The sequence below is a fragment of the Fictibacillus arsenicus genome, from assembly GCF_001999465.1.
In the GTDB taxonomy this organism is placed as follows: Bacteria; Bacillota; Bacilli; order Bacillales; family Fictibacillaceae; genus Fictibacillus; species Fictibacillus arsenicus.
The window spans coordinates 403,699-461,369 of record NZ_MQMF01000001.1 but is presented as its reverse complement, the minus strand read 5'-3'; the positions used below and the strand labels follow the sequence as shown (position 1 = coordinate 461,369).

The following is a 57,671-nucleotide window of genomic DNA, read 5'->3' as shown; positions in this document are numbered from 1 at the left end:
ATAGTCGAAGTGAAATTTCTACGGTCATTCATTTCCTGCTGTCACTTTGCTCTATATTGGGATTATTTAAGAGTGGAAAAAAATTAGACATCGTTTTATGGATTCTTCAGCAGCAAGTGTTGGATCGAATAGAAAGAAGTCTTGGGGCATTCACATTTAAGCGTTGTTGTTGAGTATCATTTGAGATAAAATGGAAATAATCTGGTCTCGGCAGATCCCTTACTTATTGTAACGGGTTTTATTTAAATAATAGGAGTAATAAAAAATGAGACGTTATAGAAGTTATAGAGTAAGAACTTATAGGACAAGGGGAAAAAAGGTAAAATTAAGTCCATTACAAACGGTAGATTTCATGGCTATCTGGTTGTTATTAATGTTGACGTTATTGTACTTTCTTTCAACAGCAGGAGAGATTTATATTGTTGATATGCCAATCTTTTGGATAGGTATTCTGGTTATTTTTATTTTATATTTACCCCTTCGTTGGATACTAGCGAAAGAAGAACGGGAAAACGAAGAAAAAATTCTTCAGTCAGGAATCATGGAAATTGACCTAATGGAAGGAGTTCAATTTGAACGTTATTTGGAACTCCTGTTTCTTTCTATGGGATATAACGTACAAACAACCTCTGCTACAGGCGATTTTGGGGCTGATTTAATATTAAAAAAAGATAATCGGACTATTGTTGTTCAAGTAAAACGATACAACAAAACAGTTGGTGTTAAAGCAGTTCAAGAAGTTTATTCATCCATGCCATACTACCAAGCAACCGAAGGTTGGGTAGTTACAAATAATACATTCTCAAAGTCAGCGTATGAACTTGCTGAAAAAAACAATATTTTCCTTATTGATCGAGGGATATTAATAGAAATGATTGTAAATAACCAAAAAGCTTCTGGTATTTAATAAACGGGTTAGTCTCCGAAACTCTACTGCAAGATTCTTCTCCTGTCTATAATAAATATTATAAGACCCGAGCAACGCCTTTAAAATCAAGGTTTTAGTTCGGGTCTTTTTTTAGGGAAAGAAGAACTAGCACACTGGAGGTGTTGATTCTATATTTAATGATGAAAAAACAAAATAGGGGTTATGTTAAATTATTTGATTCACGTTATATCGAATAAACCCTCGTTCATTCAGGGGTTTATTGTGTTTCTTAAAGTAGAAGGAAATTGAATGAAACATATTGAATCTTAATGTAAGATTAGATGCAACAAATTAATGAAGGTACACCAAAGGTATACCTTTTATCAATGATTGGTATACCTTTGGTGTACGTTGTTATACCTTATAATTTCTATGAACTTGCGAGTTAGAGAGAAGCAGCAATAACTGCCGCAATAGTTGCGGCAGATAGAGCCAACTGTGCACCATTGGTCAAAAAGAAAGTTTTAGGTCATTTTTCTCCCTCTATCATCTGCTCTATCGATTGCTTTCACGATGCTTGGCGAATGTGGCTAACCGTAAATCTTCAGCGCAATCGCTGTACATCGTTTGCCCTTTGGTAGCAATAGTACTTGATGTAGGATTGACAAGGAAAAATACGTAATTATTGCTCGGCGAAAAGCTCATAATGATGGAGAAGCAACAGGGAAGTATAGGGAAAAAAATGGAATCTCTGTTAGATGATCTTCAAATAATGATAAAACAAATTGATTCAATGTCACCTCTTAAAAATTCTGATAGCCAGGAAAGGAGGAATTGAACGTGAATAAAGAACGGCCGAAATCAGGCGTTATCCATTTTAAATCTCAACGAGAGATTACCGAAGAACGGCATAATAAGACACAAGCACAATACAGAAAGCTGCAAGAGAATGTGAAAAAAATGCTGAAAAAGAATAATGAGCTCTTGCATTCGATAAAATCTGAAAGCGACTATACTGATTTACTTACAAAAGAGGAGAGACAAAAGATTTTCGAATTGGAACAGGAGATTGATCGTATATATGCAGCTGCTAGAGAAAGGCATATAGCTAAGGGGAAATAGATTAGGGGACTGTGAAGGGTTAAGATGAAGGATATCTTAACAAAAGAGGAAGACCGAAATTTTTCAGGTACTTATTGAATTCTCGAGATTGACCTAATCTATGCTAATGCGAAAGAACAATACCTGCGGACGTATTAAAGTGTAAAAGTTTTATCTTCTCATCATCAAAACAATAAAAGACTCGGAATCTATGATTCAGAGTCTTTTAACCTTACGATAGCCACATAGCAGCCACCGCACTTCTTGCAGGTGGCTTTATTATATATCAAAAGAAGCTCCAATGGTGTATTTTTTAGACAACTCGTTTTTTAATAGAGGTTTGAATTTATTTCAAATAAAGAATAGCTGAGGTTTTCATCGATCAAAATTTCGTTTCTTTAATTTGGGGTACTCCGTCAATTTAATCTCCCTTAGATAACCATAGCTTAAGTTACTTGTAATCAATGTCCATCTGTAATTTGTAATTAGCTATATTAATTTGTAGTTAGTAGTACTTACAATCAGCAACATAAGATCTGCTTTGCTCCTCAACCCCTAAACAAAATCACATCATTTATTGCTTTAAATACACTGGTTAGATCCTGAACCTCACTATCATCTATAAACTCTTTTTCTCCTGAACTCAATTCGATTATGACTGCTTCTTTTCGTTTCTTTGTCCATTTTAAAAGAACCATTATTCCGCCCAATACTGTAAAGAGCCACCCTATAGAATTTATATTCGGAAATGGTGATACTAGAGCCATTAATAATCCAACTATCGTAATCACGATAAAGAACCACGGAGTTGGAAAATCTTCTTTATCTAACTCTACTGAACAAACAGCACCCATCACTATTGTTTTATTCTTCAGTACTAACCTTGTACTACTTATCAAAATTTCCTCATTCTCTAAAAACTTATGCTCTTCCATGTTCAACCTCATTCCCACAATCCTTATATATTCTCTAATCTTTTTCCTATTTCGCCACCTGTTTCTTAAAAACCTTTTATTCTCTTTTTCTTAATTAAAAGAAACGTAAGGATACAGAGCGGCTTATATAAAAGCTAAACAAAAATCGTAGGAATTCCTTAATGTGTTCTATCCTCAGTCAGGAGTCAAATTGTTCTAGAGAATTTTTAGATATTGAACATTGTTCTTTATAAAATAATCATTTAGTTTCCTATCGAGTTAATTTAGAAAAAACTCGTTTTTTGTCGGTTTTTGTAATGGTAAATATTTACAATTAGGAAAAAGGCATGTATAATTTAGTTATCTAGTAAAAAAGGAGATGAAAATATGGAGAAAAAGGAATTTGATCAAGAGTTACTTTTAGAGTTAAAAGAAGATTTGAAGATGATTAAATCACTTCTAAGTAAGTATGAAAATCTGATAGAAGGTATTACGGTTAATAAAAAATTGAGGGTATATGATGTTCTGACCTTCGATGAAAAAGTAAAACTTGCTGAATTAGAATTGGAATTATTAACGGCACATTCTAAAAAGGAGGCTACACTTATTAAAAAAGAAATTGACTTACTATTAGAGACAGCAAATCTAAGGTATATGAAGTCAAGGGGGAATTCTAGTAATGGTTAGGTTAGTTTGGAATTCAGAAATCAAAATGAAGATAACATGCCGGAATAGCTGCGAATTATATGATTGGATAACAGAAGGGTGTTCGATTAAAAGAGGTGTAAATATTGATGATCCTAACACTCTAAGTTGCTGTAATCTATTCCTCTGTAGAGAGTACATGAGAAATTTAGCAACTCAACAAGAACCTATTTATGAGTGGAAAACAGAGGGGGACAATCAAATCGTAGGTGATAATTACAAAAACGAAGAGAACTCCTTGTACCCACTACAGCCAGATCGGCCTTTACAAAGAAATGATGCCGTTTGGTTTACCTCACCATGTAAAAGTTACGGATGTTGGATTATAAATAAATCAAAAAAGAAATTAGTTGTGATTTCAATTCATACGAATGCACCGGAGCGGGGATGGAGTGAGAATGTCTATAAATCGCCTTACCCATTACATAATCATAATTCCCCATTAGCGGCAGCATCAAGACTAGCATGGTACGTGGATGAAGAAGGTTTTGGTCAATATGTAATGTTAATTAATGGAGAAATAGCTACTTTTACTTCTAAGAAACCACAGAATTGGAGGATATTAAAACGTAGAAAGGAGGATAAGAAATCATGATAGCATTATTAATAGGTCTCTATTTTGTTATTTTACTTTTAAGTGGTGATGATGGTGACGGTGCAGGTTGCTTAAGTGCAATCTTTTTTATAGCCTGTATCTATGGTGCAATTCATCTAGCTTATTACATCTTAGGAGATAAAATGTTTAGTTGGATGACTTTGATCACCGGATAATAAAGTAATAGAATGGTAAGCATAATTTAAAAACTAACAACTTGAGGTGAAATCATTATATATGTTGTATAAGATATATAAAATTAATTACTTTCAGAAGTGAAAAAGGAAAGAATTGTATTTGAATTCTTTCCTTTCTATGTAGCATTACTTATCGAGAGTATCTTCAATTTTAGTTAGTAAGTTTTGATCCGCCTCAAATGTAATACTACCTTCTTTATTAATCCACCCTCTAATAATTCCTAGTTTATCTAGTCCTTTATTAAGCTTGTTAACCCTTTCTATGATTCTTGGTATATATGGATTGGCCATAATGAATATCTTTTCATATGGAGAAGAAATTGATTGTTGAAATCTCATAATCTGTGAAATATGTTCTGAGAGATGGCTATCTATTTGTGAACTATCAAAAACAATATCAGATCCTTTATTTTTAAATGCTTGATTGCCCCGTGACTCAATGAAAAGCTCAACTTGACCTCTAACAGCTCGAATATCTATTTCGAAATGATCAAGGCCACGTCTAATAGAAAACCCATTTGCAGATAGATAAGTACAAAGAACTTCATTTACATCATCTGGTGTCATAACAATGGGATCTGGACTTTTTAAAGCTTGATTTGATTTTGGCATTATTTCATCCCCTTTTCTAACATGGAACCTATTCTCCATTGATTCCATTGATTCTTCTTTTCAGACCTACCTGGTACAACACAATAGTCATGAATGATTGTTTCATCACCAATATACTCTATTGGAAGCTGTGAATAAGATTCATTAATAAATTTAGCGATCCAACGCCTAGCAGATTGAATCCCGTTTAATGAACTGTGTAATCGATCCGTTCTATTTTCAACAACTAAATCAACGGAATAGGTTCCAGTCGCTTTACTACCAGTAATAATAAAATGGAGTTTATTTTCGTTTCGAACATTACTTATAATTTGAGATGGCATTCCAGAAGAGTTTCTCTTTTGTTTAAATAGTTTGCTGACTTCAAGAAATTGATGGATAAGAAATTTTTCGGTATCAGTACATTCTTCGTTTGTGATTATCTCATGTAATGCACTCTTAACATTATGCCATTGAAGACGTATAACTTTTGAGTTTGCTGAAACAAGTTTTTGATGAGCTGAGATTTGAGCTTCATCCAATACTCCTCTAATTTTAAATTCAAACAATATATTGAAGTTTTCACCACATATCCATGCATCCGGAATAGAACTTATATTTTCTTCAAGAGTGTAATTTTCTGAAATTGCTTTTTGATAAGGAGCAACTCCTATGATCATTTCAATATTTTTCTCTTTATCTGGTCGATATCTTTTACGGATATACACGTCTTCCTTATTAAAGATAAAGTGTTTTGATTCATTTGGTATCAAATACTGTAAGAAGGGTTTAGCAAGTTTACAATTATTTAATGAGATTATATTTAATAAAATATTTGTGTAATGATCCTCTTCTTGACCTTGATACTGAAAAATATTCATTATTTCACCGTAGTCTTTTGATCGAAATTTAATTGGAGCATGGTGAAGACTTCTTGAATTTGTTTCATAATATCATTGAGTAATACTGATTTTTCAGTACCTATTTTTAAGAAAATTGGAATGTAGGGAGTACCATCGACAATATATAGCCGTCTTGGAGTTTCAATTTGTAAGGAACTAAGTGCTAATTTCACTTTGTTTAAATGAATAGGGCTTCGCCATTCTTTACCATAGATTTCTAACCAAATAGGTGTATTATATAAATCTCCCCATGCGATATTATTGAAAACTAGAGAAGCATAAAAGTCATTACACTTAAAGAACCTACCATAATGATATGGGCCATATGTCGTTCTTAATTTGCCATTTTCATTAGAGAAATAGTTTTCTGCTATGCCTTTGTAAATAATTTCATCAACAAGATCAGAAAAGTTATTATTTCTTCTTGCTATCATCGGTGAAATTTCTTCTGATTGAATCGGGAAGAAAGCATCGTTGTCCAGTTCGTTACATAAACCTTTCAACTGCAATAAATCCCCTTTAAATGCTTCATCCTTTTGTAATTCCATTTCAATCAACATTAAGTTAAGCAGACTGTCCCAACTTATTATTGCTAACATTTTTGCAGGTGAGATTTCAGCTGAAAAGATATTGTCTTGAATCTTTATGTTCTGATAATCAAATCCATTTTCTCCAAGTCTAAATAGTAGTTCACCCCAGATACTCTCCATTCTTAGATGAGGGACCAAGAAGAGGAGTAGTGAAGGTTGATTATCAGATAATCGATTTAAATAGGTAACGGGTTGATTGTCGGTGAGTCCAGCCCAAAATTTAGCCTCAATAATTTGTACGGATTCCTGATTATGATCAAATCCCACTACATCAGGGATTGCAGCATCCTCTCCGAAAACTTGACTATGATAGATTAATTGAGGATTAATTTCGGGTAGAATGATTGAATTTAATTTTACTAGTGCTGACCGTGCAGCTGAGCTGTTTTCTAATATATAGGTTAGAGCCTCAGTAGCAAGATTTTCTGTCTGAGTACTAAAATTTTTACCTAAGAACCCTAGTAAACTTTTCATTTAACATCCTCCTAATCAGTTTTTTGATAAAGTGTAAAATATAAGTTAATTATAAACAAAATTAGTTGATAATGGATGTTATTGTATTAATGTACTTCATTGTGCTTCAGTTATCCGACTAAAGCTTTTTATTTTATGCAAAGAAAAGAATTTTGAATGAAACATATCTAATTTAAAGGTTATATTGGATATTTCAAATTGCACAATCGGTAACTTCTGAAAGTGCTTATGATGATATGCTTACAAAAGAGGAAAGCCGAAAGGTTTTTGAATTGAAACAGGAAATTGACAGGATATAATCAACCGCTAAAGAAAGGTATACCGCTAAAGAAGAAATGAGATTTTCTGAATGATTTGTTAAACAAAAAATTTCTGGAGAAATGCATTTCCAGAATTAAGTGAAAAAGTTTATAAAGGTTTAAATTTAATAGTTGATTATATTTTCCATTTATGGTTATATTATCTTAAGGCTAAAGCCTAGTTTATTTTAAGTGCTCTTTTCAAAGAATCAATTTTATTTTTTGCGACTATTTTAGTCAGCGGGTATTCAAGCAATGAACTCTTTGGAGTTTAGAAGATTTACACACGGGGATAAGTGTGTGTATTTTTCTAAAATTCAAAGAGTTTTTTTGTGCTTATTTTTATCCTGTGATTGGAGGGGTTAATGAATATTATTAGGAAAGAAAAGTAAATTAAGAAAGGTGATAAAATTGGACATTTTTCAGACCGTTAATAAGATTTTAGGAATGTTTGATATGTATGTAAATGAAGATGAATTAAACAAATATACTTTTCATGGTAAAATAAATAAAGAGCTAGACTATACCTATTATTTAATTCCTTTTTTTAAAGTGTTCCCACATGTATTGTTATTAGTTCAGCATAATCAAAATATGGTAATTCAAGGTAGGTTGTATGTTAATACCGAACCAGTTACTTATGACAATCCCCTTTACAATAATAATGAAGCGACTTTTTTTAGTTTTTATTTAGAGGACATCGTTACTTTAATAGCTGATATTGTAGTTGATTTATTTTCGTATGAAAAAAAGAATTTCCAAAAACGAATTTTAAAGACCATCACTTTAAAATGTGCAGAGCTTTTAGATGTTTTTGAAGATCCAAGACTTAGGTTTATAGAAAAACATTCTAATGGGTTAAAGATAGAAGGCACAGGTTATCAAGAAGAAACAAAGGAGTATCCTGAAATGTTTATTTACACATTGGATACTTCTAGGGATAACAAAAAGAGTACAAAAAAATTTTATAAGACTTATAAACTTGGTGAAGTACCACCAACTTATAGTCTGGAAGATTACGATTTTTACTATCAAACTTTAATTGAAAGTGTATTAAAAAAGATGAATGATTGCTATAAATAGGTGGTGATTAAGTTGCATCCTTTACCAAGAGTAACTGATTTTAAAGAGGAAATTGATGCTTTAAAAAAACAAGCTAAAATAAAAGGAGAGCCATACATTGAAATAGTCGCTCTTGAACTTCATAAAAGATTAGGTATGCCAGCAGGAAACCATCGTATGGCTACATGCTGTGATGCAATGTATGCAATGATGATTAATGAAAGAGGAGATCATATAATCTCCGCTCCACCCAAAGGAAAAGGATCGACTCTGACAATAAGGTATAATTTATAGTAATATTTAAAGTTCCAAAAAAAGCAACGAACATTTAGGGGTTCGTTGCTTAATTTTTTTAAAAAAATATACAAGTATTTCTTTGTGGTTTTAATTCTTCTATTTATTTTTTAAAAAAGAGAGAAAGTTAGCAAATGTGAATAGTACATTACGTTTTTTTTAAATCTGTAATCGTAGTTGGTAGTGCCACCATAAAGTTAACAATATTTTACTTTTTACCGATATACATTCTAGTTTGATATATAGAAAGGAAAGAAAAAAATGAATAGTATAGATATGGCAGAATCGTTATTAGTTATGGAAAGTAATTCTCTTAAATTTAATTATGCGCTCTTACATGATTCTAATATCATGAAGATGCTGATTCCTTTTGCGAAAGAAAAGATATCTAGCAGTAACAATTCAGAAATTATGGAAATGGTTAAAAAAGAATCATTTAAATATCGTTATACCCCTGATAATCATATTAGAAGGAATATGATAAAGGAACTCGCTGAATTGTATGGCATCCCTAATAGAAAGCTCGGAACTAAACAAGATACTGTAGAGCAGTGTGATCGGATTATTAATGCTATGTACGAGCAAATGAAAAAAGATAACAAAAAATTCATATCTTTTTCAACAAACCAAGAACAGACTACCAAGTTAGAAGAAATCACCAAGTTTCAAATGTTTAGTTTGATAGATTCGATTAGTGACAGGAAGATGACTGCTACACAAATGAAAGAGATGGGGGATTCTTTAGAAGATTTCTTAACAGATCTTCCAGAAAATCAACAAAAACAGATTGCTGAAAAATTAGGTGTTACTGAAATCACGAGCAATTCTGTTCAAAAGTTAATTGCAACAAACGGAACAGCAGCAGTATTTGCGATTATAGTGCAAGTGGCAGGATTCGCCTTTTACACTACATTGACTTCAGTTGTGGCAGGTATATTTGGATTAGTGGGTATAACCTTACCATTTGCTGTCTATGTAACATTGACCTCTGCTGTTGCCGTAATCGCTAATCCTTTATTTATGGTTCCGGCACTTATCCTAGGAGGCGGAGGTCTGTTAAGGTGGCAAAATAAGAAAATGAAAAAAGCTATTGCCCCAATCATTATGATGCAAATTATGGTTTCGGATCAAAACATAGTACCAGAATGGGAGACATTCTTAGATGAATGAGAGCCAATGGAAAAAATTCATTGAACTCTGGGAGAATGGGTCTTTTGAAGATGCAGTAAACATCCAATTAGAAGAACAGCAGCGGGGCGGAATCGCTGTTGTAGATAGATTGTTTAGAAATCAGAACGCCAATTCAACTGTAGTAACAGGAATCTCATTTATCGATGTAATCTATGATTATTTAATGGTAAACCCAAATGTAATAAAATCAGTTGATTTTGCAAGAAGTGAAGACTTGGCAAGTTTTTTTACCTTTCAACAGTTTGCAGCTAGTTTTAATTTTGAAAATACTGGAGAACTTACCCGTTTAAAAGGCTATACAGCGGAACATCTGGTTGCTTTAGAACTTCAAGGAAAAGGGCACGAAGTGGGGTTTCCAAGTACATCAAACCAAGTTGGTTACGACTTAATTGTTGATGGGCAACCATTTCAGGTAAAGTGTTTAAACAATCCAACCGGTGTTTATGAACATTTTAGACAATACCCCGAAATCCCTGTACTTGTTAATCAAGAGCTAGCATCTTCATTAGAAAATAATCCTCTTGTATATGGAACAAATGTCTCTAACATTACAGTAGAAGAACTCACAAAATCTACATTAGAACATGCAGCAGAAATTACAGACTTAGAGATTCCTATCATAACATTAGGAGTTTCTAGTTTAACAAATGGTTATAAAGTGATTACAGACGGCCTGAGTTTTCGTTTAGCAGGGATGAACGTAGCGAATGAAACCGCATCTAGGGGGATGGCAGGCATGATCGGCAAAGGGACAGGCATATTAATCGGTCCATTGTTCGGTCCTGCAGGAGTTGTAGTACTACCAATCATTATGGGTTTAGGTGGAGCTTATCATGGTAAGAAATTAACAAAATTTATTAAAAAGCTTTATACTCAAAAAGAAAAACAACAAGTACTTTATGACCTCGAAATTCTACTAAGTAAGCTTTTATCAGTATTTCCTAAAAAAGAATTGATGCGAAAGTCAACATTTCAAACAGTACTTGATCATATTAAATCACATTTTGTGTTAAAAAATATACACATTTTACTTGAAAAAAAATATAGAGAGAAACAGATATATACTCAAAATAAAAGAGATGAACTGAATGAGTATTTAATTAGAACCCAAAAGGATAGGATTAATCTGGAAACAGAGGTTCAACATATCTTAGACACTGTGCTTAAAAGTCAGGTACATCCATTTCTCTATCAAAAAGAGTTGACCAGTTTTGCAGAAAGTTATAAGACTCTAATGAAAATATAAACCAAATTTGAATAAAACTATTCAAAAAAATGATTGCAATGTATTTACCTAATTTTAAAAAATATGACATGTTACATAGATTTTCCTTTCAAAAACAACCTTGACCTTTAACGAGTAAGATTCTGAACAATAATTCTGATTAACATACTAAAATGTTAAAAACACTGTGATTTGCAGTGTTTTTTTTATTAATTATTATGATTCTATTTTTCATAGTAAATAAATCGGCGCAAAAAAATATCAATTTTTACCAACTAATTTCATTTTGTTTATGAAATTTATGCTTAATTAGCCGATTAAAAACTAAGCGGTATTTATACTGAAATGATGAATGTTGAGGGGATAGCATGAAATCTAATGAAATAATTACTACGGAACAAACTCATTTAAATAATACAATAAAAACTATTGAAATGCTGATTGAACAAAATAAAGGTACTGAACGAAAAAAGCGCAATGATTTAGACCTTCCTGGTAACAGCATTGCTAAACATAGAGTTTCAAAATATAGTGAAGCTCGAAAAAATTTATACTATGGCCGTGTTGATATATTAGAAAAAGGTGATATAGAAACTTACTATATTGGGGAAGTTCCAGTTGTAGAAGATGAAACTAACAATATAATTTGTGATTGGCGTTCACCTTTTGGAGATGCTTTTCATGCTTTTTTTGGAGGGAACGGAAAAATTACTTATAAGATAGACAATAAATACAACAATGAAGTAACAGTATTGTTGAAACGAGAGCTTTCGATTAAACAAGATAAATTAGTAGATTATAATGATACATTTAGTGATCAAGCATTAAAAAATAAAAAAATTATTAATAAAGAAACTTATTCAAATGAGGAACAAACAGATTCAAAATACTCGGATCGATTTCTATCTGAATTACTTAATGAGTCCAGTAATGGCCATGGATTGAAGAAAGTTATTGCAACTATAAGAAAAGAACAAAATGACATAATACGATTAGGGATACAAGAACCCGTACTTATTCAAGGAGTAGCAGGAAGTGGTAAATCCACCATAGCATTAAACCGAATCTCTTACTTGTTATACAGGTATAAAGATAAACTTCTTCCGAAAAAAATCCTTATTTTAGCACCAAATAAAATGTTTTTATCTTACATAAATGGAGTTTTACCAGGACTTGATATTGAAGGAATACAACAAGATACTTTTACAACTCTAAGTAAAAAGCTCATTCCTAAACTAGGTAAAATTATTGAACCACATCATACACTTGCAGCGATCGTTAACGAACAACTTGATGAAGATGAAATAATACCATTTACAATTTTTAAAGGTTCTTTTCGCTTTAAAGAGATCATTGATGACTACATTTCCCACTTAGAAGAACACCTTGAAAATTCTATAAATGAATTGAAAATCTATGATGTATTTGAGAAAAAAGACTATATATTTTTAAAGAAGGACATTAAAGAAAAACTAACCTCCTATTCTTACCTTCCTATAGAAAAACGAAGAAAAGAAGTAATCAAAACTATTGAAAGATGGAAATCAGATTTACTTACTAAAAAGTTAGATAAGTTTAATAAAGAATTTGAAGATGCAGAAAAACAATGGGTATTTACTTTACCGGAAGATAGTGATATTAGAAAACAAACCTTTTCAGCACTAGAAAAGGCTTATGAATATAAATGTAACTTGTTTAAAAATGAAGTGACAACAAAATGGAAGACATATAAAGAAGATATTGAAGAACTAACAAGTAAATCAATTTTACAAAAGATTTTAAATCCTGTACTACTTCCGAATATGGCTCCGGAACTTGATGACAAATTGATTAATTTATTGAAAACAAATAGAACGAATAAAACTTATTATGAAGATTTAGCAGCTTTAATATATATTGAACATAAGATAAATTCACTCCCTAATACATTTGATTATATTGTAGTTGATGAAGCTCAAGATTTAAGTCCTTTTCAGATATATGTTCTAAACTTACTTACAAAATCTATGACTATCTTAGGCGATGTGACACAAAGCATCTATTCATATAATGGTATAAGCAGTTGGGATGAATTAAAAAGTACGGTATGGAAAGATAAAGCTATTAAACAAGCAGATCTTAATGTAAGTTACCGATCCACCTATGAAATTATGAACGCAGCAAATCAAATAATTATAAACGCCAACTTACCTTATCAGCTAGTCATACCTTTCAATAGAACGGGAGAAGAGGTTGTCTGCAAACAAATATCTGATGAAGACGATTTACTTGAAAATATTCTTACTTCAATCGAACAATTTTTAAAAGTTGGATATCAAAAAATTGCTATTATTCATAAGGATGCCAGAAGAAGTGAAGGGCTTTACAACCTACTAAAGCAATCTGGTATTTCATCGGTTCAACTTGTTTTAGATTCGGATGTTAATATTTCGGAGTCTATTACAGTAATACCATCATATTTAGTTAAAGGTCTTGAATTTGATGCTGTTATTATTCCAAATGCTAATGAAGAGAACTATAAAAATGAGGAGTTAGATGCAAAATTATTATTTGTATCGTTAACTCGGCCGCATCACTCGCTACATATTTTTTACCACAAAGTTATTACTCCACTTTTATCCTCGATGGTAAAAAAGGAAAAAATTAAGAAAGAACGAATTGGTATTTTGTAGACAATAAAGTAGCGTTTGATTTAAAAATATCCTCCTTAAGGGGGATATTTGTTTATGCTCCTTAGATAGATTGCAAACTGAATTATGGGGGAGTGTTTAATTTTGATAGGAAGTAAAACAAAAAGTGGTGTATTTGTTTTTAACGATTTTAGGGACAACTTAATAATAGACAGGTATGATCCAGTTTTTCAGGGGATGAGAAAATCTAAACTTTCAGCTCTTTGTAGTGAAAACAGTGAAGATGCAATCACATGGAATGTGTTTAAAACACTTGAAAAAATAAATCCACGTGATTGGCTCCCTTATTTAATAAAAAGGGCATTTAATGATGAATTTGAAAATTTAGATGAGGATAATATAAGAATTCATTTGTGGAAACAGTTAACTCCTCCTGATGCACTTTCTTTTAAAGAAGGAAAAACGGAAGTCGATGTAATTATTGAATCTGAAAACTTTGTTTGGTTTATAGAAGCAAAATACAAAAGTGATATAAGTATTAGAACAAAAAATAATTCTATGCGAAACCAAATAATAAGAAACATAGATATTGGTTTGGACTATGCAAATGACCGACCTTTATTATTTTCGCTGTTAGTTTTAGATGAGAAGCACAGTCCCAAAGGAGTTTCATTTATTAAAGAGTTGAACCATGACTGGAGCAAACTAAGTAGGTTTTATCCAAAAAGAGAAAATAATAGAATTGAAAATATTTTAGGAGTTAGCGTTATTACTTGGAGTGAAATTGAAGATGTTTTTTCATACATATCAGAAGGGAAGAGGTGTGTTTATCATTCAGATAGTGACACTTTTTTTGCTAACCAGATAATTTATTGGCTACGAAAGAAAGGAATACAAAGTAAGACTAAATGGTTCGAACAAGAATTGTTTGGGAGCTATTACAAAAATCTATCTGAAATTTTACGCCTTCCCTATCAGGCGTATGAGTTTGCTTTGGATAATATTGTTGATCCATGCCTAAAATATCGTTTACCATCTGGAATTGTAGATATAGATGGACTTCCTATAAGAGAAAATATTATAACAATTGAAGACACAGATGAAATTTCAGAATATGATTTCGAATATTGGTTCGGACAATTAAATAATGGACTTCCGATTTGGTGGAAAAAAGAAAAAAAGGATTTTGAAGAAAAATTTTTCACACTGCTTAAAGCTCACACAGAGTATGATGAGGAATATTACTGGAATATGGTTAAGAGTGATCCTAATGATGCTTTAGAACTTACATTCCGAATTTTGGCATGCTTGTTTTTAAATAATGATTAAGGAGTATTGTTATGTACCCAGAGACTACGGACTATGAAACAATAGATAGTTTTGACAATGCGGACTTAAAAGGACTAGAAAAAATAATAAATGATTTAAAGAGTAATGCTCCATATATTCAATGGGATACAAGTTGGCATGACTACGAAACTTTATCTGGAGAAATAACCAATTATGTTACTTTAAAGGTGCCACTTGAACAATATGATGATGCTGAAGAATTCTATGAAATGTATACATCGGGAGAAGATATCTCAGGCTATGTTCCAAAAGGAAGATTTCCTGGAGTATATAACTTTATAGAAGGTGAATGGGAATTAAATAAAAGTATTGTAGAATTTATAGACCTCCTATCCTTTCTAGACCATGAATTATATTATGCAACACAAACTCCTATTTTAGAACTCTTGAATCTATAGCAAAGGTATTGGCTGAGATTTATTCAAAAGCCTGGGAACTTCCTGACGGGGAGTATTTTGAAGTAGAAATTGATGATAGGGTGAAAAATCAAAATATATTTACCAAAGATCAAATTATTAAGTGTTTTATAAATTATAAGATTGATTTATTATCCATAACTGATTATTTAAACCAAATTATCAATGATATGACTAACTGGGAAGATTATCATGACGTTTATAATTATTGTGATATAAACCCTTCAATTTTGGCTGGAATCGTTTATGAATGGAATTACTCATTTAGAGATATTGAAGGCTGGGGAGAGAAGATTTTAACAGTACTTGCTTTAATACATAAGTCTATTGGACAGTTAAAACAAAATAATTAGAGCTTTTCTAGCAAATTATTTTATAGGAAGATGGTTAGGATTTTTTTCAGCAAATATTTATTAAATTACAACCTATATTCCTCGTGTAAGTATATAAAGGGGTGAACCAATGTGAATGACCGAACTTTGATGTTGTATTTTCCTGATACAGATTATGCAGCTTCATTAAAAATTTTTCAGGATCCAACAAGTCAGATTAGAGGGTTCTATTTCACAAAAAGCCAGTTAAACAAAGTGGAAATTCTAGATTACGCAAATAATCATGCAGTCTATTTTCTATTCTCGGATTCTGAAGAATCAAGTGTCTATATTGGCCAGTCTGTAAATGGAATCAAGCGTATAAAATCACATTTGAGGGAAAAAGACTTCTGGCAATATGGAATTTTGTTTGTAACTGATAATAATAGTTTTGATAAATTAAGTATTGATTACCTGGAGTACTTTTTTATTCAGGCCTTTGCAAAAACACAATATAGCCTGGAAAACCATGATTTGAGAACGGTAATGCCTAATGTAAATGTCTTTAATCAATCTACCCTGAATTCCTTTGCTTTACAAATTCAATTTCTGCTAGAGGCTATGGGAATATCGTTCAAACCATCACCATCTATCGATAATGAATTAAATAATGAAATTTTTAATGCCAAATCTCCATATAACGCTCAGATCGCGATTAGAGATGGAAAGTTCATTCTACTAGAAAACTCTGAAATTAGAGCACCGTTAGATCGAACAAAAGATTGGAGTGATGGAGGGACTTTTTATAAACGTTCATTAAGAAGATTTAACCAACTTATCGAAGCGGGTAAAGCTGTTAAATTAGACGATTCAATTGCAAAACTAGTTGATGATGTAGAATTTAATAGTCCAAGTACACCTGCCGAACTTTGTTCAGGTCATTCTCAGAATGGCTGGATCTTTTGGCAAGGGTTGGATGGACTAAGGAAAGAACAATTGGAATAAAATCTGCATAATTTGAAAGTTTACGAGGGTTTTTTAGAGATGATTTTAATTTAATTTAAATTAAAGGTCATCACTAGTAACAAAAGTGGTTATTAAAGGGAAAAGGCACGGAAAAAAATACTATTACAGTTTTTAAAAAGGGGTTTTTTATATGGGAAATAAAGCGGTTTTTGTGCTGGGTATTGCGGCTAATGTTCTATTGGTTATGAGTTTTATGTTTGCTGTTTATTTTATCTTGACTATGAAGGTTCCGGGTGGTATAGGTATCGACCCTCAACCAGACCCATCACGTTGGTTAATAGCTCTTTTAACGGTTATGGGTGGAGCAGTACAATGGGCTTTTACTATGGGATTCGCTCATTTGGTTGACAACAGCATAAAAATTGAAAAAAGGTTCGACTCTTTAGCTAACGATGTGAACAAGATAAAGGAAAAAGTGAGAGGGATTTGAATAAACTGAAATTAAAGAGTATGTAAACGCGGGTTTTTTTGGAAGTTTTTGAAACATTACTCTCATGCGCACTGTTTTGACTCAAGGTGAAGTCTATATCAGGCTAGAATGGGTCAAGAACCTTTCTCTGATTAAACCTTTTATCGATGAAGCTTATCGACTTCGACTAATGAACAGCTCCCCTAATGATTTAAAGAAGAGATAAAATAAATACGCATTTTCAATGTTAATAGTTAAAAAAACAAGGATCCTATTTTTAAGGGTCCTTGTTTTTAGTATTCGTGTAAAGTTAAGTTTAATAAAAATCATTGTCACTTAATTTTGAGATAACTTTACAAAACCGTGTCCATTTGTCAGGAAAATGGTTGCTGCCTGTCTTTATTTCACAATATGTGTCATATTCGATTCGGACACTCCAATGTGTTCCATCACACACAAGACCATTAACTTCATACTCTTCCGCCCAGTTTAAAAGGTTGCATTCATATAACCTATTTAGGAGCCATTTTATTTCGTTATCGTTTAATTTTTTTAAATCTATTCCTGGACGCTTTCTATCATATAAACTAGTTGAGTGTTCAATCGTCTTCTTAATACAATCTATTCTTACTTCGTAGTTTGGACCAGGAAATCCCCAAGTAGAAGCGTAGATTCTTGTTATTCGTTCATAAAGCTTCTTTCCTCTATACTTCTTCCAAGTATGATTACACGTCATACAATAAAATTTTGCGTTTCCTATAGCATAGTTATCCAAATTATAATCAAGAGCTTGTAATTGGTGTTCAGGTGTTTCAGGTAAGTTTGGAATAACGTCATACGTCGACGAACTTTTACACTTTGGGCAAATGGGTGATAGTCTTCTTAAGTTGATCATGTTACATCCTTCTTCATAAGTTATAGTTTTACTTAAAGTATTAAACCGGCATTTTCTTAAGATAGATTGCATCAACTGAATCATTCTCTGTTACTTTTTATATGTCTTTTACAATGACATATATGTTAATAATATTATCATTGTTGTTTTCTTTGTTGTATTATCCTCAAAAAAAGAAATAGAAATCCTTTTCTAGGAGCTCTGATTGTATACATTGTGTTCTGAATCGACCAGAACAACACCTGGTACATAATCATATTCCCTTTGTAAGAATGGAATAAATAGATTATGAATCTCTTTCACGATCTCACCGTAAATGATTTTGTTTTCAAGATAATCATCACATTTAATAACGAACATCCACATCCTACCGTGACCCTGAACAGATAGATTAGTAAACTCTAAATAAAGGGTACGGTGTAGGTACGTAGTGTCCTCATATTCAATATGAAATTTTTTCTTCAGAAACCCTTCATCAAACGTCGCTGGAACTTCCCAAAACCGAATGTCTCTTTTGTTCATTTCATTACCTCCTTATCAACTTAGAAATAAATGTATAAGAGAAGATGGAAAGAATCAAAAGGCCATTTACTAAGTTTAAAGGATACAAAATTATCAATATGACTAATTTAACCAGACGAAATCAGTCATATTGAACAAAAATAAAAGCCAATAAAGCTCATTCCTAACTATTTTTTATGAAAATAAACGTATCAATATTTATAATATTTATCTCATTAAGCAAACAAATTCCTGAAACACAACAATATAGAATTAGGTAAAAAGGTGTGAAAATTGTTCACTTTCGACAATAAGACCTAAAATCCTTTAAAACTAACTTGGGAAAATTGTCCTTTTATGTCATCGATTATAACTTACTATTAACCCCCTTTTTTCCCAACTTTTTCCTCTTGTATTTGTGGTACCATTTTATGTAAGTAATGATAGGGAGGAAGATAAAGTGAAAAAAGGAAAACTATTATCGTTAGTTTTAGGGGGCTGTTTGTTTGGAGCTGGCTTTGCTGGAGCTCATTTCAATGAAACAGCAAATGCAGGTACAGTAGTGTATGACACCTCAACCTGCACGGTGGCTCATAGTGGCACTGGTAATACTTGTAACAACTATACATACGGGTATTCTTGGCAAGGTGGAGGAACGTTCCAGCATACACATTCTCATAAGTATACTGGGTACTCAAGTTCCATCACTTACACGAATCAAAAGTGGGATCCTACTTCTGTCACTGCGGGTGACCCGTTCTACAATTATGCTTGGGTAAGTGACAAAGGGGTTGTAGATTATTATGGAAGATCCTACTCGGGTACTCTTTTCAGAGATGTTAGTTATATCTCTATTTCAATGAATAATAACGTAAGTTTAACTGGACAGTCTACGCTAAGAATGATTAGTGATATTTGGGCTGCAGGATCAGACAACCAATACACATACGATGCAATTACTTATCCAAGATAAGGGGTGAATAAGATGGAAAAGAAAAAAATGATAAAATTTACGTTAGCTTTTGGATTATTGGTAGGTGGTTACTCAGCTGGATCCGTATTAACAAGTGCTTCTAATGATGATAATGCTCCTATCGAGTTGAAGGAATCAAAGGACGTAAAACCATTAGCACAAAATGTTAAAGTCGCTAAATCCGAATTGAAGGCAAACTTCAAAGCTAAAATCAAGATGCCTAAACAACTACCTTTTAAAGTAGATAAAGTGTTAGCTAGAGTTGATGATATGGGAAGTAAAGATCAAACTGATGATTTACAAGCATATGAGCAATTCTTCTGGGGTAATGACGGAAGCGTTATTTCTGTAAGAGTTCACGATTTTGTTCCCAAAGTACATTATGAAGAAGAGAAGATGCCTGAAAAATCTAAGTTGAAAAACGGCGCTGATGTTAATTATTTCTTTAATGGTTATGCGGAAATGATCGATTGGGTCGATGAAGAAACAGGATATCAGTATATGGTTACAAGATACCTTGATAAAGACAAAAAGGCTAAAGTTTCAAAAGTTGTAGCATTAGAGATGGTAAATTCGTTTGACTTCGAACAATAATTGAAATGATAAAATAAAAACATTCTAAAGGTTTTTCTTTAGAATGTTTTTATTTTATCCAAACTATTTTGCGGTAAGCTACGTCTTATATGTACAACAATGATGGAGGGGCTCACTATGGGGTATAACCGTTCGGAAGCGAATGGTCTTCAACACATAAGTTCTAAAGAAGAGCAATTCGAACAGATTATGGAGATATACAGCACAGATATTTTTCGCCTAGCTTATAGTTATGTGAAAAACAAGTCTCAAGCTGATGATGTTACCCAAGCAGTTTTTATAAAGTGTTTTACAAAATTTGAACAGTTTAGGGGAAAGAATTTCAAAAGTTGGTTATACCAAATTACGGTGAACATCTGTAAAGATTATTTTAGAAGCTGGCATTACAGACAAACAATCATATCAGATAGTTTAATAACATTCTTTAAAGAAAAATCTGCAGAAGAGGTCCTTCTGGAAAGAGACGAAAATAAGCAGATATCAGATGCGGTTTTAGATCTACCTGTTAAATATCGCGAAATTATATTTTTGCATTATTTTGAAGAGCTATCGTTAATTGAGATTAGTAACTTATTAGAACTCAACCTCAACACAATCAAAACTCGTCATAAAAGGGCAAAAGATCTCTTGAAAAATGCGTTTATGGAAAGGGGTATTTAAAATGGAGAACAGATTAACTAAAATTAGAGAAGCGATGTTAGAGAGCACCTTTAAAGATGCTAAGTTTTCAGAAGAGAGAAAAAGAGAAGTGATGGATTCTATATCTATCTTACCGAATAAAGTATCTCCTTTTAAGAGATTCTCTCTGTTAAAACCAGTAATGAATATTGCTATATGTACAGTCTTGCTTGGGGGAACGAGTTTCTTTATCTTTCAGGAGTTGAGCGGAGATAGCAGCCAAACAACTATTCGATCAGGCGATCAAATTGATGTTTCCCAACTTAAGCTTGAACACACGGTTGGGAATGAGAGGAAAATTTTCAGTCCAGTATCTATTGAAAAAGCGAAAGAAGTAGTATTATTTAATTATAATTTACCGTACTATCTTCCATTTTCGAAAAAAGAACCTGTAGCTACGATTACAGAATGGTTTGAAGATAAAAATAAAATCTCCGTTGATGTTAAGTATATTCCTGACACAACCGATCAGGGGGCAAGATATGTTGAATTAACGATTTCTAACTTTCCTAACAATGTAAATTCAATCATAAAAAAACATGATTATCATCAAGAAGTATCATTGAACGGAAATAATGCTTATTTAACGAAAAATGAGAATGTCGACATGATAAGTTGGATTGATAACGGTATTGAATATGATTTGAGGTATTATTCATTTAAGAATAAGAGTGGCGAGGAATCTGAAGAGCTGCTTAAAATAGCCAAATCTATGAAATAACAACTAGAGGAGTGTTTTTAAAATGATGCTGTCTAATGTAAAAACAATAGTAGCTGTAACTTTAATCTGTATGTTATTAGGATGCAGTAACACAACAATCGATAACACAAATTCCGAAGAGGAAAAACGCTTTTTAGCAGAGGATGCAAATAAAGTTGCTCTTTTTATCGTTGGAGATGAGAGAGACAGTTTTGACCTAGAGGAAGATGCGGAAATAAACAACATTCAATCTATCTTTAATGCCAGCTCGTTAAAGAGAGCTCAACAAAAATATGAGTTTTTAAAGTTAAAAGAAGAACCAACTTATATTGTCTTTGATAATAAAGAGGAAATTTATAGAACAGATGATTATAACCAGCTAGTTAATTTCCTTAAAAACAATACTGGGAATTAAAAATGGAATGAAACATAAGAGATAAGTCGATATATATAAAATCTCCAAGTATTCTTACTTGGTGGCTATGTTGAACTTTTACAATTATAAAAAAGTGTTTTACAGGATGGTGGGTAAACTAAAAATCATAAAGTGGTGAAATGATGTCTATTCTGAATAGTTTTTTTACAGCATTGTCTATCCTTTTTTTTCTAGTAATTTTTGAATGGAAGGATAAGTACAAGGGTAGTTTCCTTAAGAAAACTTATATCATCGTTATTCAAGTAACAATAATGACGATTATAGTTTACGTCATCAGCAAACTATTCGGATAACGGACTGAGAACAGAAAGAGGTTGCATCTAAAGTAGGTGCAACCTCTTTTTAATGTATGTACAAGCAGTACCTAGGGGATTGAGTCATGGGGGAGTGATTTATTTTTCTAGGAATTTCTCCTACTCAGCTTCAGCCAGCTGTTCGGAAATAATACCTTTTTTATCACAAGAAAAAAGGTATTACTCCCTATTTCTCACAATCTAGCATTCTCTTTCAAACTTATGAATCATTCGATTCTTCTCCTGTTCGCAAAAGGCTTGCACCGTAGAGAGATGCCAATATTTTTTGCCACTGCCCAAAAAAAGATCGGCTTTTGGCACTTTCCCTCGTTCATAATACAAGTTCAGTTTTTGCCGGTCATACGGAACTCCCTGATCAGTCAAGTACCGAGCAAACTCCGTTTGATTCAAATAATCCGAACCATCTTTAATAAGACTATAAGAAGGCTTTTGAATGAGATACGTCTCTTCCCTGAAATAACGAGTAATAAGTTCTAATGCCAACTCCAGCCAATCACCGTCTAAATGCTGATACAAAAGAGCAAGATCAAAATGTTCCTGTTTAGGGTTTTCAAAAAAGCTCCCCAGCTGCAGGAACGTTCGTTTTACAGGGTCCATAGCGCTTAAAACTTCTTCATTCATGTTCTTTTTTCCTAACAAGTGCTGCTCAAGATCCGGAAAAACTTCCAATATTTTTTTGGTCGTATGTTTCATGACGTTCCCTCCTGTATACTTTGTATACATAGTGTACATCATTTCGTATACAAAGTATACAAAATAATCACCCACTCAAAAGGAAAAAGATTCGCAATAAACTTTAAGGTTATGAAAAAAAAAGCTCCAAAATAGATACAACCCATACATACCACTTTATATTTTGAAAAAATTACCGATTACAGGTATGGTTGCTGCTAAAAATAAGAAGTGATTTTCATAGATCTGGTTAAAAGGGAGGCACTAATGTCTTGGAAAGCAAGCAATATATCACAGTTATGGATAAGCACGGAATTCAAATATCGAAATGCACCAAGAAGAGAGCACATCAATTGATCACTCGTCAGTGTGCTGATTGGATTGGCTGGAACACCTTGAAGCTCCGTTACAATAGAGAGGATAAAAAGATATTCAGACAAGTAGCCATAGAACGAGACAAATACACATGTTACATATGCGGTAAAGTAATGCATCACGACCATCCTGAATTAACAGCAGATCATATCATAGCAAGGGCAAAAGGCGGCAGTGATCTTCCTGAAAACCAGGCTTGCTGCTGTAAGCCTTGCAATGAACAAAAAGGGAAAATGGATTTAAAAACGTTCTTAGTAACTAAAAATACACAAGTAAATTTTTAACTATTAGTACTCAAAATATAAATTAAAGGAAATATAGGATTATGAAAAAAACATTGTCAATATTAGAGTTTCAAGTATTTTTACAGAGTGTGCTAGAGTCAGGAAATGAAATTTGTGTTCAATTAATTGGTGATAGTAACCACTATCCTGAAGTAACTTCTAATTTCAGTGTTAATAAAGGCATTCCTATTTTAAGTGGTTTCCAGTTTCATGTTTCAAAAGGTCATATAACATTATTTTTTGATCAATATGCTGCAAGTAAAAAACAAGGTGTATTGAATCCTCCTCTTGAATTAACATTTCATTATGAACGTGATAATCCTAAAGGCTACTGGCTTTACTTTGGAAACATCTACTTGTTTTTTAAAGAAGAAGGTGTGATAGAACTACTTGAAAACTTAAAGGAAGAAGTAAGAAAAGAAGAAGCAAAACTCGAAAGACAGAGAGAACTCAATGAAGAGGCAAATCAAAACTTATCAAGAGATGTTTTAGAAAGTATTGATAACATTCTGGAATATTAAAATAAATGCCAAGGAGATCAGACAGTGACAAAACGAACTAAACAAGGAATTATTGATTTATCTGTATTTAGAAATAAGAAAATGGAAGAGCGTAAAGCTTCTTTTGATGCGCGCGCGATTATCGATACGATTCCTTCTGGATTCGAGACGACTTTAAATAATGGAGAACCTACTCGTTTAAATACGGTATCCGCTGTCTGCACACCTGAGAAGATCATGATCGTACTTCAGGATGACAACGACAAAGAAGAAGCTCCATTCTTGATGGTTGCTCCGCATAAGGACGATAAGTTCGTGAATGAACTTCGTCCAGCTGAAGAGGAGGAATTATTAGAATTTCAAAGCATCATGAGAGAGCACGAAGAGAAAGTAAAGTCAGGTGAAGCAGACGTAATAGAACAAAGTACTGAAGATGCTCCATTCTAGTTATAAAAACAGTTGTAAGATTGGTGCTAACTTTATTGTTTTAAGATATTAGATGGAAATCTATTATATAAATAGAATAAATGAGCAAAAAAAAAGGGAGGATTTCCTCCCTCTCTCTTACAATCTAGCATTCTCTTTCAAACTGTAGTAGTTGGCTTTTGTATTGATGATGAGATGATCTAATACCTCAATCCCTAGTATCTTTCCGCATTCTACAAGCCTTGATGTCACCTCAATATCTTCTCGAGAAGGCGTGACATCTTGACTAGGATGCTGATGGCTCACGATGATCGATGCACTGTTATTTAGAATCGCAGACTTGAATACCTCTCTAGGCATAAAGATGCTAGCGTTTAACCCTCCCACATGGCAGCGATGCACTGCAACCACTTGGTTCTTCGTGTTAAGACACATCACAAAGAACACCTCACGATCATCATCTCCAATAAATTGAGCTGCAACATCCGCAGCGTCCTGTGGCGAACGAATAACGAACTTTTCGTTTGCCTCCACCTCCTTGATTACTTGTTTAATCCTCACTACTTCGTAGATTGTTTCCATTTTAATCTCTCCCTTCCGTGTTGAGGAAGCCTGAACAATTCGTGCAAACAGGGGGAAGGGTGCGCTCACGAAGAAGCGAACTTGCCAGAGAGGGGTAGGGAAAGGCCATGCTTTACGGGCTTTTCCGTTAGAAAGCGAGGAAAGCCCAATGACTTAGCCACCGTTAGCTTGCGTACTTTGCAAGATTACGGTGGTTTAGCCGACTTGGCTTTGCCGATTTCTTTCCCCGAACGCCCGCCCTTCCGGCTGTAATAAGCGAAGTTGTTACTATGAAGAGAACGAAGGAAGGAGAAGAGCCGCACCCACCGGCGGCGAAAAGCAGATCGAAAGGAATGCCGTCGCCTAACGTCAAGGGCTCGATGCCCGCAGCCGTTATATCAAAGTGATTTTTTCTAAAACTGCGAAAACAGATGAAGAAAAAGAAGCGAACTGTATTTAGGCGTAGCCGGATCCAGTCGGGTTTAAGGGGTTCGATGCCCCGCAAAATCGCATCTATTATGTATTGAGTTAACTTGGTTTCTATAAATATAGATGCAATGTTTTTGCTGTTATCTTATGATTTTTCTATATTTTATCATTGGCGCGTAAAATATTATTTTTTTTTTAATTAAATGCGTTTACAAACCCAAAAATTGGTGGTATATTACTAATATACAAAACGCATCAATGGTAAAAATAAATACAGTTAGATCAGGGAGGCGTAACTGATGGATAAGTATTGGAAAGTGGTTTGCTATTACGGCCATGTAGGAAGCAGAAATGAAGTAAGTGTACCGAGATTTTTAAAAACCCCTTGTCACTTCAATTCAATTGATGTCATTGACCTTGTAAGTACCATGCCTGGAGTAAAAAAAGGGAAGGGACCTCTTTCTGCGGTCCGTGCAATCGAACCAATCTCCGAAGCTGCTTATCTATCAGGAAAAGAAACAGAGCATGAAAACTTGTATTTAAAGAAACTCAGGACATTTAATTTATACAAAACAAAAACAAAAGAAACAGCTTAAAAAACAGAAAGGGTGCTTCCAATTGACGATTCAATTTAATGAAAAAAGTATGGAAATAGAGATAGTTAAAATTTTAAAAGAAAGGGGATTGCCGGTTGTTAAACAAGAGGTTCGTATGAATAATAAAATTGTTGATCTAGTGGGCTACACCGTTACCCCAGACAACGAACTTGTTCCTCAAGTTGTAGTAGAAATCAAACTACAACCTACTATGTCAGCTCAAAAACAATTAATGAGCTATGCAGAGATTTTTCAAACACCGTATGCTCTACTGGTTACACCGGATAGAACAATCTGGTTTGAAACAGATACTTTTCTACCTATAGAGAATCCAACTTTCAAAACAGAAAAAATATTTGTTGAAGACCTACAAGAAATTGAAAGAACTTTTCATGTTTTATTAGATGCCTTCCGTGGGGATATGCCTCCTCAGAACAGCTGGCTTATTATCCTTCAAGGATTACTGACACGATCATATTTACAAAAAAATGAGTCCCTTGAACAATGGCATGAAATGGATCAAAACAAGTTTTATGATTTACTGGAAACAACAATATATCAACATTATGGAATTGATCAGTATGTTGAAAAACAAATAATTGGAGAAAGAAACTTTAAGCATTTTATTTGGAAATTAGGTGAAATTCCAGCAACTCATCCTTTATATGGTCAATTGATGATTAATCTAATAGAACGTAATAATTTTCACGGGGAGTATCTGACTTCTCCCACTGTTCGAGAATTATTTGCAGGCATTATTAACTCCTTAAATTTAAACAGTTTATCTGTTCTAGACATGGGAGTAGGCTATGGAAGCATCGCTCATTCTCTGATAAATAGTAATCTTAATATTAAGAAGTTAACCGCAATTGAGCTTAACAAGTCCACAGCGAATTATTTTAAAATGTTAAGCGTTATTAGTGGACACAAGAATACTCATACAATCTCTGGCGATGCTCTTGAACCAAATAACAGTTTAAATACTTTATATGATGTAGTAGTAGTAGATCCACCTTTTGGAAAAGTTCAAAAAATGAAAGATGAATACTTTAGATACTCCGTGACGAATAAGGGAAAGAGAAAATTTCTTGAGACTTCTGAATTATTTTTAGAAAGAGCTACTGAAATGGTTTTACCTGGTGGTTATGTAGTTGCATTAGTAACAGAATCTTTCTTATTTAGTGAAACAGCGCAAATAACACGCTCTTTGCTAAAGGAACGAATGATAGTGGAGGCGATTATTAGTCTTCCCCCTCATACTTTGAAGCCGTATACAGGGATAAAAGTCAACCTACTAGTTTTAAGGAGAAAGACCAGTAATAAAGAAAAAGCAGATAACCTTTTCCTCGCTAATTGTGAGAGTGTTGAACAATTCTCTGAAGCAGTAGAGGGCTATAAGAACTGGAAAAATGGGGGGTACTCTTGAATGATTATGATGAAAGTCATGCCATACGAAATTTTAGAGAACAAGGTTTGGTCTATTAATTCATTACTAACTCCAGTGGCTAGTAATACTGAAGGTACTCCTCTAATTGACTCGGTGGATGTTAATCCAGAAAAACTCGATCGTAAGAATATCAAATCGAATCAATTATACACATACATCGACTTGAGTGCAGTTTCAGCAGAAAAAGGAGTTATTGTTGATGCTAAACAATTTCTTGGTAAAGATCTTCCCACGCGGGCATCACTTTTAGTAAAAGAAGGGGATATCATCCTTTCTACAGTGCGACCGGAACGGAACTTGGTTGCAATTATTGGGAAAGAATTTTCGGGTAGCATTATCAACAACACGTTTGTAGTTTTAAGGCCAAAACAAGGAACTAACGTCTCACCATTATTGTATTTCATTCTACGAAGCACTGAAGTTCGTAGAAACCTAGTTTCACTAGCTAGAGGTACAGCAGTACCGACGATTAAGATAAGTGATCTATCATTAATTCACTTACCCTTCCTTGAATTAGATTTCGAGAAAGTAGACAGAGCTCAAGGTCTATATGATTTATGGTTTAAGAAACAAGCTAAAGTAAAGTCTTTAGACACAATTATTGAAGATATATTTATTGCAAAAGGCATGCGTTCCGATTCACATGATTCTTCCAATGTAATCAAGAATTCTTTTTATAAGATATTACCTTATGAAGATTTAGAGGATCGGATGGATGTAGGTTACTACATGACCCTTACTATAGGTAAACAATGGTCAGTCCCAACATTATCACTTGATAGTGTTTCGGATTTCCGGTCAGGAGCAGCGATACCTGCAAAAGAATATCAAGAGAACGGAGTACCTTACGTACGAATCAAAGACTTAAATGAAAGCTCAATTTTATTAGACGATATGATATATGTAAAAGACGATTTTTCTATAAATAACCCAAAAGCTGTTTTAAATGAAGGAAACGTTATAATCTCGAGAGTTGGTACAATCGGAAAAGCAGCTATAGTCGATCAAAGATTAGACGGTAGTATCGCCAATCAGCACATAACAATTGTTGATGTCGATACCAAACGACTGATACCCGAGTATTTAAACTTTTACTTGCAAACTTCCTGGGCTGTAAACCAACTGATGCAAAGAGCTAAAGGAGCAGCTCAGCAATTTATAAAACTAAAAGATATAAAGGAACTTCAGGTTCCACTTCCATCCTTACAAGAGCAGCAAACAATAGTAAACTTAATAAAGGAAGCTATTAAATCAAATTCAGATGATCAACTTGAAAAAGAAATTCAAACATTCACCAAAGAACTCGTGAAGCAAGAAAACACTCATCACTAGCTGGTCCAGGATAACCGACAATACTAAAAACCTTCTAAGGCAATCAATAAAAACTATGTCTAACAAGCAATATCAAAAATAATAAAACAAGAATTGAGAGGATTTTGTATATGAATATACTTCAATATGAATCAAAGATTTGGTCAACAGCAGATTTACTTCGAGGTAGTGGTATTAAAGAATCTGAGTGGCCGTCTTATATGATGCCATTCTTTGCCCTTACTATGATTGAAAGCCGATTAGTAAGAATGTTTGAAAGTTTAAAAGCTGAAATTGGTGAAGAAGCTCTTGCTGAAATGGATAAAGATGACTTATATGAAATGATTAAAGATTATGGCCAAGGCTATAACGTATATATCTTTGAGCATAATAGAACCCTTGCTGATATCTGCAAAAATGATAAATCATTTGATATAGATTTCACGGCTTACCTCAATGGATTTGACGGTGAAACCAAAGACTTGCTTGGTGTCGAAACGAGTGAAGGCGAGAAATTTCTTGATATTAAAGGAGTCATCAGCAAATTAAAGGCTAAAAAAGTGCTACTAGGTTATACAAAACTTTGGTCAGAAATTGATCTTAAGCCCTTTAACAACTCCGAAATCACTACGCTTGAGGAGCATATTAAACGAAAGTGGGCAGATATTTCAGCAGAAACTGCTGGGGAACAATACACACCTGACGATGTAATTGCACTAATTGCAGAAATCATAGCATCTAAACTCGAAGAGTCTGACCAACTTCTCAAAATTTACGACTGCACATGTGGCGGAGGTAACATGTTATTTGGAGTTGAAGACCGCATAAACGAAAAGTTTGAACGCTTGACTCAAACTTATGGTCAAGACTGGAACGATGCATTATATGCACTTGCAAAAATTGAAAGTCGTTTTCGACCAGACTCAAAAATTGAACATGGTAATACATTGGTAGATGATAAATTCTATAACGATGAATTTGACGTGGTTATTGCCAATCCACCTTATGGGGTGAGCTGGAAAGGCTACCAAAAAGACATTGTCAATGATAAAACAGAACGATTTAAATTTCTTCCATCTGTCTCTGATGGACAATTATTATTTATGCAGCATCTTATTTCTAAACTCGATGCAAACGGTATAGGAGTAGTAGTTCATAATGGCTCAACATTATTTAGTGGTGATGCCGGTTCGGCAGAAAGTAATATCCGTAAATGGATGTTGGATAACGATATTGTAGAAGCTGTTATTCAATTACCAACTGATGAATTTTTCAATACAGGAATTTACACCTATTTATGGATACTCAATAAAAACAAACACCTTCAGCGAAAAGATAAAGTAATGCTGATTAATGCTAGTGAAAAATTTAAAGCCTTGAAAAAAAGCAAAGGATCCAAACGTAAAGAAGTAGATGAAACAAGTCGTTTAGAAATAGTTGAAACACTTAAGCAATATAAAGATACAGATTATGCTAGAGTATTCGACAAAGAGCAATTCTACTTCAACAAACAAGCAATTATGCTCACTAACATAGATGAACATGGAAACACCTTCGAGTCAAAACTTAAAAAAGGAAAAACGAGTGAAAAACTCACTCCAATAAAATTAAATAACGGCGAACGAGAACTTGAAGAGTTTTTGATTACATCCTTTGATCATGATAAATATGAATCATTATCCGATGCCTTTGAAAACGACATTAAACCTTTTATTAGTTCCATAAATTATAAAGAGCATCCACTAGTGATCACAACTTCTACGGCTAAATATTGGTTTGACGTAGAACAAGAAACTTTAATAAAAGAAGTGGATGGTGAAACTGAGTTGCTAGGATGCGGAAAGATAGTGGTGAAAGCTTCTCTTAAAAAACCGAACAAAACCCAGTCCGAACGAATTGAAATTAGTGTAGAACTTACTCCTGATTACCAAAAAGATTACGAAATTATTCCTTTTCATAAGAACGAATCTGCCAACCTAGCAGCTATTCAAACATTTATGGAGAAGTATATCACTAAACCTTTTGTATATTTAGAAAACATAGTTGGAGTAGAACTGAACTTTAACAAGATATTTTACAAGCCGGAGAAATTACGAGAAGTGGTTGATATTCTGACTGAGATCGATGAGATTGAAAGTGAGTTAAAATCGTTGGAATCGGGGTTATTGTTATGAAAAATCCCAAATTAACAAAGTATGTGAATTACAAAGATAGTGAGATAGAGTGGATTGGAAAAGTGCCTTCCAATTGGGAGGTAAAACGACTTAAAGAAATATCTGAAATTAATAAAAGATCGCTTTCAGAGAAGACACCTGCTTCTTACGAGTTTAATTATATAGATATAGGCAGTGTTGCATATGGTGAAAAAGGATTTACTACTGAACGTATGAATTTTAAAGAAGCCCCATCACGAGCAAAACGAATTGTAAAAAAGGGAGATATTATAATTTCCACTGTTCGTACCTATTTAAAAGCAATTACCTCAATTGATGAAGATGTTTCTGATTTAATATGCTCAACCGGTTTTGCTGTTATTTCACCTAACAAAGGGGTTTTTAACAAATATTATTCCTATTTTATAACATCTGACATTTTTGTTAATGAGATTTGCGCTCAATCGAAAGGAGTTAGTTATCCTGCAACAAATTCTTCAGTTATTGGGGATTTGTTCTGCTTAATTCCTCCTTATACAGAACAAAAGGCTATTGCCGATTATCTCGATGTTCAATTAATACAGATTGATCGTAAAATAGACTTACTCACACAAAAGGCTAAACATTATAACAAACTCAAACTGTCTCTGATTGACGAAACAGTCATGCAAGGTTTTGACAAAAATGCGATATTTAAAGATTGCGGGATCGATTGGATTGGTGATATTCCTAATCATTGGAAGATAAAGCGCTTGAAGGAATTAGGGTTTCTATATAGTGGTTTATCAGGTAAAAAAGGTGAGGATTTTACAGATGAGCATAAATACAGCTCTAATTTTATTCCTTTTGTAAATATCGCTAATAACCAGTTTATCTCAACTAATGATATGAAAAAAGTAGTTATCTATCCTAATGAAAAGCAAAATAAGGTTAGTAAGAATGATTTGTTTTTTCTCATGAGTTCTGAAAATCATAACGACATAGGAAAATCCGCGCTTTTAAAAGAGGAACTTCCTAACACCTATCTTAATAGTTTTTGCAGGGGTTTTCGCATTACTAAAAAAGGTATAGATCCTAATTTTATAAACTATTTACTCACGTCCCAAAAATATCGAAATAGAATTTCTGTTGAAGGCAAAGGGTTTACACGTATAAATTTAAAAATTGAGAAGTTAAACGACTTAATTTTAATAATTCCACCTTACTCTGAACAAAAAGCCATCTCAGATTATCTTGATATTAAAACAGCACAAATAAATCTTATTGTCAAAACTATTCATAGCCAAATCAGCAAACTTAAGGAACTGCGAAAAAATATAATTAACGATGTTGTAACTGGAAAGATTAAGGTTGCTGAGGAAGGAGTAAAAAATGAACGAACTGCACTTTCAAGATAAATTTTTGTTGCCTTTTTTTAGAGATACTCTTGGTTACCGTGAGGTTAAGGCAAATACGGTAACCAATTCCCTTATTATTGAAGAAGATCTGCAGGCGTTTATATCCGAAACCGAGCTAAATAAAAAACCTTATGAAGTCTTACTAAAAAAATACAATGGTGACGAGAAAGAATTACTAAATGATTTAATAGATGTAATAAAAGAACGAACTAGTAGCAGCCGTAATATGGCACTATTTATTAATAGCAATAAATCTATTACATTACGTGGAGTTCAGCTATATTTGTTTTACACAGGGGACAGTGTAATTCACAATAATAGCCTGTTTGATGAAAACATTTTCTCTGTAGTTCAAGAATTGCCATATAAATTTGATTATAAAGGCAAACGCATATTTTCTTTCCGACCAGATATGGCGATGTTTGTAAACGGAATTTACTTAGGTTACAGCGAATTAAAGTCTAATTATACCAATCAAACCGCTAGAAAAAATGGCCGCAGCAAAGTAATTAAAGATTATTTTGAAGCGATTAAAATATACCATCAAGATTTTGATACTGATGAGATGCTAAGCGAGAAAGAGAAAGAAGTATATCGTAAAGACTTTTTAAAAATATTTGAGAAAGCCATTCATATTACTACAACAGATATAGGAGAGACCTATGTAATTCGAAATATTGTAGATTATTTTGATGACATCCTTACTACTTGTCGGGAAGGAAAATATGATCGTGAAGAGATAGAGAAGAAAGCCAATAACGCAATTAAGTCATACCCATTATTGAAACCGAATGCTGATAAGAAAGAAAAATTAAAAGAATTGTTTACAGCTCTCTACGGTAAGACTTTTATAGAAAAAGAAATATTGTATTATAACTTTATAGAGCGTGATATTTATACTTCTAAAAAAGGTAATAAAGAATTAAAAAATGAACAAGGTTATTTAATTTCACCAAGACCAAAGCAAAAATTTGGAACAGACAAAATCATGGCTAAAATAGACGAATTTTTAGCTCACGAGCAAGAAGATGACTATTTTGAAAAATTGTTAGAAAGACAGTTATCTGGTGTCTCTGAAGCAAAGAAAAAAGAACTCCTAGAAAAACGTAAGGCTTATTCCAATAATAAAAATATATACTCTCTACTTATGCAATACGCTGCAGGATTTGGTAAATCTAATATTATAGGATGGTCTGCCCTACAATTAAAAGACCTGCGACGTAACGGTGAGTATGTATATGACAAAGTCATGATTGTGGTGGATCGCCTTCAACTACGCGGACAGATAGATTCCAAGATGCTTAACATGAATATCGACAACCGAATGTATGTTGAAGTTAGGAACAAAAAGGCCTTTCAAGATGCACTTGCTTCAGATACACGTCTCGTTATTGTGAATTTGCAAAAATTTGGCTCTGTTCGTGATATGTTCGATGCTGAGGTAATGCAAAAACTAAGTAAAATGCGCATTGTATTTTTAATTGATGAAATTCATCGCTCCAATAGTGGTGATCAACATGACTCAATGGTAAGTATCTTTGATGAATTGCAATTGCCCTTTGATAAAAGCACACAATATACTCAATCTCGTAAAAAGAAGAATTTAATCATCGGTTTTACAGCCACACCTGATGATCATACACTTGCGCGCTTTGGTGAATTCAGTGGTTATGCAGAAAGTGAAAAGTTATGGCGACCATTTGATTCATACACAATGAAAGAAGCGATTGAAGACGGTTTTATTCTTAATCCATTAAAAAATATCGTACCGATTGCATCTAAAATGCTATTTGATCTGCCAAGCAATCCGTTAGAAGGCTTTACTGAACGAGAATATAAAGATGCACAAAAAAAACAAATTTATGAGAACCGTGAACGGATTGATGCTATTGCTAAGTATATCGCTGATTTATTAGTGAAGGATGTTTATCGTCAAATACGTGGCACGGGTAAAGCGATGTTAGCTGTACACTCTATTAAAGCTGCAATTGCTTACAAGCAAGCAGTGACTAAACACTTCAATGCTTTAATTAAAGAAGCTAAATATGAAAAATACAAAGACGCACCAATCCATGTAGTGTATTCTAGCAACCAAGAGGAGCAAAGCGCTGCCGGTCTTAATGATGGTTTAAGTGAAGAGAAGGTATTGGAGAGTTTTGCTCTGAAGAAAAACGGTCTGATGATTGTCGTAGCAAAATTGCAAACTGGTTTTGATGAAAAGAAGCTGCATACTCTATTTTTAGATAAAGAAATTAGTGGGATTAGTGCAATTCAGACAATCTCTCGAGTAAATCGAACAGCTAAGTATAAAAACGATTGTAAAATCGTTGATTTTTCCTATAACAATGTTAATGTGCAAAATATTAAAGATGCTTTTGAACACTTTTCTGATGTTGTGGTCAGTGACTTTGATCCATTTAGTGATAAAAAGATATTAGATATTCTTTTGATAGAGCTAAAAAAATCTGATGTATTTAATAAATTCTTCTCGGTATTTACAGCCATTTATAAAGACGTTATGAAAAGGGACAACCCTGAAAGCTATCTTGATTATGAGAGTAGCTTAAAAAAGTATATAGAGGCTAATCCTAAACGGTCTGCAGATGCAAAAGCCTGGATTACACAGTACTTCACAATTTTAAATCGGATTGAATATGTAATAGATCTTGAAGCGAAATACAGTGAACCAAATTTTCTATTCTTCTGGCGCAAGTTCAATGTGATTTACAATACAATGCATCGCAATACGGATGTAAAAGACCCAATTGAAGTTTATTTTGATAACCAGATTGGTATTATCGAAGTGGGAACCGAAGAAACAAAAGAAAAGAAAAAGAAACCTAATCAAGTAGCAAAAGGGAATACGGGAAAGAGTAGCCATCAGTTTAATATACTCGATATTATAGAGGCTCGAAATGAACAAGAAGCTAAAACCGGGGTACTAATCCAAGAGTTCTTATCTAAAATCAAAGACTTTTTCGAGTATATTGAAAACTCTAATGAAGGAAAACGATTAATAGTAAAGATGAAATCACACATCTCAGAAGTTGAAATTTATGATGATTTCGCCAAGATATATCGAAGGTACAAAGCACTCAACCGTCGCAAAGTGGGAGATTATTTCTTCAAAGAGATGGATGATTTAGTTAACAAATTATGTGATGATTTTGAAGAGTACCTTAAAGTTAAAGTTTAAGGAATGAATTGTTTACAGCATCTTCTAATTAAGAGGATGCTTTTTCTTTTCCTATTAACAGTTAAAAATCTTAATTGGCTTATCAAAAACCACCGTTTATTAGTTAAGGAATTATAGTCATTTTTTTATTAACATTTTTATCAAAAAATTCCACCAAAACTCATTCCAAAAACTATAATTCACAATCGCTCGTTATTGGTAACTTAAAGTGTTATTTAACTAATATTGAATGGTCTTATTGATATCTAACTTTTCCTTATATATGATTAGTTGTATACCATAAATTTACACAATGTGTTTTATGTTTGGGAGAGATAAAAATGAGTCTAATAAATCGTATAAAGGTTATATTCTTAAAATTAAGTTTAAATAAATATTATCCTTCGTTCAAAAGAAAGTTAACTTTACTAAAAAAATGAAATCTCAGCAATAGAATCAGAAATTTTCAAATTTAGCAAATCATATAATTTAATCTCAGATGAATATCTCCAAAAATATAAGATAGATCATAAAGATGTTATAACTTTTGCTAATAATAAAAATTTATTCTCATTTGATAAAGAGATTGAACAAAAAGTATTAAGAATCCCAAATGGAAAGAAACCGAAAAGATTAGTAGATTTAGAAATTATTTATAATCAGCTGAGTGAAAGGTACATTTCACTTATAGAAAAATTAGAAAAAACCATAGAAAATACGAACGAAAAGCTAAAACCATATTACAGTGGTATCGAATTATACAATCAAAAATTAATACAATTTAAAAAAAATTATATAGCCAATTCTCAAAAAGAGAAGGTTATGGAAGAGTATCAGTTTATACATACTTTCTTCAAAGAAAAAGATGCGGATAACACACAAGTTCAAGATTTTTTACTTTCTTTCACTTCATTAAATGAATTAGTCAAAGCATGGAACGAAGATTTTGTAAGAAGAGAAATGTCAGAGATGAGTGCTTTCTTTGATGACATAGATGGTAAAGCGTTAGATAATCAACAAAGAAAAGCAATTGTAGTTGATGAAGATGCGAATTTAATCGTTGCAGGAGCTGGATCAGGAAAAACGTTAACCATATCTGGAAAAGTAAAATATTTAATAGAGAAAAAAGGGGTTAATCCAGAAGATATCTTACTTATTTCTTTCACTCGTAAAGCAGCAGATGAAATGCAAGAACGGATCAAAGAACGTCTCGAACTCGACGTAGAAGTTAGAACGTTTCACAGTATTGGAATGAGAATCATCGGCTCACACACAAAGAATATGCCTGATGTTGAGGATAACCCTGATAAGATAATTAAAGAATACTTTGATTTGAAATTTTATGATGATCACGAACAACTTAAGCGAATAATTGAATTCTTTGGTTACTATTTAAACATTCCTAGGGATTTAGGGGATTTTGTAAATTTAGGAGAATATTATGATCATCATAAACATTTAAATTTTGAAACTTTAAAAAGTAGGTTTGAAGAGCGTAAATATATTGATGAAAACACTGAATTACTCAAAAAGAATAGAACAACAATTAAAGGAGAAAAAGTAAAAAGTTTAGAGGAAGTAATGATTGCTAACTTCTTATTCTTAAATGGTATTGAATACATATATGAAAAAGAATATCAGTTTACAACAGCTAATGAAAAATATAGGCAGTATAAACCTGACTTTTATCTACCAGAATATGATTTATATTTAGAACATTTCGGTATTAACAAGAATAACCGAACACCTTGGTTGAATGAAGTTGAGGAACGTAAGTATTTAGATGGTATGCAGTGGAAAAGAAATTTACACGCTGCTAATCAAACTAATTTGATCGAAACATATTCTTATTATACTAAAGAAGGAATATTGTTAGAGTCACTTAGATATAAGTTACTTAATCAAGGTGTTAAATTTAAGGAAATTGATATTGTTAATATTTTTAATAAAATATATGATACTGAAAAATCAAATCACTTTAATGAATTCATAAAATTTGTGACTTCATTTATTAACCTTTTTAAATCAAATGGTTATAAAGTTGATAAGCTAGATTATTTCATTCGAACTTTAGATAAAGAAAATACTTTCTTTTATAATAGAACAAAGTTATTTCTAGAAATCATACGGCCAATTTATCAATTTTATCAAGATAAACTTGAGCAAAATAATCTTATCGATTTTAATGATATGATCAACATTTCAAGATCAATTATTGAATCAGATGAAATTAAGTTTACATATAAATATATTATCATTGACGAATACCAAGATATTTCAGTTAGCAGATTTAAATTAGTTGAAGAAATTAGAAGGGTTACCAATGCTAAAGTAATGTGCGTGGGTGATGACTGGCAATCAATATATCGTTTTGCGGGTTCTGACTTAGCTTTGTTCACTGATTTTGAAAACTTTTTTGGGTATAGTGAGTTAATGAAGATAGAAAAAACATATAGAAATTCACAAGAATTAATTAATATTGCAGGTAACTTTGTAATGGTTAATGAAAAACAAATAAAAAAGAATTTAGTATCTAAAAAATCTAATAATAAACCGGTTAGAATTTTAGGTCATTCAGGTAAAGATCAAATCTTTAACTCTTTAAAGTATTGTATAGAACAAATCTTCAATAAATTTGGTGACAATGCTGAAATAATGTTGCTGGGAAGAAATAACTTTGACGTTGATTTTATTGGAAAAGAAGAATATAAAGGACAAGGTTTTACACTTAAGAAAAATCATAATAAGAAAACTACAACCGTTATTTATAAAAAATATCCAAAGTTAAAAATATTTTTCTTAACTGTTCACAGGTCAAAAGGATTAGAAGCAGATAATGTAATTATCATAAATGCGACTAATGATTTAATTGGATTTCCAAATAGAATGTCAGATGATCCTATCCTTTCTTTAGTGTTAACCAAGCAAGATGAATTGCATTTTGCGGAAGAAAGAAGATTATTTTATGTGGCTTTAACGCGTACAAAAAATGTTACTTATATTTTAGCTCCAGAATACAGTAAATCAATATTTGTAACAGAATTAATAGAAAGACAAGGATTGGAGTACGAAATAATTAATGGTAATACAAGTATATCTAATAATCCGAGATGTCCGCGCTGTGTTCAAGGATTCTTATTAATAAGAGCAAATAATAGTACGAAACAGGAATTTTTAGGATGTAGTAATTATCCATTGTGTGATTATACCTTAAAGGATATAAGAGTAATTAATAACCAAATAGAATGCCCAAGTTGTAAAAGTTATATGATTTTACGAAAAGGACCAAGGGGAGAATTTTACGGATGTAGTAACTATGCAAGTGGTTATTGTAATAAAATTATACAAATAAATGACATAAAACAACTTATCAAATAATGTTATAAATCTGAATCACAACTGGTATAGTCTTAGTGCTGATTACAGCCATTGGAATTGTACCAGTTTTGAAATTGTATTTACCCTAAATGACATGAAGTATACCGAAAAATGACAAAACGTTCGCCACCTGGTAATAGGAGGAAGAACTCTATAGTTTAGTGTATAAAGAATGTGAAAACTATTATTAAACAAGCCAACCTTGTGCAAACGGGACTGATTTTTAGGGTAGTATTCCGTAGTAGACTTAAACTGCGCAATAAACAACCTCTGTTTTTAGAGGATTTTGTGAAGAATTCATTTAAACAAACGGGTAGAAGTTAAATAAGCTAATCTATAAAGGGGCATAGAACCATAAAGGGTTTATGCCCTTATTCCACAAAAGGCAACGTTCAATATGATTCATTAAATGCCACCATAGTTCATCCAAAGCCGCTATCTTGGTATTTTGTTGTGGTGGAAACCTTTGAATAATCTAATATAAGTTATATTATTCAATCTTTTACGTTCAAATCTAGTTGTGGCGGGTTAGGGTATAATTCATTAACTAGTAGTACTAGAGCTTCGTTCAATTCATATCGTGCAATTTTCCCTTTGTACTCTAAACCACGGATGTAGTCAATAGCACTATCAAGGTTGTCAAAGACGCGATTCTCTTGATTTGGTAATATAGATGTAAGTTGAAGATCATGTAGCCTTTCAAAAAAATTATGGAAGCCCTCTGCTGAAAAAAACTTGTTAAATGACTCTCTCATATCTTTCCTCATGTAGGTAGCATCATTTTCGGGTTGTGTGATTTCTCTTATGGCTTTTATCGCTCCGCCATTCAAGCCCATATAAGAACACGCCTTCTCTACTGAAAATGAAATCTCATCAGTTTCACCGGTGAGATAGCCAACATCTACACTAAAGAAATCTGAAATTAGAATCATAGTATCGTATTTTGGAAAGCCGACTTCTCCATTTTTAATTTTGGCTCCTGTATTCATCCATCTGCTAACATCTTTTTGGCCATAACTAGTTCCATATTTATTGTTTAAGGCTTCAGCAAAGGATGCTTGAGTATATCTGCCTGTATCCATACACTTTTTCAATCTAACTTTCCAGGACATTGCCTTTTCTTTTAATAAGTCATTCATGTTATACGAGACCTCCATTTGAGATGAATTATATACCTTGCGTAAGTCTTGCGCAACCTATGACTACAAGCTATTATTATGAAAGAAACAGTGGGAAAACGAGAAAAGAAACTTTTTTTTGCAAAGGAACGTATTAACATAAAAGAGAAAAAAGGAGGTAAATACTTTATGAGGATGTCTGCCAGAATGATTGGAGAAAAACTGGGAATGACAGTTAAAGAAGTATATTTGCTTGTGAAAGACAAGGACTTCCTCGATGGCGAAGAAGGCAATTGGTCCTTAACGGAACTGGGTAGGCAAGTTGGTGGTCAAGTGAGGCAAAAAGATAATGGAGAGGGAGGGTTCTGTAGACGCACATGGTCAGTTTTATCGTGAGATGAAAAAATAGTCAATAAATTGAAAAAGAAATAATCCAGTTGCAATCATAGCTCTATTTACAACTATAACAATCATCCCCATTGTTGGAGCGATAATTAAAGCAATTCTGGATACAAGCAAATTGCAAGAAATACTAAATCAAATAGTTAAGGGTGATGAATAAAATGGAAAATAACAAAAATGAAAAAGATTATGCCGAATATAACCATGATAACAAAACGGTTAGATTTGGTGGTAAGCCCGCAATTATTGTTTCGGTGTTTGCAGGTGTAACTTTAGCAGGACTTGCTGGAGGAATTACATTCATAATGACTAGAAATCCAGAAGCAACAAAGGAAATAGCAACTAAAGTATTAAAGGAAGTAACAAAACACGCAGCATAAAAACATCATTGACACCTTAGCTTTGAGTGCAAATATACTGGTAATAGTTTGGACATCAAGAGACGATCACTTTTAGAGTGGTCGTATTTCTTATTTGACACATACTGCGCTTTAAAGTTCTTCATTTATAAATGATTTTCCAGCTCCTTTTGAAAAGGAAAAGAAACAGATATTAGGGAATAAATATATTAGAAAATAGTAGTGAGGGAGGGATATGGTATGGAATTTGGAGATTTTCTTAGAAAGAATTATCATTTGGGAGACAAAAGTGTAAAAGATTATATTAGTCGGTTGAACGTGATCCTTAACAAAGGTTTATATAATGGAGAAAAGGAACTTACTCCTTCTTTGATAGCATCTGTTGATAGGGAGTATCCAGAAGACTCTCATTATCGCCTCACACTTAAACGATATATTGAATTCCAAAACAAACAGAAAGAAAATAGAGGAGGAAAAAACTATGGGTGAAAGATTTTCTAATGTTGATTGGCATTGTGATCGTTGCAATGCATATTTAAATGGTCAGTCAGGGTTTGATGATCATAAGTATATTTGGAAATGTACAGATTGTGGTCATAAAAATAGCATTTCTGCATCTAATGTGTATGAATCCGAAGAAGATTACAGAAATAAGAATAATTGGTGATTATAGCAACATTGATTGCCATAAGTTCATGAATTTGACTAATTGCCTAAGAACTTGCGGAATGTTCAGTAAACTTCGGTCGAGAAGTTGTTGTTACTTTCGTGTGATAATAGAAAACTAAAGCATGCTGTTAAGGGAAATTGTATTATAAATAGATGTTTTTAATGCAATACAAATAAGGACTGCAACAGTCCCCTAGTCTGCAATAACCGTGGAAATTGTTTTAGATTATTTTGTAAGATTTTACTGGCTTGCTTTGCTGCGCATTACAAATTTACTGTTCAATTAATGCTGGTAGTCCCACTTTCTGTTATTATTACGGAAAGTTTAACAAAAGCTTAATGCCTAGGTAGAAATAGGAGGATTAGGGCTTTTCAATTTAATATCTCTAAAGTTAAATAGCAAAACTTCTTTCTCAGTTCAAATATATAAAAATTGATTAAATTTTCTGAATATGTTTTAATGAAAATATGAAAGCAGTCTTTCTAAATGTCCTCCTTTTTTGGGGACACCCTTTGATTTTTTGGCGGCTAATTTTTAGCCAGCGGGAATTTTATTAAATTTTAACTCTTTGGAGTTTAGGATAATACATGATTTTTGGTGTGTATTTCTAAGAACCAAAGAGTTTTTTGTATTTTAACCAGTATTATATCTGCAATTTTTGAAAGGAGTAATGATAATCGTGAAAGATTTAGAAGCTTATCCAGAGGTATTAAATGTAGAAGATATCCAGATTATTTTAGGAATTGGAAGAAGACAAGCCTATCAGCTAGTCTCCTCCCAACAGTTTCATTCAGTTAGGATTGGAAAAAGAATCAAAATTCTAAAGAAAGTATTTGTTAATTGGCTTTATGGAAATTAGAAAAAAATAGGTTTGCAATATTTGTGATTTCTGAATTAATTTAATATATTTGAGGTGGCATACATGTCACATCTCAAATATGAGATGTGCTTTTTTAAGCACTCTCTTCTATAAAGTTAGGAGAGATTGAAGTGAGAGGATCAATAAAGAAGAACGGAATTAGTTGGTATTATGTATTAGACCTTGGAAAAGATGAAAAGGGCTCAAGGAAACAAAAAAAGAAAAGGGGGTTTAAAACTAAAAAAGAAGCTGAGAAAGCTTTGGTTGAAGCCATTAATTCAATAAATAAGGGTACTTATATTGAACCTACTAAAATGACATATAAAGACTATTTAGAGCAATGGTTTAACACAAAGAAAAACAGTATCGGAGCTCAATCAGTCGTAGTATATGAGAATTGCTTACGAAAAAGAATAAAACCAAAACTTGGCCATATCACATTATCAAAATTATCATCCATTCACATTCAATCCTTTATTGACAATTTGTATGATGAAGGTTTAAGTAGTTGTACGATTAAAAAGTATTTTGAGATTATAAGAAATTCATTAGAACATGCTGTGGACTTTAATTTAATTAACAATAACGTGGCTATAAAAGTTAAACTTCCGAGAACTAGTTATTCGGAAATGAAAGTATGGAACAATGATGAAGTAAATCAATTCTTAAAAGTTGCCAAAACAGATTACTGCTATATTGTATTTAAATTAGCATTGGCCACTGGTTTACGGCAAGGTGAAATACTCGGGTTAAGATGGAAAGACGTGGATCTTGAAAAAGGTTTCTTAAGTATTAAGCAAACATTAAGTCATGACGGTAAAAGTTTTAAACAAGGTGCAAAAACAAAAACCAGTAAGCGAACCGTAGATCTATCCAAGTCGACTATAAAGGCTTTAAAGGAACATAGGTTACTAATTGAAAAAGAGAAAGAAACCCTTGGTCCAATTTATAAAGACTTTGATTTAATTGCATGCACCCACCACGGATCTCCACATAATGCATCTAACATAAGAAGAAGTTTCAATAGAATAATTCAACTTGCCAAGGTACCTAAAATTCGTTTCCACGATTTAAGACATACTCATGCAACACTTTTACTATCAAAAGGAGTAAATATTAAAGTAATATCAGAAAGACTAGGACATAGTAATATCAAAGTTACTTTGGATACGTATTCACATGTCCTTCCCACCATGCAAGAGGAAGCAGTTCGGAAAATTGATGAAATCTTCGAATAAAGCGCCTTGTGACCAAAGCGTGACCAAATTGACATTTTGACTCACCATATAGAATTCGTTCGAATTTATAAAAAACAAAAACCCCTTATATATCAAAGGGTTTGGATGTTAATGTATGGTGGAGACTAGCGGGATCGAACCGCTGACCTTTTGGCTGCCAGCCAAACGCTCTCCCAGCTGAGCTAAGCCCCCATTTCTGTCCTAACAAATGAATTATATATTTTTAGAAAATAAGCCGCAAGCTTTTTTGGTTAATTTTGCATAAATATATTCTCCATTCTAACAATAAAGAAAGATATCAACAAGCTTTGTCCAAATCGGATAAAGCTTTTACATGAGGCTTTCTTACCTGTAAAAAACAGTAATTTAAATTGGTATAGACAACTAGTCCTAGGACTACGAAGGACTTAAGTTCTGTTTTAACAGCATGTGACAGGAACCTCCTTTTTTCTACCGAAAAGTGTCAAAGAAAGAAAGCGCTACCAAAAAAAGAGGAGGCTAGAAAATTGAACACATTTAAAATGATTCGATTTTTAATTTTAGCTGCTGTATTGACCGTTCCGTTATTCAGCGGATTGGGAAAGAGTGCTTCTGTTTCTGCCGAACAAGGTAAAAGCGGACATTTAATCATTGCACAGAACATTCCACAGTTAGATGATGAAATCAAGGGAGAAACCTTTGACCTTTCAGCTTTATTAGCTTATGAAAATGGTAAATATGTTGAAGTGAAAGAAAATCTTAAATGGGGATCTTTAAATAAAAATGTAGCATCCGTTTCAGATGATGGTGTCGTTACCTTAAGCGGCAAAAGCGGAAAAACATTTATTTTTGTCACGAATGGAAAATCTTACGACAGAATCGGTATACATGTTAAACATGGTGAAGCAAATTTTGACAAACAAAAAGGGCAGGAATATGACATCATTTCAAATGCTGTACGTTCTATGTCAGTGAAAGAAAAAGTCGGCCAGATGTTAATGCCAGATTTCCGTAACTGGAATGGCCAGCCTGTTACAGAAATGAATGAAGAGATTAAAGAGCTAGTTAAGAAATACCATCTTGGCGGAGTTATCCTGTTTCGCGAAAATGTTGTAACCACAGAACAAACGGTAAGGCTTGTTGATGAGTATAAAAAGGCAAATGAAGATTACGGCTTACTCCTTTCAATCGACCAAGAAGGAGGAATTGTGACACGTTTGCAGAGTGGTACCGATTTCCCAGGAAATATGGCGCTTGGTGCAACAAGATCAACAGAACTGGCGGAATCTGTCGGACATGCAATCGGATCAGAGCTCCATTCACTAGGAATCAATATGAATTTAGCACCTGTCTTAGATGTGAACAACAATCCTGATAACCCGGTTATCGGAGTGCGTTCTTTCGGTGAAGATCCACAGCTTGTTGCTGACTTAGGAACCGCTTATACAAAAGGATTGCAAAATTCAGGCATGGCTGCAACTGCTAAGCACTTTCCAGGTCACGGAGATACTGCAACTGATTCACATTTAGGACTGCCTTCTGTCCCGCATGATAAAGAGCGTCTATTAGAAGTAGAACTTTATCCTTTTCAGCAGGCAATGAATGAAGGAATAGATGCAATAATGACTGCGCATGTCACTTTCCCTAAGATTGACCCAACAACAGTTATTTCAAAAAAGGACGGAACAGAAATTGCGCTGCCTGCAACATTGTCATACGAAGTCCTAACAAACTTAATGAGAAATGAAATGGGATTTGATGGTGTGATTTCTACTGATGCATTAAATATGAAAGCAATTGCAGATCACTTTGGTCCAGTTGATGCTGTAATTCGAGCGGTAAACGCTGGTACAGATATTATCTTAATGCCTGTAGGGTTAGAGGAAGTAGCTTCTGGATTATATGAAGCAGTAGAAAAGGGTGAAATTACTGAAGAAAGGTTAAATCAGTCTGTTGAAAGGCTGCTGACATTAAAAGCGAAGCGCGGAATCTTCAAACAAGTGACAGAGACACCAGTGGAAGAAAAGATCGAACATGCTGAAGAAGTGGTGGGTAACATCACTCATAAAGAAACTGAATTAGAAGTTGCCCGCAAATCGATTACTTTAGTGCAAAACAATGGCTTGTTGCCTGCTGATAAAAATAACTTAGATTCTATTGTAGTTATAGGGAACACATATAGTGATAGTCTACAAAAAGCTCTAGCTGTTCATCACTCATCAGTTGAATTGATCAAATCCACACAGCCTCTAAGTGAAGCGCAATTAACAAAGGTAAGAAATGCTGATTTAGTAGTGCTCGGAACATACACATTCAATGTATCTGGCCGTTCGCCATCATCTCCTCAAATGCAGATGGTAAATCAAGTTATTCAGGCTGCGCCTGATAAAACTGTTGCTGTAGGAATTAGAAATCCATATGACATTATGGCTTTTCCTGAAGTTACTTCTTATATCACTCAGTACGGTTTTAGAGATGCAAGTTTCAAAGCTTCGGCAGAAACGATCTTTGGTCTAAACAACCCTTCAGGAAAACTTCCAGTAACGATTTATAGAGATGCTGATACTGTACTTTATCCATTTGGACACGGTTTAAGTTATTAATAGAGGAGGAATGTCGAGATGAAAAAATGGGGATTGTTTTTAACAGTTTTAGCTCTGGTTATAAGTATGCTCCCTGGTACACAAATTTTGAACGCAACGAAGGGTGAAAGCTTTCAGCATAGGCAAAACTTTAAGACTGGTCTTGAAATGCTGATGAGTAATCAGGTATCCCTTTTAGAAGGTAAAAATGTAGGCTTGATCACAAATCCAACAGGTGTTGACCGGGATTTGAACAGTATAGTTGATGTGCTGTACAATCACCCGGACATCGAATTAAAGGCGTTATACGGTCCCGAACATGGAGTAAGAGGAAGTGCCCAGGCGGGTCAGTACGTTGAGTTTTATACAGATCCCAAAACAGGACTTCCTGTATATAGCTTATATGGGAAAACAAAAAAGCCAACTCCTGAAATGCTTGAAGGTATAGATGTATTGGTTTTTGATATCCAAGATGTAGGTACTCGATTCTATACATACATCTATACGATGGCATATGCGATGGAAGCTGCTAAGGAAAACAATATTCCATTTGTTGTATTAGACAGACCTAATCCGCTTGGTGGAGAACAAGTAGAAGGACCAGTATTGGATCCATCATATTCATCGTTTGTAGGTCTTTACCCCATCCCATTAAGACACGGGATGACGGTTGGTGAGCTTGCGAAATTATTCAATGAAGAATTCCAAATCGGTGCTGATTTGGAAGTTGTTGAAATGAAAGGCTGGAAGAGATCTTGGACATATGAGGACAGCGGACTCGAATGGGTGCTTCCTTCTCCAAATATGCCTACAAAGGATACAGCTATCACTTATCCAGGTGCAGCCTTAATTGAAGGAACGAATGTTTCAGAAGGAAGAGGAACTACGAAACCTTTTGAGTTGATCGGAGCTCCTTTTATAAATGGGGATGATCTTGCTAAAGCATTAAACGAACAAGCACTTCCAGGAGTGAAGTTCCGTTCCGCATCTTTCATACCATCATTTTCAAAACATGTAGGTAAACTATCTCATGGAGTAGAAATACACGTAACTGATGAAAAGTTATTCCAGCCTGTACTTACTGGAATTACATTAGTGAAAACGATTCATGACATGTACCCTCAAGATTTTGCTTTCCGTGCTGAAGACAGTGCAGGAAAATCTTTCTTTGATTTATTAATCGGAAATGGATGGGTAAGGGATGCAATAGAATCTGGAAGTTCTGTAGAGGAGATCGTAAACCGCTACCAAGATGAATTAAATGATTTTAAAGAAATCAGACAGAACTATTTGCTTTATTAATAAAAGGGAGCTAAGGCTAAACGCTTGGCCTTAGTTTTTTTATTTGAATTTTCTGACTGGTATAGACAACTAGTCATAACAATGATACGCTTGGCATAAAGTGATAAAGGGGAGTGGACATGAAGCCAAAAGTATTATTGCATGGAGGTTATATAGATGAGTATGGCTCATTCGTTAAGCAAGGATATCTTCTGATTGAAAATGAAAAAATTAAATACGTTGGCGGATTGAATCCATTAACAGATGACGAAGAAGCAGAAACTTATGAGATGCCCTCAGGTTCGATTATGGTTCCGGGTATGATCGACCTTCATATTCATGGAGTGTTAGGTGCAGATGTCATGGATGGAACAGAGGAAGCTTTATCAATTATGGCAAAAGCCTTGCCTGCTGAAGGAACTACTTCATTCTTGGCGACAACGATGACGGAAAATCCTCTTCATATTGAAGAAGCATTAACTCAAACTGCATCATTTATAGAAAAACAAAAACCAGGATCAGCTGAGATTGCTGGAATTCACCTGGAAGGGCCATTTATTTCTCCAAAGCGGGCAGGTGCTCAGCCAAAAGGGTTTATAGAAATGCCAAATGTAGAACGGTTTAGACAGTGGCAGGATAAAGCCCGAAACCAGATCAAGTTAGTGACACTTGCTCCAGAAATGGAGGGAGGTCTGGAGTTCGCTTCTTATTTATCCAGCAATGGCATAATAGCTTCAATTGGTCATAGTGATAGCACTTTTGAAGAAGTAAAAGAAGGAATAAAATACGGCATCTCTCACGTTACACATCTATTTAATGGGATGAGAGGTATGCATCATCGTGACCCTGGTGTAGCCGGTGCTGCACTTATTCAAAAGGAACTATCCGTAGAAATGATTGTTGATGGTGTACATGCAAGCCCGGAAATGACTAATCTCGCATACCATTCAACAGGACCAGACCGTACAGTTCTCATTACAGATTCGATGCGTGCTAAAGGTTTGGGTGAAGGTACTTATACGTTAGGCGGTCAGCAAGTAACTGTGAAAAACGGAAGAGCTTATTTAGCAGATGGAACACTTGCAGGCAGTATTTTGAGCATGAATGATGCAGTAAAGAACATGATGAAGTTTACGAACTGTTCCATAGCAGATATAGTAAAAATTACAAGTGTAAACGCTGCGAAAGAATTAAACATTTACGACAAAAAGGGAAGCCTGTCAAAAGGAAAAGATGCTGATATAACCGTTTTAACAGATGATTATGATGTGTTCATGACTTTTTGTCGAGGAGAACTTGCGTACCGGCGAAAGGAGGAGAAAGTTTGAAACTAATTTCGGTTTCAGATGAAGAAGAACTTAGCAGAATAGCGGCAGAGATTTTATTTACAAAAGTAAAGTCTGCTAAAAGATTAGTTCTTGGCCTCGCAACCGGTAAAACACCACAAGGCATGTACCGCTACCTTTCAAAATATAGTAAAGAATATAAGCAAAGTTATACGCATATACACACTGTTAATCTGGATGAGTACGTGGGATCCACAACGTACCATACATACATGGAGGAGCACTTATTCCAACATATTGATATTCCTAATGACCAAACTCATATTCCAGATGGTGAGGCAGCTAGTTTAATAGAAGAATGCAGCAGGTATGAACAAATGATCAAAGAGCTTGGTGGAATAGATCTGCAAGTGTTAGGTATTGGAGAAAATGGCCATATCGGTTTTAATGAACCGGGTACCAGTTTTGATGCTAGAACACATGTTGTACAGCTTACAGACTCCACGCTAAAAGCAAATGCTAAATACTTTGTTGACAGTAAACAGCCTAAACAAGCGATTACCATGGGAATTGGAACAATACTGGAAAGCAGGGAAATACTCCTGCTAGCAATCGGTGAGAGAAAAGCGAATGCTGTAAAAGAGCTTTTTAAAGGATCATTAAATGAAGAAATACCTGCAACAGCATTAATAAACCATACAAATGTTACAGTGCTTGCGGATAAAGGTGCTAGAAAGCTTTTAGATAAGGAGAGTTGACCCATTTTTATGATTGATAAAACATCACCCCTGCCACTTTATTTTCAGATAGAAGAGGCGATCAAGCAGAAGATCGATAAAGGAGAATGGGAGTCTGGCAGCATGATCTCCTCTGAAAGAGAATTTGCTGAGAATTATGAAGTAAGCCGAATGACTGTTCGTCAAGCCATCAACAATCTGGTCAATGACGGATATTTAACAAGGCGCAAAGGTAAAGGCACTTTCGTTTCTGGTAAAAAAATTGAGCAAAAATTATTAGGACTTACGAGTTTTACAGAAGATATGAAAGCAAGAGGTTATAAACCTGCATCAAAGTTAGTATCCTTTCAAAAAGTTGAAGCAAATCACAAGCTAGCCAAAGCACTGGACATCTCACAAAACGAAGAAGTTTACGAGATTAAGCGTGTTCGTCTTGCGAACGATATTCCGATGGCAATCGAAACAACTTTTGTGCCTGTACAGCTTATCTATTTAAATGAGATTCATATAAAAGAAGGCTCCTTGTATTCACAGGTCGAGAATGCAGGCTTCCATATAGATTATGCAACTCAAAGTTTAGAAGCTTCCATTGCCCGAGAGGCGGAAAGTGAGATTCTGGAGATTGCCAAGGGCGCACCTGTGCTGCTGATTCAAAGGCAGACGTATTTAACTACTGGGAAACCGCTTGAAGTGGTTCATTCAGTGTACCGTGGTGACCGATACAAATTTATGATCGATATGAAGCGCTAATGCGTTTTATATAAAAAAATGAAAGCGTTTACGTGAAGGGGGAAGGAAAAATGGGGAAAGAGCAGCAAATGGCTCACAGCATCATTGAAAAGCTGGGTGGCGCATCCAACATCCAGACTTTGATGCATTGTATGACAAGAATTAGGGTGAATTTACATGACCCGTCAAAAGCAGATCTTGCAGGTTTGAAAGATGTGGATGGTGTTTTAGGTGTCGTTGAAGATGATACATTGCAGATCATCGTAGGTCCTGGAATCGTTAACCGTGTCACACTTGCTATGAGTGAAGAAACGGGTATGAACATCCATTCGGTTGAGGATGAAACAAACCCGATGGACCTTGAGCAGATGGCTCGTATGAATAAAGATGCCATTAATAAGAAAAATGCTACGCCTTTTAAACAATTTTTAAGAAAGATTGCAAGTATCTTCATTCCGTTAATTCCTGCTATCGTCGCTTCAGGTTTGATTGCCGGGATTACAAACGTTGCGATAAGAATGGATGCAGATCCAGAATCTGCACTTATACAAATGTTAAGCTTGATTGGCTGGGGTGTTTTTAGTTATCTAGCCGTTTTTGTAGGGATTAACACGGCCAAAGAATTTGGAGGAACACCTGCATTAGGTGGTGCAGCTGGGATATTGATCATCAACCCGGGTCTTGCAAATATTACTCTTTTTGGCGATCCGCTTGTAGCTGGACGGGGCGGTTTAATCGGAGTAATGCTTGCAGCTGTATTTATTGCCTTTTTAGAAAAGCGAATCAGAAAGTTTGTTCATCCATCAATTGATATCATTGTTACACCTACACTTGCGTTATTAATTACTGGTTTTGCTACACTCTTTGTTCTTCAGCCTGTAGGAGGCTTCTTGTCAGACCTGATCACTAAAGGATTATTGAATTTAATTGATATTGGCGGTATTTTCTCTGGACTTATTTTAGCAGGTACATTCTTGCCATTAGTTGTTACAGGACTGCACCAAGGTTTAACTCCAGTTCACATGGAGCTAATCAACACGATAGGAGATGACCCCTTATTGCCGATCCTGGCAATGGGCGGTGCCGGTCAAGTAGGTGCTGCGTTTGCGATCTACTTTAAAACGAAGAATCAAAGACTTCGTAAAGTAATCAAAGGCGGTCTGCCTGTTGGAATGCTTGGTATCGGTGAACCGTTGATCTTTGGAGTCACACTTCCGCTTGGCCGTCCGTTCTTAACAGCATGTTTAGGGGCTGCAGTGGGCGGAGCATTCCAGGCATTCTATGAAGTTGCTACAATTGCGATCGGTGTATCTGGAATACCACTAGTGTTCTTAGTGAATCCAAATGAAATGGTACTTTATCTAGTAGGTTTAGTCATTGCTTACGTCTTCGGATTCTTGTTCACATGGACGTTTGGATTTAAAGAAAGCATGGCAAAAGACATCTAACCAGGAGTGAATGATCTTTGTGTTATGGTATATCCATTTATTTAAGTGAACCGGATTCTCTTAATAAAGACTGGATTCAGAAGGCAGCTAAAAATGGTTTTCAGTACATTTTCACTTCTCTTCATATTCCAGAAGAAGAGGGATTCTCTTTTGTTGAAAAGGTGAAATGGCTGGGGAAAACAGCACAGGATGTTCATATGGAAATTATGGCTGATGTTTCGCCAGCTTCACTTGAACGGCTCGGTCTTACGTTTGAGGAACTCCCTCTATTAAAAGATTGGGGCATTTCTGGAGTCAGGATGGATTATGGGTTTACAGCTAAGCAGATTGCTTGGCTGTCCCATTCTTTAAAAATTGGATTGAATGCCAGTACTGTCGATGAAGCTCAGCTTGCAGAATTGCTGAATGAGGGACTCCTGCCAAATCAATCGGAGGCATGGCATAATTTTTATCCGAAACCGTTCACCGGTATTTCTAAGCAAGCTTTAAAAGATCGGAATGAATTGTTTCATCGTTTTGGAATAAGGACGATGGGATTTGTTCCGGGAGACGATCGATTAAGAGGACCTTTACATGAGGGGCTTCCAACGATAGAGGACCATAGAGGAATTTCCGCTATTGAAGCAGCACTCGAACTTCGTGCACTTGGCACGGATAAAATTTGTATTGGAGACCCAAGCCTTACAGAAGAGACTGCAAAAGGGTTCAGCTTTTTAGCAGATGATATCGTTCCTATTCACGCTTCTTTTAATAGAGGGTATGAGCATTTTTGGAACAGCATCCATACGAATAGGCTGGATGCGGCAGAATGTGTAATACGGTCTGTAGAATCGAGGGGTATGGACAAAGTCTATGAACAAGATCCTTCTTCTGTTGATATGTTCGGGAAAGGCTGGATTACAGTGGATAACAAACTGTATGGAAGATATGCAGGCGAACTTCAAATTTGTTTAAAGAGCCTTCCAGCAAATCCAAAAGTGAATAAAGCTGGCCATGTAAGAAAGGAAAGCGAGTCGCTTCTAAAATGGATCGGTAGCGGACAGAAGTATATTTTCTTAGATTAGCAGATCAAGAGTTGTAAATAAATACCGAAGGGAGAACGTGATGGATATAACAAAATTGGCTACAGAAAAAAGAAACCCAGACACAATAAATATTGACGAACTTTCAACGTTAGAAGTGGTCAAAAAAATACACGAAGCAGATCTAGGCGTAGCCAGCTGTATTACCCCGGTATTATCTGAAATTGGAACGGTTGCAGAAAAAGTGGTCGAAGCTTTTGAAGCTGGCGGCAGGCTGATCTATATCGGTGCAGGTACAAGCGGCAGACTCGGTGTATTAGATGCATCAGAATGTCCTCCGACATATGGAACGGATCCAAATTTGGTTGTTGGTCTTATTGCTGGAGGAGATTATGCCCTTCAGCATGCTATTGAAGGAGCAGAAGACGATTTTGATCTTGGTAAGAAAGATTTACAAAAAGTAAATGTAACTAAAAAAGATGTTGTTGTAGCAATCGCTGCATCAGGAAGGACTCCTTATTGTCTTGGCGCAATGGAATATGCAAAGAATCAAGGAGCGTTCACAGCTGCAGTGGTTTGTTCTCTTCATTCTCCTATGGAACATGCTGCAGATACGAGCATTACGGTTGTTACAGGACCTGAAGTGGTAACAGGCTCAACTCGTATGAAGGCAGGGACTGCACAAAAACTGGTCCTTAACATGATCAGTACAACAAGTATGATCAAATGGGGAAAAGTGTACAGCAATCTTATGGTTGATGTTCAGCCTACAAATGCAAAGCTGAAACAACGTGCCAAAAATATCATTATCGAGGCTGCTGGAGTATCAGAAAAGGAAGCAGAACAAGCATTAAAAGAACAGGATGGAAACACGAAGGCAGCTATCTTTCAGTTAGTAACTGGTGTTTCACCAGATGAAGCAAAAAAACATCTCGAACAGCAAAATGGAAGATTAAAAGAAGCAATCAAAAACTACACTCAAAAGTGAAAGGGGTAGGTTGTGATGTTGGGATTTTTACAGCGTATTGGCCGTGCACTAATGCTGCCGATTGCCGTTCTTCCGGCAGCGGGATTGATTTTGCGTTTTGGCCAGGATGATTTATTAGGTATACCTTTTTTAGCTGCAGCAGGTAATGCAATTTTTGGTCACTTGGCATTAATATTTGCGATCGGGGTTGCAGTAGGACTTGCAAAAGACGGAAACGGTGCAGCAGGGCTTGCTGGTGCCATCGGATACTTTGTTTTAACAGAAGGAGCAGTAAAGTTTGCAGAAGTTAACCTTGGCTTCGAAGGCAAGTTTGACATGTCCGTTCTCGGAGGTATTCTGGCAGGGGTTGTAGCAGGGCTCTTATATAATAAATTTTCTAATACGAAGCTCCCGGAATGGTTATCTTTCTTCGGCGGAAAACGGTTTGTACCGATTGTTACAGCAGGTGCGATGGTCGTTCTCGCGTTAGTTTTTGGTTTCATCTGGCCTTATATTCAAATGGGGTTAGAAAATGTCGGTACATGGATTACAAGTGCTGGAGCTATTGGAGCAGGAATTTTCGGGTTTTTTAACCGTTTATTAATACCGCTCGGGCTGCATCACGTTCTAAATAGTTTCTTATGGTTTGTTTTCGGTGAATTTACTGGTGAAAACGGCAAAGTAGTTACAGGTGACTTGGCGAGATTCTTTGCGGATGATCCAAAAGCAGGATTCTATATGGCAGGATTTTTCCCTGTAATGATGTTCGGACTGCCGGCAGCTTGTTTTGCAATGATCAGTGCAGCGAAGAAGCATCGTAAGAAGGCAGTTGCTGGAATGCTTGGCAGTATGGCGCTTACATCCTTTGTTACAGGTATTACTGAGCCGATCGAATTTGCTTTTATGTTTTTATCACCGCTTCTATATGTTATCCATGCTGTATTAACAGCTGTATCCATGTCAGTAGCTGTATTGTTTGACATCCATCATGGATTCACATTTTCTGCAGGAGCGATCGACTATTTCTTAAATATCGGAAAAGCTCAAAATGGTTGGGTTTTACTTCCGATCGGAGCCGTATACTTTGCAGTGTATTATGTAATCTTCCGTTATTTGATCGTAAAATTAGATCTTAAAACACCAGGAAGAGAAGATGAAGATACAATCGTAGCCGAAGCAGCAGCAACGGGTACAGCAGCCGATTCCAAGTATGATACGGCGGCAGAAGCATACCTTGCAGCATTAGGCGGCAAAGAGAACATTGTACAACTTGATAACTGTATTACTAGATTACGACTGCAGATTAAAGATATTAGTAAAGTAGATGAAGGTGCTCTGAAAAAAGCTGGATCCAAAGGGTTAATAAAACTTAATAATCAAAACATCCAAGTAGTTGTGGGAGCAGAAGTTGAGCCAATTGCAGACAGTATGAGAGAGAAGCTGTAATAAAAAGAAAACACCGTTCCCAAAGGAATGGTGTTTTTTTCGATTAAGCGTTCCAATAACCACTTACAGGTACGTTCGCTGAAGATCCGTATGGGTATAGACATGGATACGAATACACGCAGCAATTTCCGCTGTACGAAACGGCTCCGACAATAATGAGCAGTACGAATAGTACCACATAAAGCGTAAAGCTATCAGAACAGTACTTTCTCGACGACATGGTTTCACTCCTCTTCTTGCACTATGAGAAGCCGGTTTCTCTCCTCATCCCATTTTATGCAGAAAGGATAAGCATAGAAACGTGATAGATGCGGATTTATAGAAACCGAAATGTCAGTTTGGAAGATTACTTGTAAGCTTCATCTAGAATGATATATAGATAGTCTGCTAACTCGCCTTTAGAGAACATGGTTACTTCATAAACACCGCCGATATCGTTCCATACAAAAGCGGTGTCTGTATCTGTTGTTTCTTCAACATCTGTTGGCAGTCCAGCTAATTCAAGTGCCTTTGTTTTATCATCATCAAATAAAATCTCTTCATCTATTACAGAATAAACAAGACGAGCGGCTTTCCCTTCAACAAATGTAACAGCATACTTTTCGTTTTGGTAATAGTGAACAACAGCCGGAACAAAGTTTGACGTTCCAGAATAACGAAATTTAATTTTTTCAGTTCGTACGGGTTCACCCCACATACTGCTGACTTCTTTTTCCGAAAGGTTTGTCATTTCACTTGCAACAAATTGGTGATGGCTAGTTAAGTAATCTTTTGCTTCTTCAGACTGATTTTCGCTCGAAGCATCTTCTTCTGAAGTATTTTCTGCATCATTAGCTGCAGCAGTTTCTTCTGCTTCTTCATCACCTGAAGCGGCAGGCTGAGAAGATTCATTCTTATCATATTCTGCTTTCGTCTCAGCAGTTGCCTGATCTTTCGGTTTATCATCCTTAGAACAAGCTGAGATGGTTAAAAGCACAGCACATATTAATAGTATTATTTGTTTTTTCATTGTAGATCCCTCATTATGTATTTCGATTTTTTGGTTCTTTTCAAAAAGAATGTTACTTATGAGTTCTTTCTTCCACTTCATTGATAAGTTGATAGGAGTGGAAGGTGCGAGACTCCTGCGGGACCAGCGGGACAGGTTAGACTCCTAACGGCGCAAAGCGCCAAGGAGGCTCACCGCACGCCCCGCGGAAAGCGAAGCACCTGAAACGGAAATCAACACTTTCAAGAGCAACAAAGTTCAGCGAAAACAGCCTTTTTATAAAATAGACAACAATAATGTTAACAAAAGAAAAAGTAAATTGAAAATGAAAAGTTTGGCAGATTAATAAACATTTACGATTGGAGAATAGATGACATGTAAGTTGATCATAATCATAAAATAATGTTAACGAAGAAACTAAATGATGAAGACATAGCAATTATATCAGCTTATATCGAACAAAAACCATGGAAATATTTCATTTTGTTAACAAATCATCTACAATAATAGTAGACATTCACCAAAAGAGCGAAATGATGAAAGGCAGGTGTGGTGGAGGATGCAATATATTGTCTATGATTTAGAAATGACTAACCGTTTGTCTGAAATTATTGAGATTGGTGCAATTCGTATGAAGGTAATAAATGGAGAACTTATGCTTCTTGATACGTTTCAATCCTTTGTTCAGCCGAAGATGGATAAATTAAATACACGTATCACAAACCTAACAGGCATAACAAAAAAGGACTTAATTTCCGCTCCTTCTTACACTGAAGCCGTTGATAGCTTTCGAGCATGGATAGGCTTAGAAGACTATTATTTATGCTCCTGGGGACCTGAGGATAAATGGGCTTTCATAACAGATTCTACTTACCATCAGACAGATATTGAATGGATTATTAATCACAATGATCTGCAATTCCATTTCAGTATGATGCATGATAGTGAAAAAGGTTTTCGCTATGGATTATCACGTGCACTTCAAACATTGGACCTTTCCTATGTGGGAACTAAGCATCGCGCGTTAGATGACGCAATTAATACAGCTAAGATCCTTCAAAAGATTTTCAATAATGTAGAGTTTACAATGAATCCGGCTTCATATATGGAATCTAAACTCTTTGAACCTGAAAAACTAGTATATAAGACAAAAGCTGAAGAGGAAATCTCCCCGTTTGCTTCTTTATCAAAGTTATTTAACTAAAGTAATTACAACAATTTGCGTGAACTTGTAAAAAGTGTAAGTTGACAAAAGAATTAATTATAGGACTTTGTTCCTGAAAATACGACTGATTTCGACAAAAGGTATTAGGTATAATGGGTTAAAATCCATATAAAGTAAGATATGTCGTCATTTGACGAATTGTTTTTGTAGGAAAATGACCTTAGTTTCGATAATAATGATAGTGGGGGGTGTTTATTGGTGAACACTACATATTACATTACCAATAAAAATAATCAGTTGCTGGAGTTACTAAATACGATTGATTATTGCTTGAGTGATGCGCGGCTAGAAGAAGTGGATAAAATCATACGTCTTAAAGAAGAACTGTTAGCAAACGATGGAATACATATTACTCCGGAACAAATGAATAACATCATTTCTTTGTTACTA

At 34.5% G+C, this 57,671-nt stretch carries 58 protein-coding genes and 1 tRNA gene (1 of these 59 running past the window's edge); 47 read left to right on the top strand and 12 right to left on the bottom strand.

Annotated elements, in window-relative coordinates; translation table 11 throughout:
• The first annotated feature begins 265 nt into the window (after positions 1-265).
• Both UN64_RS02265 and UN64_RS02260 read left to right on the top strand, forming a co-directional pair.
• Complete coding sequence (locus UN64_RS02265; RefSeq protein ID WP_245801940.1) at positions 266-907, top strand: restriction endonuclease; 642 nt, start codon at positions 266-268, stop codon at positions 905-907.
• A gap of 801 nt (positions 908-1,708) precedes the next feature.
• Positions 1,709-1,990: a hypothetical protein gene (locus UN64_RS02260; RefSeq protein ID WP_077359474.1), complete on the top strand. Its 282-nt coding sequence runs from the start codon at positions 1,709-1,711 to the stop codon at positions 1,988-1,990.
• Positions 1,991-2,517: 527 nt separating this feature from the next.
• Here the strand turns inward: UN64_RS02260 and UN64_RS02255 are convergent.
• Complete coding sequence (locus UN64_RS02255) at positions 2,518-2,904, bottom strand: hypothetical protein (RefSeq protein ID WP_077359473.1); 387 nt, start codon at positions 2,902-2,904, stop codon at positions 2,518-2,520.
• Positions 2,905-3,270: 366 nt separating this feature from the next.
• On the opposite strand from UN64_RS02255, the gene UN64_RS02250 reads away from it, so the two are divergent.
• From UN64_RS02250 to UN64_RS02240, 3 genes are read left to right on the top strand one after another with little or no spacing between them, the layout of a single operon-like run.
• Positions 3,271-3,570 (top strand): hypothetical protein, encoded by a 300-nt coding sequence (locus UN64_RS02250; protein ID WP_077359472.1) that lies wholly within the window; start codon positions 3,271-3,273, stop codon positions 3,568-3,570.
• A complete protein-coding gene (locus tag UN64_RS02245) occupies positions 3,563-4,183 on the top strand; it encodes a hypothetical protein (protein ID WP_077359471.1) in 621 nt (206 codons plus the stop codon). Before UN64_RS02250 ends, UN64_RS02245 begins: the two co-directional genes overlap by 8 nt.
• Positions 4,180-4,359 carry a hypothetical protein gene (locus UN64_RS02240; protein ID WP_077359470.1) on the top strand — a complete coding sequence of 60 codons (180 nt, stop codon included), beginning with the start codon at positions 4,180-4,182 and terminating at the stop codon, positions 4,357-4,359. The genes UN64_RS02245 and UN64_RS02240 overlap by 4 nt, the downstream gene beginning before the upstream one ends.
• Positions 4,360-4,506: 147 nt before the next feature.
• Here UN64_RS02240 and UN64_RS02235 read toward each other — a convergent pair whose 3' ends face one another.
• Genes UN64_RS02235 through UN64_RS02225 form a run of 3 tightly spaced genes read right to left on the bottom strand, consistent with a single transcriptional unit; the run spans position 4,507 to position 6,937 of the window.
• On the bottom strand, positions 4,507-4,992 hold the full coding sequence (locus UN64_RS02235; RefSeq protein ID WP_077359469.1) for a hypothetical protein: 486 nt from the start codon (positions 4,990-4,992) through the stop codon (positions 4,507-4,509).
• On the bottom strand, positions 4,992-5,852 hold the full coding sequence (locus UN64_RS02230) for a hypothetical protein (protein WP_077359468.1): 861 nt from the start codon (positions 5,850-5,852) through the stop codon (positions 4,992-4,994). Before UN64_RS02230 ends, UN64_RS02235 begins: the two co-directional genes overlap by 1 nt.
• On the bottom strand, positions 5,852-6,937 hold the full coding sequence (locus UN64_RS02225) for a hypothetical protein (RefSeq protein ID WP_077359467.1): 1,086 nt from the start codon (positions 6,935-6,937) through the stop codon (positions 5,852-5,854). The genes UN64_RS02230 and UN64_RS02225 overlap by 1 nt, the downstream gene beginning before the upstream one ends.
• Before the next feature lie 710 nt (positions 6,938-7,647).
• Between UN64_RS02225 and UN64_RS02220 the strand changes: the two genes are divergently transcribed.
• The 10 genes from UN64_RS02220 to UN64_RS02175 all read left to right on the top strand — a co-directional run bounded on the left by UN64_RS02220 (position 7,648) and on the right by UN64_RS02175 (position 17,171).
• On the top strand, positions 7,648-8,319 hold the full coding sequence (locus UN64_RS02220) for a hypothetical protein (protein WP_077359466.1): 672 nt from the start codon (positions 7,648-7,650) through the stop codon (positions 8,317-8,319).
• Positions 8,320-8,331: 12 nt separating this feature from the next.
• Complete coding sequence (locus tag UN64_RS02215; RefSeq protein WP_077359465.1) at positions 8,332-8,592, top strand: hypothetical protein; 261 nt, start codon at positions 8,332-8,334, stop codon at positions 8,590-8,592.
• A gap of 261 nt (positions 8,593-8,853) precedes the next feature.
• Positions 8,854-9,762: a hypothetical protein gene (locus UN64_RS02210; protein ID WP_077359464.1), complete on the top strand. Its 909-nt coding sequence runs from the start codon at positions 8,854-8,856 to the stop codon at positions 9,760-9,762.
• On the top strand, positions 9,755-11,029 hold the full coding sequence (locus tag UN64_RS02205; protein WP_077359463.1) for a hypothetical protein: 1,275 nt from the start codon (positions 9,755-9,757) through the stop codon (positions 11,027-11,029). The genes UN64_RS02210 and UN64_RS02205 overlap by 8 nt, the downstream gene beginning before the upstream one ends.
• A gap of 347 nt (positions 11,030-11,376) precedes the next feature.
• Complete coding sequence (locus UN64_RS02200; protein WP_077359462.1) at positions 11,377-13,680, top strand: HelD family protein; 2,304 nt, start codon at positions 11,377-11,379, stop codon at positions 13,678-13,680.
• 102 nt (positions 13,681-13,782) lie between these two features.
• A complete protein-coding gene (locus UN64_RS02195; RefSeq protein WP_077359461.1) occupies positions 13,783-14,967 on the top strand; it encodes a hypothetical protein in 1,185 nt (394 codons plus the stop codon).
• A gap of 11 nt (positions 14,968-14,978) precedes the next feature.
• The gene (locus UN64_RS02190) at positions 14,979-15,386 is read left to right on the top strand and encodes a hypothetical protein (protein ID WP_077359460.1); all 408 of its coding nucleotides are present in this window, start codon (positions 14,979-14,981) and stop codon (positions 15,384-15,386) included.
• A gap of 8 nt (positions 15,387-15,394) precedes the next feature.
• A complete protein-coding gene (locus UN64_RS02185) occupies positions 15,395-15,757 on the top strand; it encodes a hypothetical protein (protein WP_077359459.1) in 363 nt (120 codons plus the stop codon).
• 111 nt (positions 15,758-15,868) lie between these two features.
• Positions 15,869-16,720: a GIY-YIG nuclease family protein gene (locus UN64_RS02180; RefSeq protein WP_077359458.1), complete on the top strand. Its 852-nt coding sequence runs from the start codon at positions 15,869-15,871 to the stop codon at positions 16,718-16,720.
• A gap of 151 nt (positions 16,721-16,871) precedes the next feature.
• Positions 16,872-17,171: a hypothetical protein gene (locus tag UN64_RS02175; protein WP_077359457.1), complete on the top strand. Its 300-nt coding sequence runs from the start codon at positions 16,872-16,874 to the stop codon at positions 17,169-17,171.
• Positions 17,172-17,466: 295 nt separating this feature from the next.
• On the opposite strand, the gene UN64_RS02170 is transcribed toward UN64_RS02175, so the two are convergent.
• Together UN64_RS02170 and UN64_RS02165 are read right to left on the bottom strand one after the other, a co-directional pair.
• On the bottom strand, positions 17,467-18,045 hold the full coding sequence (locus UN64_RS02170; RefSeq protein ID WP_077359456.1) for a hypothetical protein: 579 nt from the start codon (positions 18,043-18,045) through the stop codon (positions 17,467-17,469).
• 192 nt (positions 18,046-18,237) lie between these two features.
• Positions 18,238-18,567, bottom strand: a complete 330-nt coding sequence (locus UN64_RS02165; protein ID WP_077359455.1) for a hypothetical protein — start codon at positions 18,565-18,567, stop codon at positions 18,238-18,240.
• 439 nt (positions 18,568-19,006) lie between these two features.
• On the opposite strand from UN64_RS02165, the gene UN64_RS02160 reads away from it, so the two are divergent.
• The 5 genes from UN64_RS02160 (at position 19,007) to UN64_RS02140 (ending at position 21,906) form a co-directional block, all read left to right on the top strand.
• Positions 19,007-19,519 carry a hypothetical protein gene (locus tag UN64_RS02160; protein WP_077359454.1) on the top strand — a complete coding sequence of 171 codons (513 nt, stop codon included), beginning with the start codon at positions 19,007-19,009 and terminating at the stop codon, positions 19,517-19,519.
• Positions 19,520-19,531: 12 nt separating this feature from the next.
• Positions 19,532-20,113 carry a hypothetical protein gene (locus UN64_RS02155; RefSeq protein WP_077359453.1) on the top strand — a complete coding sequence of 194 codons (582 nt, stop codon included), beginning with the start codon at positions 19,532-19,534 and terminating at the stop codon, positions 20,111-20,113.
• 117 nt (positions 20,114-20,230) lie between these two features.
• Complete coding sequence (locus UN64_RS02150; RefSeq protein WP_077359452.1) at positions 20,231-20,773, top strand: sigma-70 family RNA polymerase sigma factor; 543 nt, start codon at positions 20,231-20,233, stop codon at positions 20,771-20,773.
• A 1-nt stretch (position 20,774) separates the two neighbouring features.
• Positions 20,775-21,512 (top strand): DUF4367 domain-containing protein, encoded by a 738-nt coding sequence (locus UN64_RS02145; protein ID WP_171978773.1) that lies wholly within the window; start codon positions 20,775-20,777, stop codon positions 21,510-21,512.
• Between the two features lie 22 nt (positions 21,513-21,534).
• Positions 21,535-21,906, top strand: a complete 372-nt coding sequence (locus UN64_RS02140) for a hypothetical protein (RefSeq protein WP_077359450.1) — start codon at positions 21,535-21,537, stop codon at positions 21,904-21,906.
• Between the two features lie 515 nt (positions 21,907-22,421).
• Here UN64_RS02140 and UN64_RS02135 read toward each other — a convergent pair.
• On the bottom strand, positions 22,422-22,934 hold the full coding sequence (locus UN64_RS02135; protein WP_077359449.1) for a hypothetical protein: 513 nt from the start codon (positions 22,932-22,934) through the stop codon (positions 22,422-22,424).
• Between the two features lie 251 nt (positions 22,935-23,185).
• Between UN64_RS02135 and UN64_RS02130 the strand changes: the two genes are divergently transcribed.
• Genes UN64_RS02130 through UN64_RS02120 form a run of 3 tightly spaced genes read left to right on the top strand, consistent with a single transcriptional unit; the run spans position 23,186 to position 24,519 of the window.
• A complete protein-coding gene (locus UN64_RS02130; RefSeq protein WP_077359448.1) occupies positions 23,186-23,572 on the top strand; it encodes an HNH endonuclease in 387 nt (128 codons plus the stop codon).
• A 41-nt stretch (positions 23,573-23,613) separates the two neighbouring features.
• A complete protein-coding gene (locus UN64_RS02125) occupies positions 23,614-24,093 on the top strand; it encodes a hypothetical protein (protein WP_077359447.1) in 480 nt (159 codons plus the stop codon).
• Between the two features lie 24 nt (positions 24,094-24,117).
• A complete protein-coding gene (locus UN64_RS02120) occupies positions 24,118-24,519 on the top strand; it encodes a hypothetical protein (RefSeq protein ID WP_077359446.1) in 402 nt (133 codons plus the stop codon).
• 117 nt (positions 24,520-24,636) lie between these two features.
• On the opposite strand, the gene UN64_RS02115 is transcribed toward UN64_RS02120, so the two are convergent.
• Positions 24,637-25,080: a JAB domain-containing protein gene (locus UN64_RS02115; protein ID WP_077359445.1), complete on the bottom strand. Its 444-nt coding sequence runs from the start codon at positions 25,078-25,080 to the stop codon at positions 24,637-24,639.
• Positions 25,081-25,787: 707 nt separating this feature from the next.
• On the opposite strand from UN64_RS02115, the gene UN64_RS02110 reads away from it, so the two are divergent.
• From UN64_RS02110 to UN64_RS02080, 7 genes are all read left to right on the top strand, one after another.
• A complete protein-coding gene (locus tag UN64_RS02110) occupies positions 25,788-26,084 on the top strand; it encodes a hypothetical protein (protein WP_077359444.1) in 297 nt (98 codons plus the stop codon).
• A gap of 22 nt (positions 26,085-26,106) precedes the next feature.
• Positions 26,107-27,510, top strand: a complete 1,404-nt coding sequence (locus UN64_RS02105) for an N-6 DNA methylase (RefSeq protein WP_077359443.1) — start codon at positions 26,107-26,109, stop codon at positions 27,508-27,510.
• The gene (locus UN64_RS02100; protein WP_077359442.1) at positions 27,511-28,863 is read left to right on the top strand and encodes a restriction endonuclease subunit S; all 1,353 of its coding nucleotides are present in this window, start codon (positions 27,511-27,513) and stop codon (positions 28,861-28,863) included. It begins immediately after the preceding gene.
• A gap of 110 nt (positions 28,864-28,973) precedes the next feature.
• Positions 28,974-31,016 (top strand): HsdM family class I SAM-dependent methyltransferase, encoded by a 2,043-nt coding sequence (locus UN64_RS02095; protein WP_077359441.1) that lies wholly within the window; start codon positions 28,974-28,976, stop codon positions 31,014-31,016.
• A complete protein-coding gene (locus UN64_RS02090; RefSeq protein ID WP_077359440.1) occupies positions 31,013-32,392 on the top strand; it encodes a restriction endonuclease subunit S in 1,380 nt (459 codons plus the stop codon). Before UN64_RS02095 ends, UN64_RS02090 begins: the two co-directional genes overlap by 4 nt.
• Positions 32,367-35,588, top strand: coding sequence for a DEAD/DEAH box helicase family protein (locus tag UN64_RS02085; protein WP_077359439.1), 3,222 nt, complete (start codon positions 32,367-32,369; stop codon positions 35,586-35,588). The genes UN64_RS02090 and UN64_RS02085 overlap by 26 nt, the downstream gene beginning before the upstream one ends.
• Positions 35,589-36,389: 801 nt before the next feature.
• Positions 36,390-38,945 carry a UvrD-helicase domain-containing protein gene (locus UN64_RS02080; RefSeq protein ID WP_077359438.1) on the top strand — a complete coding sequence of 852 codons (2,556 nt, stop codon included), beginning with the start codon at positions 36,390-36,392 and terminating at the stop codon, positions 38,943-38,945.
• Positions 38,946-39,439: 494 nt separating this feature from the next.
• On the opposite strand, the gene UN64_RS02075 is transcribed toward UN64_RS02080, so the two are convergent.
• A complete protein-coding gene (locus UN64_RS02075; RefSeq protein ID WP_077359437.1) occupies positions 39,440-40,084 on the bottom strand; it encodes a hypothetical protein in 645 nt (214 codons plus the stop codon).
• A gap of 78 nt (positions 40,085-40,162) precedes the next feature.
• Here UN64_RS02075 and UN64_RS02070 point away from each other — a divergent pair, with 78 nt between their 5' ends.
• From UN64_RS02070 to UN64_RS02045, 6 genes are all read left to right on the top strand, one after another.
• Positions 40,163-40,459 carry a hypothetical protein gene (locus UN64_RS02070; RefSeq protein ID WP_139342999.1) on the top strand — a complete coding sequence of 99 codons (297 nt, stop codon included), beginning with the start codon at positions 40,163-40,165 and terminating at the stop codon, positions 40,457-40,459.
• A gap of 167 nt (positions 40,460-40,626) precedes the next feature.
• Positions 40,627-40,845, top strand: coding sequence for a hypothetical protein (locus UN64_RS02065; RefSeq protein ID WP_077359435.1), 219 nt, complete (start codon positions 40,627-40,629; stop codon positions 40,843-40,845).
• Positions 40,846-41,064: 219 nt separating this feature from the next.
• Entirely contained in the window at positions 41,065-41,313 is a 249-nt protein-coding gene (locus UN64_RS02060) for a hypothetical protein (protein ID WP_077359434.1), read from the top strand.
• Entirely contained in the window at positions 41,306-41,491 is a 186-nt protein-coding gene (locus UN64_RS02055; protein WP_077359433.1) for a Sec23/Sec24 zinc finger-containing protein, read from the top strand. The genes UN64_RS02060 and UN64_RS02055 overlap by 8 nt, the downstream gene beginning before the upstream one ends.
• Positions 41,492-42,164: 673 nt before the next feature.
• Positions 42,165-42,353, top strand: a complete 189-nt coding sequence (locus UN64_RS02050) for a helix-turn-helix domain-containing protein (RefSeq protein WP_077359432.1) — start codon at positions 42,165-42,167, stop codon at positions 42,351-42,353.
• A 131-nt stretch (positions 42,354-42,484) separates the two neighbouring features.
• Positions 42,485-43,591: a tyrosine-type recombinase/integrase gene (locus UN64_RS02045; RefSeq protein WP_077359431.1), complete on the top strand. Its 1,107-nt coding sequence runs from the start codon at positions 42,485-42,487 to the stop codon at positions 43,589-43,591.
• A 116-nt stretch (positions 43,592-43,707) separates the two neighbouring features.
• On the opposite strand, the gene UN64_RS02040 is transcribed toward UN64_RS02045, so the two are convergent.
• Positions 43,708-43,783: transfer RNA gene (locus UN64_RS02040), tRNA-Ala, on the bottom strand.
• A 329-nt stretch (positions 43,784-44,112) separates the two neighbouring features.
• Between UN64_RS02040 and nagZ the strand changes: the two genes are divergently transcribed.
• From nagZ to nagE, 9 genes are all read left to right on the top strand, one after another.
• Positions 44,113-46,173 carry a beta-N-acetylhexosaminidase gene (gene nagZ, locus UN64_RS02035; protein WP_077361083.1) on the top strand — a complete coding sequence of 687 codons (2,061 nt, stop codon included), beginning with the start codon at positions 44,113-44,115 and terminating at the stop codon, positions 46,171-46,173.
• An 18-nt stretch (positions 46,174-46,191) separates the two neighbouring features.
• Positions 46,192-47,454 (top strand): exo-beta-N-acetylmuramidase NamZ family protein, encoded by a 1,263-nt coding sequence (locus UN64_RS02030; RefSeq protein WP_077359430.1) that lies wholly within the window; start codon positions 46,192-46,194, stop codon positions 47,452-47,454.
• A 119-nt stretch (positions 47,455-47,573) separates the two neighbouring features.
• Positions 47,574-48,761 carry an N-acetylglucosamine-6-phosphate deacetylase gene (nagA, locus tag UN64_RS02025; protein ID WP_077359429.1) on the top strand — a complete coding sequence of 396 codons (1,188 nt, stop codon included), beginning with the start codon at positions 47,574-47,576 and terminating at the stop codon, positions 48,759-48,761.
• Positions 48,758-49,477, top strand: coding sequence for a glucosamine-6-phosphate deaminase (gene nagB, locus UN64_RS02020; RefSeq protein WP_077359428.1), 720 nt, complete (start codon positions 48,758-48,760; stop codon positions 49,475-49,477). Before nagA ends, nagB begins: the two co-directional genes overlap by 4 nt.
• A 9-nt stretch (positions 49,478-49,486) precedes the next feature.
• On the top strand, positions 49,487-50,206 hold the full coding sequence (locus UN64_RS02015; RefSeq protein WP_077359427.1) for a GntR family transcriptional regulator: 720 nt from the start codon (positions 49,487-49,489) through the stop codon (positions 50,204-50,206).
• Positions 50,207-50,256: 50 nt separating this feature from the next.
• Positions 50,257-51,633: a PTS transporter subunit EIIC gene (locus tag UN64_RS02010; protein ID WP_077359426.1), complete on the top strand. Its 1,377-nt coding sequence runs from the start codon at positions 50,257-50,259 to the stop codon at positions 51,631-51,633.
• A 17-nt stretch (positions 51,634-51,650) separates the two neighbouring features.
• Positions 51,651-52,697, top strand: coding sequence for a DUF871 domain-containing protein (locus tag UN64_RS02005; RefSeq protein ID WP_077359425.1), 1,047 nt, complete (start codon positions 51,651-51,653; stop codon positions 52,695-52,697).
• Positions 52,698-52,737: 40 nt separating this feature from the next.
• Positions 52,738-53,643 (top strand): N-acetylmuramic acid 6-phosphate etherase, encoded by a 906-nt coding sequence (gene murQ / locus UN64_RS02000; RefSeq protein WP_077359424.1) that lies wholly within the window; start codon positions 52,738-52,740, stop codon positions 53,641-53,643.
• 15 nt (positions 53,644-53,658) lie between these two features.
• Positions 53,659-55,068, top strand: coding sequence for an N-acetylglucosamine-specific PTS transporter subunit IIBC (gene nagE / locus UN64_RS01995; RefSeq protein WP_077359423.1), 1,410 nt, complete (start codon positions 53,659-53,661; stop codon positions 55,066-55,068).
• Positions 55,069-55,111: 43 nt separating this feature from the next.
• Here the strand turns inward: nagE and UN64_RS01990 are convergent, their stop codons facing one another.
• Together UN64_RS01990 and UN64_RS01985 are read right to left on the bottom strand one after the other, a co-directional pair.
• Positions 55,112-55,288, bottom strand: a complete 177-nt coding sequence (locus tag UN64_RS01990) for a YjcZ family sporulation protein (RefSeq protein WP_077359422.1) — start codon at positions 55,286-55,288, stop codon at positions 55,112-55,114.
• Positions 55,289-55,414: 126 nt separating this feature from the next.
• Complete coding sequence (locus UN64_RS01985) at positions 55,415-56,077, bottom strand: hypothetical protein (protein WP_139342998.1); 663 nt, start codon at positions 56,075-56,077, stop codon at positions 55,415-55,417.
• Positions 56,078-56,615: 538 nt separating this feature from the next.
• On the opposite strand from UN64_RS01985, the gene UN64_RS01980 reads away from it, so the two are divergent.
• Positions 56,616-57,260 carry a 3'-5' exonuclease gene (locus UN64_RS01980; protein ID WP_077359420.1) on the top strand — a complete coding sequence of 215 codons (645 nt, stop codon included), beginning with the start codon at positions 56,616-56,618 and terminating at the stop codon, positions 57,258-57,260.
• 216 nt (positions 57,261-57,476) lie between these two features.
• Positions 57,477-57,671: the 5' portion of a hypothetical protein gene (locus tag UN64_RS01975; protein ID WP_077359419.1), read on the top strand. The gene runs 36 nt beyond the window's last position; only the first 195 of its 231 coding nucleotides appear in the window; its start codon is at positions 57,477-57,479; the stop codon falls past the right edge of the window.

Coding starts and splice junctions, on each gene's coding strand:
- UN64_RS02075 (WP_077359437.1), bottom strand. CDS start 40,084: ATGAATGACTTATTAAAAGAAAAGGCAATGTCCTGGAAAGTTAGATTG.
- UN64_RS02095 (WP_077359441.1), top strand. CDS start 28,974: ATGAATATACTTCAATATGAATCAAAGATTTGGTCAACAGCAGATTTA.
- UN64_RS02200 (WP_077359462.1), top strand. CDS start 11,377: ATGAAATCTAATGAAATAATTACTACGGAACAAACTCATTTAAATAAT.
- UN64_RS02265 (WP_245801940.1), top strand. CDS start 266: ATGAGACGTTATAGAAGTTATAGAGTAAGAACTTATAGGACAAGGGGA.
- UN64_RS02255 (WP_077359473.1), bottom strand. CDS start 2,904: ATGGAAGAGCATAAGTTTTTAGAGAATGAGGAAATTTTGATAAGTAGT.
- UN64_RS02125 (WP_077359447.1), top strand. CDS start 23,614: ATGAAAAAAACATTGTCAATATTAGAGTTTCAAGTATTTTTACAGAGT.
- UN64_RS02140 (WP_077359450.1), top strand. CDS start 21,535: ATGATGCTGTCTAATGTAAAAACAATAGTAGCTGTAACTTTAATCTGT.
- UN64_RS02100 (WP_077359442.1), top strand. CDS start 27,511: ATGATTATGATGAAAGTCATGCCATACGAAATTTTAGAGAACAAGGTT.
- UN64_RS02030 (WP_077359430.1), top strand. CDS start 46,192: ATGAAAAAATGGGGATTGTTTTTAACAGTTTTAGCTCTGGTTATAAGT.
- UN64_RS02065 (WP_077359435.1), top strand. CDS start 40,627: ATGGAAAATAACAAAAATGAAAAAGATTATGCCGAATATAACCATGAT.
- murQ (WP_077359424.1), top strand. CDS start 52,738: ATGGATATAACAAAATTGGCTACAGAAAAAAGAAACCCAGACACAATA.
- UN64_RS02060 (WP_077359434.1), top strand. CDS start 41,065: ATGGAATTTGGAGATTTTCTTAGAAAGAATTATCATTTGGGAGACAAA.
- UN64_RS02135 (WP_077359449.1), bottom strand. CDS start 22,934: ATGAAACATACGACCAAAAAAATATTGGAAGTTTTTCCGGATCTTGAG.
- UN64_RS02150 (WP_077359452.1), top strand. CDS start 20,231: ATGGGGTATAACCGTTCGGAAGCGAATGGTCTTCAACACATAAGTTCT.
- UN64_RS02225 (WP_077359467.1), bottom strand. CDS start 6,937: ATGAAAAGTTTACTAGGGTTCTTAGGTAAAAATTTTAGTACTCAGACA.
- nagA (WP_077359429.1), top strand. CDS start 47,574: ATGAAGCCAAAAGTATTATTGCATGGAGGTTATATAGATGAGTATGGC.
- UN64_RS02250 (WP_077359472.1), top strand. CDS start 3,271: ATGGAGAAAAAGGAATTTGATCAAGAGTTACTTTTAGAGTTAAAAGAA.
- UN64_RS02205 (WP_077359463.1), top strand. CDS start 9,755: ATGAATGAGAGCCAATGGAAAAAATTCATTGAACTCTGGGAGAATGGG.
- UN64_RS02165 (WP_077359455.1), bottom strand. CDS start 18,567: ATGAACAAAAGAGACATTCGGTTTTGGGAAGTTCCAGCGACGTTTGAT.
- UN64_RS01980 (WP_077359420.1), top strand. CDS start 56,616: ATGCAATATATTGTCTATGATTTAGAAATGACTAACCGTTTGTCTGAA.
- UN64_RS02055 (WP_077359433.1), top strand. CDS start 41,306: ATGGGTGAAAGATTTTCTAATGTTGATTGGCATTGTGATCGTTGCAAT.
- UN64_RS02115 (WP_077359445.1), bottom strand. CDS start 25,080: ATGGAAACAATCTACGAAGTAGTGAGGATTAAACAAGTAATCAAGGAG.
- UN64_RS02230 (WP_077359468.1), bottom strand. CDS start 5,852: ATGAATATTTTTCAGTATCAAGGTCAAGAAGAGGATCATTACACAAAT.
- UN64_RS02085 (WP_077359439.1), top strand. CDS start 32,367: ATGAACGAACTGCACTTTCAAGATAAATTTTTGTTGCCTTTTTTTAGA.
- UN64_RS02070 (WP_139342999.1), top strand. CDS start 40,163: ATGAAAGAAACAGTGGGAAAACGAGAAAAGAAACTTTTTTTTGCAAAG.
- UN64_RS02245 (WP_077359471.1), top strand. CDS start 3,563: ATGGTTAGGTTAGTTTGGAATTCAGAAATCAAAATGAAGATAACATGC.
- UN64_RS02175 (WP_077359457.1), top strand. CDS start 16,872: ATGGGAAATAAAGCGGTTTTTGTGCTGGGTATTGCGGCTAATGTTCTA.
- nagE (WP_077359423.1), top strand. CDS start 53,659: ATGTTGGGATTTTTACAGCGTATTGGCCGTGCACTAATGCTGCCGATT.
- UN64_RS02190 (WP_077359460.1), top strand. CDS start 14,979: ATGTACCCAGAGACTACGGACTATGAAACAATAGATAGTTTTGACAAT.
- UN64_RS02010 (WP_077359426.1), top strand. CDS start 50,257: ATGGGGAAAGAGCAGCAAATGGCTCACAGCATCATTGAAAAGCTGGGT.
- UN64_RS02110 (WP_077359444.1), top strand. CDS start 25,788: ATGGATAAGTATTGGAAAGTGGTTTGCTATTACGGCCATGTAGGAAGC.
- UN64_RS02170 (WP_077359456.1), bottom strand. CDS start 18,045: ATGATCAACTTAAGAAGACTATCACCCATTTGCCCAAAGTGTAAAAGT.
- UN64_RS02080 (WP_077359438.1), top strand. CDS start 36,390: ATGGAAGAGTATCAGTTTATACATACTTTCTTCAAAGAAAAAGATGCG.
- UN64_RS02015 (WP_077359427.1), top strand. CDS start 49,487: ATGATTGATAAAACATCACCCCTGCCACTTTATTTTCAGATAGAAGAG.
- UN64_RS02240 (WP_077359470.1), top strand. CDS start 4,180: ATGATAGCATTATTAATAGGTCTCTATTTTGTTATTTTACTTTTAAGT.
- UN64_RS02145 (WP_171978773.1), top strand. CDS start 20,775: ATGGAGAACAGATTAACTAAAATTAGAGAAGCGATGTTAGAGAGCACC.
- UN64_RS02210 (WP_077359464.1), top strand. CDS start 8,854: ATGAATAGTATAGATATGGCAGAATCGTTATTAGTTATGGAAAGTAAT.
- UN64_RS01990 (WP_077359422.1), bottom strand. CDS start 55,288: ATGTCGTCGAGAAAGTACTGTTCTGATAGCTTTACGCTTTATGTGGTA.
- UN64_RS02155 (WP_077359453.1), top strand. CDS start 19,532: ATGGAAAAGAAAAAAATGATAAAATTTACGTTAGCTTTTGGATTATTG.
- UN64_RS02050 (WP_077359432.1), top strand. CDS start 42,165: ATGATAATCGTGAAAGATTTAGAAGCTTATCCAGAGGTATTAAATGTA.
- UN64_RS01985 (WP_139342998.1), bottom strand. CDS start 56,077: ATGAAAAAACAAATAATACTATTAATATGTGCTGTGCTTTTAACCATC.
- nagZ (WP_077361083.1), top strand. CDS start 44,113: ATGATTCGATTTTTAATTTTAGCTGCTGTATTGACCGTTCCGTTATTC.
- UN64_RS02235 (WP_077359469.1), bottom strand. CDS start 4,992: ATGCCAAAATCAAATCAAGCTTTAAAAAGTCCAGATCCCATTGTTATG.
- UN64_RS02090 (WP_077359440.1), top strand. CDS start 31,013: ATGAAAAATCCCAAATTAACAAAGTATGTGAATTACAAAGATAGTGAG.